This window comes from Streptomyces sp. NBRC 110611 (assembly GCF_001590865.1).
Taxonomy (GTDB): Bacteria; Actinomycetota; Actinomycetes; order Streptomycetales; family Streptomycetaceae; genus Streptomyces.
The window spans coordinates 10,487-67,841 of sequence record NZ_BBUY01000002.1 but is presented as its reverse complement, the minus strand read 5'-3'; the positions used below and the strand labels follow the sequence as shown (position 1 = coordinate 67,841).

Genomic DNA, 57,355 nt, shown 5'->3' with positions numbered 1-57,355 from the left:
GGTCCGTGCCGTTCAGCACCACACTGCCGCCGCTCGGGCGCTCCAGCCCGCCGAGAATCCGCAGCAGCGCGGAGGTGCCCGACCCGGCCGGACCCTGGACGACGAGACCGCCGCCGTCCTCGACATGGAGCCCGACGCCGTCCAGCACCCGCACCACGCCCCCGTCCCGGCCCTTGCGGTAGTCCTTGGTCACGCCGGTCAGGTGGTACATGGTGCCCTCTCCTCCGGGCCGCCGCACCGGGTGTGCGACGAGCCTTCGGCGACCGTAGGGACGTGGTGTGATGGGACTGTAATCGCTGGGTGAGAGAGCGATGAGAATCAGTGCGCCGGCCCGGGTGCGGCCTCGCCGTCGCCGCCGTCCATCAGCCCGAACGCCGCCAGCAGCCGCTCCGCCGCCAGCGTGGCGGTGAGTTCGCCGTCGCGCACCGCGCGTTCGACCTCCGGGCCCACCCGGCGGACCTCGGGGTGTTCCCGGAGGCGGTCGATGAGCCGTTCGCGGACCATCGACCACGTCCAGTCGACCTGCTGGGTACGGCGCCGCTCGGCCAGCGCCCCGGTGGATTCGAGCAGGGCGCGGTGCGCCTCGACCCGCTCCCAGACCCCCTTCAGGCCGGTCCCCTCGCGGGCGCTGCAGGTGAGGACGGGCGGAGTCCAGGCGGAGTCCGCACCGTGGAGCAGGCGGAGCGCGCCGGACAGTTCGCGGGCCGCGGCACGGGCGTCCTTCTCGTGCGGTCCGTCGGCCTTGTTGACGGACACCAGGTCCGCCAGTTCCAGTACGCCCTTCTTGATGCCCTGGAGCTGGTCGCCGGTGCGGGCCAGGGTCAGCAGGAGGAACGTGTCGACCATGTTGGCGACCGCGGTCTCGGACTGGCCGACGCCGACGGTCTCCACCAGGACGACGTCGTAGCCCGCGGCCTCCATGACGACGATGGACTCGCGGGTCGCGCGCGCCACACCGCCCAGCGTGCCGGACGTGGGGGAGGGGCGGACGAACGCCGCGGGGTCCGTCGCCAGCCGCTCCATCCTGGTCTTGTCGCCCAGGATGGAGCCGCCGGTACGGCTGGACGACGGGTCGACGGCGAGGACGGCCACCCGGTGCCCCATCCCCGTCAGCAGACTGCCGAGCGCGTCGATGAAGGTCGACTTGCCGACGCCGGGCACCCCGCTGATGCCCACTCTGCGGGCCGCGCCGGAGTACGGCAGCAGCTCGACCAGCAGCCGCTGGGCCGCCGCCCGGTGGTCGCGCCGGGTGGACTCGACCAGGGTGACGGCGCGGGCGATCCACGCCCGGGAGCCCGCCCGGACCCCCGCGGCGTACCGCTCGACATCGATCGTCGCAGCCATGACCCCCCGCTCTACAGCTCGTGGCCGAGGGCCGACGCCAGATCCCGCACCAGGTCGTGGGCGGCATCGGGGATCACCGTGCCGGGCAGGAAGACCGCGGCGGCGCCCATGTCGCGCAGCGGCTGGACGTCCTGCGGCGGGATCACCCCGCCCACCACGACCGTGATGTCGTCCCGATCCTCGGCGGCCAGCGCCTCCCGCAGCGCCGGCACCAGCGTCAGATGGCCCGCGGCCAGCGACGACACCCCGACGATGTGCACATCCGCCTCGACCGCCTGCCGGGCGACCTCGGCCGGCGTCTGGAACAGCGGGCCGACATCGACGTCGAAACCCAGATCGGCGAAGGCCGTGGCGATCACCTTCTGGCCGCGGTCATGGCCGTCCTGGCCCATCTTGGCCACCAGGATGCGCGGCCGGCGCCCCTCGGCGCGCTCGAACTCGGCCACCAGCGCCCGGGTGCGCTCGACACCGGAGGAGGGGCCCGCTTCGTCTCGGTACACACCGGAGATCGTACGGATCTGGCCGGAGTGCCGCCCGTAGACCTCCTCCAGGGCGTCCGAGATCTCGCCGACCGTCGCCATCGCGCGGGCCGCGTTCACCGCCAGGGCGAGCAGATTGCGCTCAAGTCCCTTGCCGGGAGCGGCTTTCGCCGCCTCGGTCAGCGCCCGCAGCGCCCCCTGACAGGCCGCCTCGTCGCGCTCGGCGCGCAGCCGCTTCAGCTTCTCGATCTGCTGGGCGCGCACCGCGGAGTTGTCGACCTTGAGGACCTCGATCTCCTCGTCGCTCTCCGCCCGGTACTTGTTGACGCCGATGAGCGCCTGCCGTCCGGAGTCGATCCGTGCCTGGGTACGGGCCGCCGCCTCCTCCACCCGCAGCTTCGGGATGCCCGCGTCGATCGCCTTGGCCATCCCGCCGGCCGCCTCGACCTCCTCGATGTGCTGCCAGGCCCGCCTCGCCAGATCGTGGGTGAGCTTCTCGACGTACGCACTGCCGCCCCACGGGTCGATCACCCGGCAGGTGCCCGACTCCTGCTGGAGGAACAACTGGGTGTTGCGCGCGATCCGGGCGGAGAAGTCGGTGGGCAGCGCGAGCGCCTCGTCGAGCGCGTTGGTGTGCAGCGACTGGGTGTGGCCCTGGGTCGCCGCCATCGCCTCCACACACGTCCGGGTGACGTTGTTGAAGACGTCCTGCGCGGTCAGCGACCAGCCCGAGGTCTGCGAATGGGTGCGCAACGAAAGGGACTTGGGGTTCTTCGGCTCGAAGCGCCGGACCAGCCGCGCCCACAGCAGCCGGGCCGCGCGCAGCTTGGCGATCTCCATGAAGAAGTTCATGCCGATCGCCCAGAAGAAGGAGAGACGAGGGGCGAAGGAGTCCACGTCCATCCCGGCCGCCAGGCCCGCCCGGAGGTACTCCACCCCGTCGGCCAGGGTGTAGGCCAGCTCCAGGTCGGCCGTGGCACCCGCCTCCTGGATGTGGTAGCCGGAGATCGAGATGGAGTTGTAGCGCGGCATCTTCTGCGAGGTGTACGCGAAGATGTCGGAGATGATCCGCATCGAGGGCTGCGGCGGATAGATGTAGGTGTTGCGGACCATGAACTCCTTGAGGATGTCGTTCTGAATGGTCCCGGCCAGCTTCTCGGGCGGCACGCCCTGCTCCTCGGCGGCCACGATGTAGAGGGCGAGAACGGGGAGTACCGCCCCGTTCATCGTCATCGACACCGTCATCCTGTCCAGCGGGATGCCCTGGAAGAGCTGCCGCATGTCGTAGATCGAGTCGATCGCCACGCCCGCCATGCCGACATCGCCGGTGACCCTCGGGTGGTCACTGTCGTAACCGCGGTGCGTCGGCAGGTCGAAGGCGACCGACAGTCCCTTCTGGCCGGCCGCGAGGTTGCGGCGGTAGAAGGCGTTGGACTCCTCGGCCGTGGAGAAACCGGCGTACTGCCGGATCGTCCAGGGCTGGTTGACGTACATCGTCGGATACGGGCCGCGCAGGTACGGCGTGATCCCCGGGTAGGTGCCCAGGAAGTCCAGGCCGTCGAGGTCCGCCCCGGTGTAGAGCGGCTTGACGTCGATGCCCTCCGGTGTCTCCCAGGTCAGGTCCTCGACGCTCTTGCCGGTGGCCTGCGCCACGGCCGCGGCCCACTGCCCGGCGTCGGCCGAGGCGGCCGGTTCGCCCAGCTCGACCCCGGTGAAGTCCGGAATGCCCATCGTCACGCCACCTCCAGGATGTCCAGGGCCGAGGACAGCACCTCGACCGCGTCGCAGCCGGCGAAGACGAACGCGTCCACGCCGGCGCGTACGTACTCCGCGCGGCGCTCGCCCGGCCTGCCCGCCAGGTGGACCCGCAGCGCCCCCGCGGACTTCAGCGCGCCGGCCACCTCCGCCGCCTGCTCCCCGTACACCCCGTCGCCGGCGCACAGACACGCGGTCCGTGCGCCACTGCGGGCGAACGCCTCGGCCACCGACCCCGCGTCCACGGCCTCCTGGACGGCCTCGATACCGCCGGCCTGGAAGAGGTTGGCGGCGAAGGTCACCCGGGCGGTGTGCGACGCCACGGGGCCGAGCGCGGCCAGGAAGACCTTCGGGCGGGCGCCGGCGGTCGCCAGATGCGCGTCGGAACGCGCCCGCAGCAGCTCGTACGCATCCTCCCGGCGGACCCGCGGCAGCCCTCCGCGGACCGGCGCGGGGGCCGGTTCGCGGTGCACCGGCTGCTCGGCTAGGTGCGGGAACTCGCTGACGCCGGTGATCGGTTCACGGCGGTGCCGGAGGTCCTCGGTGCGGCGCTCCCAGGTGCGCGCGAGGCGCTCGGCGAGCATCCCGGAGCGCAGCGCCGCGGCCTGGCCGCCCGCCGCCTCGAGCTCCTGGAAGAACGCCCAGCCCGCGCGGGCCAGCTCGTCCGTGAGGCGTTCCACGTACCAGGAGCCGCCCGCCGGGTCGATCACCTTCGCCAGATGCGACTCCTCCAGCAGGACCGACTGGGTGTTACGGGCGATCCGGCGGGCGAACGCGTCGGACAGGCCCAGCGCCACGTCGAACGGCAGCACCGTCACCGCGTCCGCGCCGCCCACCCCCGCCGCCAGCCCGGCGACCGTGGTGCGCAGCATGTTCACCCACGGGTCCCGACGGGTCATCATCACCGAGGAGGTGACCGCGTGTTGCCGCTGCGCGGACGCCTCGGGCGCGGCCCCGCACACCTCGGCGACCCGGGCCCACAGCCGGCGGCCCGCGCGCAGCTTGGCGATGGTCAGGAACTGGTCCGCGGTGGCGGCGTACCGGAACTCCAGCTGCCGGCAGGCGTCGTCGATACCGAGCCCGGCACCGGTCAGCTGCCGCAGCGCTGCGACGCCGGTGGCCAGCGAGGTGCCCAGCTCCTCGGCGGCCGAACCGCCCGCCTCGTGGTACGGCAGCGCGTCCACCGCCCAGGCCCGCATCCCCGGCGCCTCGGCGGTACAGCGCGCGGCCAGCCGGGCCGCGGCCTCCAGCTGGACCCGCAGCTTGCTGCCGTCGCCGGTACGGGCCAGCAGCCCGAGCGGGTCGGCGCCCAGGCAGCCGACGGCCTCGCTCAGCGGCGCGCCGGATGCCGCGTACAGCCGCAGCAGCTCCTCCGCCGCCGGGACGAAGTCGGCGCCCGCGTCGAGGATCACCGGGGCCAGGTCGAGATAGACGCCGCTGAGCGCCTCCGCCAGACCCGTCACCGGGATTCCGCCGTCCCCGACGGCCAGCCAGACGGAGGTGCTGCCGTTCTCCAGGTCCGCGAGCACCGCCTCATTGGCGCGCCGGGGATCGGTCTGCACATGGCGCTGGCGTACGTCCCAGCCGCCCACGGCCGTGCCCTCGGGCCGGCCGGCCCGTACGAAGGGCGGGAAACCGGGGTGCCCCAGGGGGGCGCCGCCGTCCTCGGCGGTGTAGAGCGGGCGGACGCGGATGCCGTCCTGGAGATCGGTGGTGAGTGCGTCCTCGGCGGCGGGTCCCGTGGCGTCTATGACGCCCGATTTGCGCAGGACGCCTTCGACGAGGCGCTGCCACTGCTCTCGGTCGGCATCCGGGAAGGCGGCGGCCAGGGGGAGTTCGGGGGACTCGGCGGTCATGGCAGCAGGCTAGGCGAACGACCGTTAGCCGGAGCAGGGGCGCCGGCTGTGATGTTCCACTCGTTGACCTGCCAGGGAACTTCCTCTTCACGGGATGGCAGGTGCTCCCGGGGCTCCGGCAGTGACCGTTCGGGGTGTTGACCGGTTGGCCACGTGACCGGTCAGGAGCAGAGGCCCCCCGAGGAGCACGATGTACCAGGCGCCGAGCATCCGCACCAAGGGCGTCGCCGCGCTGCTGCTCGCCGCCGCCGCGCTGGTCTGCGCGCCGCCGGGGGCCGGGCCGGCCGGCCACGCGGCGGGGTGTACCGGACGCCGGATCGCCTCCTGGTCCGTCGACTCCCGGCAGAACGCGGAGTTCGCCCGGTACGGCAATGACAACACCAGGGTGGACGACTGGACCGGCGGTGACGGCACGCACTCGGTGCGCCTCCCCGACGGCCGGACCCTCTGGCTCTTCTCCGACACCTTCCTCGACCGGATCCACCCGCCGCCCAACCCCCAGGGCGAGCCCCGGTACTGGCGCACCTCGGACGACGGGCGGCCCCCGCTCCTCCGGCGCAACTCCGCCGTGCTGATGTCCCGTTCGGGCCGGCTGGAGCGCACCCTGACCGGCGGCACGGCGGCCGGCAGCGCTCCGGAGGGACCTGGGCCGTTCTTCCCCGATCCGGCGGACGGCGGCTGGCGCTGGCCGGTCCGCGCCCGTGTGGAACCCCGTACGCCCGGCTCCCCGGAGAAGGCGGTCCGGGTACTGCTGTGGAACCGTGCTCCCGGAACCGGGCCGTGGATCTTCGGGGTCCCGCGCGCCACGGACGTCGCCACGCTGTCACTGCCCGGGCTGCGACTGGAGGGCATCCGGGAGGCGGTCGGCCAGAGCGCCGTCACCGACCCGGAGCGGCGCGTCCTCTACGGCGCCGCCGCGGTCGGTGCGGGCGGCTGGACCTATGTCTTCGGCGCCGACGAATCGCCGTCCGCACCGGGCTCCAGCGCCTATCTCGCACGGGTCCCGGCCGGGCGGCTCGCCGACCGGGCCGGCTGGCGCTTCTGGGACGGCACCCACTGGCGGCGGAACCCCGAACGGGCGGCGCCGGTGCTGCGGGACGACGGACGGCGCGGTGTCGGCACCGGTTTCACCGTCGTACGGGAGGGCCCGTCCTGGGTGCTGTTCACCATGGACACCGGGGGAGACGGCACGGCCGCGACACAGGCCCTCACCAGCTACTGGGCCTGCTCCCCCCAGGGCCCCTGGCACGGCCCGAACGGCCGCCTCACGCCGCCCCGCCCGCCCGCACCCGACCCCCGGTACGTCATCGCCTACAACCCCCAGGCCCACCCGGAGTTCACCACGGGCGGGCGCCTGCTGCTCAGCTACGACATCAACTGGCTCGGCCCGCCGGGCGTCCCGCCCGACACCCGGCTCAACGGCGATGTGGACCTGTACCGGCCCCGGTTCCTGCGCGTACGGATGACGGCGGACACGGGGCCGTGATACGGGCCCCGGCTCGGCGCGCGGGACCACTCAACTGCCGTGCCGCTCCCGCCACTTACGGGCCTGCTCGTCGATGTCGAACGGGACGAGCTGCAGCGGCGGGCCGTCGAGCGGGGTGCGCAGTGCCGCCCGGATCCGCTCGTTGACCGCCGTGAGGATGCGGCGCAGCGCGGCCTCGGACGGGGCGTCGGCCGCCGCCTTCAGGGCCTCCTCGGCCTCCTTGCGCAGCGCGAGGCTCGGCGGAAGGTACGAGAGGTGCTCCCGGTCCATCTTCTCCTTGACCCACCACATGTCGTCATACGGCCGGTCGAGGTGCGGGAGGGGCTTGCCGGCTCCGGGCAGACCGGCGAAGTCGCCGCGCTCCGTTGCCTCGCGGATCTGCTTGTCGACCCAGGTCTCGAACGTGACGCCGGGTGGTTTGCGCTCGGTCATCGCATAGCTCCCCAGGGCGCGGTGGTATCTGTCAGCGTACGCCGCCGACCTCCGTAGTGCCGGTGCCGGTGCCGGTGCCGCTCGCGTCGCCGCCGCTGCTCGCACCGTCACCGCCGTCCGCCGCGTCGCTCGGGCTCGGCTGGACCACCGGGAAGGCGTTGTTTCCGCCGCACACCATGGGGTTGAGCCGGAACGCCTGACCCACCAGCGTCACGGCGACCCGTTCCGGCGGCTTGCCGCCGGGCACCCGGGCGTTGGCCGCGGTGCACACCAGCTGGTTCAGCGAGGCGGAGTCCGGCGGCCCGTACTTCGGCGGCACACTGATCATGACCGTACCCTCACCGGTGGTGACGACCGGCCGGCTGGGGAACTTCGACAGGGCGCTGGTCAGGCCGCGCATCCGCTCGGCGTGGTTCGGCCCCTCCAACAGCAGCTCGATGGCCTGCTCCGGGTCGACCGGGGCCTTCGCCGGACGGATCGCGGAGCGCAGTCCGGACGGTCCGTAGAAGAACAGCTGGACATCGGCCACCGGCTGGCCGGGGGACCGCACGCCCATCGCGGGCTCACCGGCGTCGATCACGTCGGTCGGTGCGATCCCGCAGCCGGCCAGCACGCCGGCGAGTGCGGTGCCGGCCACGCCGCCGAGCAGCCGCTGCCGGGCCCGCACCGCGTGCCGTCCGGGCCGGCCGCTCGGCCCGTTCCGGTCGTTCAGCCTGCTCCAGGCGGTCATTCGTCGTTCTCCTTCCCGGCTCCGGCGCCTGCCGCGCGCTCCGTCCCGTCCGCTCCGTCCGCTCCGACGGTTCCGTCCGTCGTGTGTGCTCCGTGTGCTCCGTCCGTCCCGCCGTCGCCGCCCGGCTCTTCCTGCCGCAGCGGCAGGTCCACCGTGAACACCGCACCGCCCGCAGGCGAGTTGGCGGCCCGCATCGTTCCGCCGTGCAGCCGTACGTTCTCCATGGCTATGGCCAGGCCCAGGCCGCTGCCCTCCGAGCGGGCGCGGGCGGAGTCCGCCTTGTAGAAGCGCTCGAAGACGTGCGGCAGCACGTCGGGGTCGATGCCGGGGCCGCTGTCGGAGATCTCGATCAGCAGCCGGCCGGCACCGGGCTCCGGTGTGCGCAGCAGCACCCGGACCGGTTCACCGCCGTGGTGCAGCGCGTTGCCGACCAGGTTGGCGACCACCACATCGAGCCGCCGGGGATCGAGCCTGGCCCGTACGTCCTGGGGCAGCTCCGCCGTCACCCGCTGCTGCCAGGCCCTGGCCTGCAGCGTCTTGCGGATGGTCTCGGCGACGTCGACCTCGTCCAGATGGAGCGCCGCGGCCCCCGCGTCGAACCGCGAGACCTCCATCAGGTCCTCCACCATCCGCGCCAGCTTGCCGGTCTCCTGGCTGATCAGCCGGACCGCGGAGGCGGTGTCGGGGTCGAGCGAGTCGGCGTCCTCGTCGAGCACATCGGTGACCGCGCTCATCGCCGCCAGCGGCGTGCGCAGTTCGTGCGAGACATCGGCCGCGAACCGCCGGGAGTTGGACTCCAGCCGCCGCAGCTCGGCCATGCTCTCCTCCAGCCTGGCCGCCATGTCGTTGAACGTCCGTGACAGATCGGCGAGCTCGTCGGCGCCCTTGACCTCCAGCCGGGTGTCCAGTTTGCCCTCGGCGATCCGTCCGGCGGCCTGCCGCAGCCCCCGTACGGGCCTCAGCACCCCGCGCGCGGCGAGCAGCGCCGGGATCACCGCGAGGATCAGAACCGGCAGCGCACCCCGCTGCGCGGCGCTCACCAGCGCCTCGACATTGGCCTCCTCGGCGGCCAGTGGAAGCCGGGCGTAGACGGACAGCGCGGAGGCCTGGCCGTCGGACTGCCGGACCGGCATCCCGATCAGCAGCCAGGGGTTGCCGCTCCGGTCGATGCGCTGGAAGACCGGCACATGGCGCGTGTCCACCGAGGCCTTGAGGCCGGCGGGGATCACCAGATGGCTCCGGAGCGCGCTCTCGCTGCTGTCCGGGACGCCCCGGTAGTGCACCGAGATGTCCCAGTCACGGGACTTTCCGGCCCGCTCCAGCTGGACCCGGAAGTTGTCCAGGTCGGCCTGGGACGGCGGTACCGAAAGCTCCGGCGCCAGCGAATTGACCTGCGCCCGCAGATCGTTGACGGCGATGTCCTGGGACCGCTGGAGGATCGCGTTACGGGCCTCGCGGTAGGTCAGCAGTGCGGTGGTCAGCGCGCTCACCGCGGCCACCACCAGGAACCCCACCACGAGGCGGGCTCGCAGGCCCCGCAGCAGGGTCAGGGTACGGGGCCGGGACGGCACCCGGCGGCCACGGCGCTTCACAGGGGCCCGAACCGGTAGCCGAAGCCCCGCACCGTCTGCACGTACCGGGGGCTGCGCGGGGTGTCCTCTATCTTCGTCCGCAGCCGCATCACACAGGCGTCCACCAGCCGCGCGTCGCCGTGGTAGCTGTGCTCCCACACGTGCTCCAGCAGCTGCTGGCGGCTGAAGACCTGCCCCGGCGTCGCGGACAGGAACAGCAGCAGCTTCATCTCCGACGGCGCCAGCGCCAGATCCTTGCCGCCCTTGGTGACGACCAGGCCGGCCCGGTCGATGGCCAGTTCGCCGTACGTCTCGACCGGGGCGGGTCCCGGCTCCGCGGCGGCCGGCGCACCGTCCGCGGGCAGCGCGGTGCGCCGCAGCACGGCACGGATCCGCGCTTCGAGGACCTCGCCGCGGGCCGGCTTGACGATGTAGTCGTCCGCCCCGGCCTCCAGTCCGAGCACCACATCCAGATCGTCGCCACGAGCGGTGAGCATGATGATCGGCAGCTGTCGTTCGGCGCGGATCAGCCGGCAGACCTCGAAGCCGTCCTTGCCGGGCAGCATCAGGTCCAGCAGCACGATGTCCGGGCGGAAGACCGGCAGGACCGTCAGGCCCTCCTCGCCGCTGGCCGCGGCCGCCACCTCGTGGCCGCGCCGCCGTAGCGCGAGGGTCACTCCGTCCCGTACGGCGGCGTCGTCCTCGATCAGAAGTACACGTGGCATGGGTCCAGTATCAATAAGTTTCATGATGGATCCGTAACAGGAGCAGCCTGCCCCGTCCGGGGTGCATCTGTCGTGGTGGAAGGCGGCGGGTGGACATATCGCCCGCCTCCGTCCGGTACGGACACCAGCACGACACAAGGGGACGGGATCGGGATGGCTCGGCGCTTCGGAATTGAGGGCGGCATCATCGGAGTTGTGGCGGCGGCGGTGGTGTCGCTGGGGATCGTGGGGGCCGTCGCCTCCGGCCAGCTCGGCGGGACCTCCGCGGCCGAGGCGGACAGCCCCGCTCCCGCACGGCAGCCCGAGTCCGCTCCGGTCGACCCGTCCATCGTGCACGCCTCGGACCGCCCCGGCCGCAGCCTGAACATCACCATCGACGACGGCCCGGACCCGGCCTGGACTCCCAAGGTCCTCGAGGTGCTGAAGAAGAACGATGTCAAGGCGGTCTTCTGCATGATCGGCCCGCAGGCCGAGGCCCACCCCGACCTGGTCAAGAAGGTCGTGGCCGACGGACACAAGCTCTGCGACCACAGCATCAGCCACAACACCGGCATGGACCGCAAGCCGGAGAGCTACCAGTCCCAGCAGATCCTCGACGCACAGAAGAAGATCGAGGACGCGGCCGGCGGCGCCAAGGTCGAGTACTACCGTGCCCCCGGCGGCGCCTTCACGCCCTACAGCCGCAAGATCGCCGCCCAGCACGGCATGCGCCCGCTGGGCTGGAATGTCGACAGCAAGGACTTCGAGGGCGGCAGCGCCGCGACGATCGAGTCGAGGGTGCGCGGGGAACTCCGCAACGGGCCCACGGTCCTGTTCCACGACGGCGGCGGCAACCGCGCCCGGACGGTCGAGGCGCTGGACCGGCTGCTGCCGTGGATGAAGGAGCAGGGCTACGGGTTCGGGTTTCCGCAGCGGTGACGGCGGACGCGAAACGGCCGTCGCCCGGGTTCTTCCCCGGGCGACGGCCTCATCGTTTCGGCCTCATCGCTTCCTGGTGTCCGCCGGTACTCTTCCTGGCGTCCGCCGCCGGTACCGGATATGCACCGTTTCCGCCGGTACCGATATGCACCGGTACGGCGTCACGCCGCGCCGAACAGCTCCGCCAGCTCGCGCTCCATGCCCAGATGCGCGGCCTCGCCGCCCGCCGGCACGGCCTCGTAGGAACGGGCGAGGAACCGCCGTACGTCCGCGGTCCGCAACTGGAGCATGGCGATGCCTTCCTCCGCGTGGAACTCCATCACCGTCCGGTCCGGGCCGCACGGCCGTACCCGCACATCGCCCCGCCCGGCCGGCATCCGCAGCCCCTCGTCCAGCAGCTCGCGGGCGAACGCCCAGTCCACCGCGGACCCGTCCAGCGAGATCTCCGGCGGGAAGGACATCCGCACCGCCAGAGGGTCGGCGGGCTGGTAGTGCAGCATGGCCGGGAACGCGTGCGGGCCGGGAGTGGTGGCGATGAGACGGACCTGGACGGCTTGGTCGATGACGGTGTTCATCGCGCTGCTCCCTCACGGCTGTCGGTCATGCGGTCATGGGCACGGTCATGGGCATTAGCTCGTCCAGTAGGACGGTGTGTCCGCTCTCGCCGTGCACGTCACAGGTGCGTGATGTGTCTCACCTTGACGAGTGACCGTCCGGGCCGTTCCGGTCGTCCGGGTCGTCCCGGACGACCTGGCCGTCACCGCCGGTGCCTCAGCGGCGTCCTCGATCCGAGGGGCCGTGTGATCGCCCCGTGGGGCGGTGTGATCGACCTGTGGGGTGGACCAGGAACTCGTCCACGATCCCCGGGGCCGCCGCCGCGGCGAAGCCCGGGGCATCGGCGGCCGCGAGATCCCGGATGTGATATCCGTCCTCGCCCGCCGCCACCGCGGCGGTCAGCGTCACCAGTCCGGACCGGCGGGTGAACGGAGACGTCGAGAACGTCCAGGCCGCGACCGCGTCGCGCTGGAGGGCGAGGGTGTCACGGCTGAAGGTCCCCGACCGGGCGACCAGGCAGTCGCCCTCGATGCCGTGTCCCAGACTGCGGTACGCGTCCCGGGCCAGCCACAGCACGAGGGGTGTGGTGACCACCGCGTAGATCCAGGCGCAGTGCAGCAGGACAGGGGTGAACGCGGCGCCGAGCCCGGCGAGCACGGCGGCGCCGGGCAGCACCACGAACAGTAGGCCGCGCGTCCGGCGCCGCCGCAGGGCGGCACGGGGATGCGGCGCCAGCGGTGCCGGTGCGCCACTCCCGGGGAAGGGTGCACGCAGCGCGCCGCCCGCCACCCGCAGCGCCTCCGGGCGGGGCGCCGGCGGCAGCAGCCCGCTGCGCCTGCGGTTCTCCTCGCGGTTGCCCAGGCCGCCGGCCACCGCGCGGACCAGTGCGCCGCCGCCCGCCCGCAGCAGCAGCGGTTCCCGCAGCAGCACACCGCGCAGCCGGGCCCGTTCGATGGTCACCGAGCGGGTGGTGAACAGTCCGCGCCGTACCCGCAGGGTGTGGGTGTCGGTCCACTCCAGGGAGTACTGCCACCAGTTCTCGACGTAGAGCGCGAGTGCACCGGCCGAGCCGAGTGCGAGTATGGCCAGCAGTGCGGCCGGGATGGTCAGCCAGAGCGCGCTCGCGCCGAACTCGTCGAACGCCCGCCGGACGAGGCCGAGTTTCCACGGCTCGATGCCGATGGAGTCCAGCGCCCGGTAGAGCGATCCGGCCACCACGAACACTCCGCCGACGACCCAGAAGGTGAGCGGCGCGTACCGCAGCCAGCGCCAGCTGATACGGGCCAGTACCGGGTCCTCTGTGACCGCTCGGGTGCCGGCCCGGGAGAGCAGCTCCTTGCGCAGCCGGTCCGCTTCGGCGACGGTGAGCGCGTCCAGCGAGAGCCCGCCGCCGGTCTCGCCGGAGCCCGCCGTGCCCGCCCGCAGCACGGTGACGCCCAGCAGCCGGTGCAGCGGCGACGCCGTCAGGTCGACGGTGCGGACGCGGTGCAGTGGCACGCTGCGCAGCCGCCGGTTGAGCAGCCCGCTCCGTACGGTGAGGGTGTCGGCGGTGACCCGGAACTCCGTACGCGCCCAGCGGATCAGGCCGAGGGCGGTGATGACGGCGAACGAGGCGGCGATGGCGCCGAGCGTGATCCAGGCGCCGGTGGTGATCCGGCCCCCGGTGGCCAGCGCGGTCAGCGCCAGTGAGGCGAGCGGGGCTCCCAGCCAGCCGCACTGCACCAGAAGGGTGCGCGGGTCCAGCCTGCGCCATTGCGCCATCGTGTCGGAGGGATCGGTGGGGCCGGGTCCGGGCGGGGTACTCATGCGGCATCACCCGGTACGTCCTGCGCCGCCTCGCCGATCCGCCGGGAAAGCTCCTCGGCGTCCGCGTCGGAGAGCCCCGTGATCTTGATGTCGCCGGCCGTCGACGCGGTGGTGACGGTGACCGTCGCCAGCCCGTACCGCCGCTGCAGCGGTCCGCGCACCGTGTCCACCGTCTGCACCCGCGACAGCGGGGCGATCCGCCGCTTCTGCCAGAACCAGCCGCTCGCCGCGTAGACCGCCGCCCCGCCCAGCTCCCAGGCGTGTACCGCGTACCGCCACCGCGGCATCAGCGCGAGATAGCCGACGGCCGGCAGCACGAGCACGACCAGCAGCAACGGCCCCAGCCACGGCAGCGCGCCGGGGAAGAAGAGGGCCGACAGCACCGCCAGCGCCAGCGCGGTGAGCAGCAGGGGGCCGCTGAGCGTCAGCAGGGCCTGGAGGGTCCACCAGCGGCGGGCCCGGGGATCGACACGGTGGCGGGGTGGGCGCAGGGGCGGGGCGGCGGGCCCGGACATGAGATCACCGGTTTCAAGTCAGTTGTATTGAGTAGCGGTAGGCTACGTTATAGCGGTACGAGTGACTTGTAAAAGCGGGTCGGAGGTCCTGTTCTTGCCCAAGAAGGTCGATCACGAAGCCAGGCGCCGGGAGATCTCCGAAGCGCTCTGGCGGATCGCCGGCACCCGCGGCCTGGACGGCGTGAGCCTGCGCGATGTCGCGGCGGAGGCCGGTATCTCGCTCGGCCGGCTCCAGCACTACTTCCGCACCAAGGACGAGATGCTGCTCTTCGCCCTCCGGCACATCAACCGGCTGGCCGCCGAGCGCATCCGCCGGCGCATCGAGGCACTCCCGGGCGAGCCCGCCCCGCGCGACGTACTGCGCGCCTGCCTGTCGGGCATGCTGCCGCTGGACGACAAGAGCCGCGTCGGCCAGCTGGTCGGCGCCGCCTACTACGCCCGCGCCGTGCACGACGAAGCCCTGCGCGCCGAGGCCCGGCAGGGCATCCCCCAGCTCCGCGCCTTCTTCACCGACCAGCTCCGGCTGGCCGCCGCACGCGGCGAGCTGCCGCCGGAACGCGCCACCGAGGATGAGGCGATGCTCCTGATCGGCCTGGCCGACGGTCTCGCCACCTATGTCCTGCTGGACGTGCACGACCCCCGGACCGCGCTACGTCTGCTCGACCGGCACCTGGCCGACCTGTTCGGAGACGCGCCCACGGCTGCTGCCGACCACGCCGTCTAAGGCAGGGCCGGGCACCCGGGGCAGGACCGGCGCCTCACTCCATCAGGCTGCCGAGACGCCCCTCCAGGACGACCAGCAACTCGCTCAGCGCGGCGGAGAGTTCCTCCTGCCGCGCGTCGCCGATGCCGTCGAGCAGCGCCGCTTCGTACCGGAGCTGTTCGGGGAGTAGCCGGTCGATGGTCTCGCGGCCCTCGTCGGTGAGCGAGAGGTGCGCGACCCTGCGGTCCCGCTCGTCGGGCCGACGGGCGATCAGTCCCCGCTCCTCCAGCTGCCGTACGCGTTTGGTGACCGCGGCGCCGGAGGCGAAGGTCTCGCGGGCCACCCGCCCGGGCGTCAGCTCACGGTCCATCCGGCGCAGGGTGCCGAGGATGTCGAACTCGGGGCGGGTGAGTCCGGCCCGCCGCAGCGGCGCGTCGGCCGCCTGCTGCAGGAGGGCGGCACACCGGTTGAGCCGCCCGATCACCGCCATCGGGCCGGTGTCCAGCCCGGGGTGCACCTGCTGCCACTGGCGCAGCACCCCTGCGACGATGTCCTCGGTCGCCACCCGCACTCTCCTCCCGTCCGTACGCCGTGCCGTACGCCGCATGCCGTGCTGTACGCCCTCATTGTGCCCCGTACGGGGGCGCCCGCCGTGCGGGTGGGGGAGCGGGTGCGCGGCCGGTCTCGCGGGCGGGTGCGTCAGGCGGCCAGTGCCGGCGCCGAGAGCCGCCGGACCAGCCCGGCGAGCGTACGGTGCCCCTGTTGCTCGGCGCGGGCGATCCGCTCCTCCGGAAGCGTGCGCTGCCACCACTCGCCGGCCGCCACCTCCACCGCCTCCCGGAGCTCGATCAGCGCGCCGGCCAGCCGGTCCCGCGCCCAACCGCTCTCCCGGGCATCGTCTTTCAGGGCCTCGCCGGCACCGGGCGCGGGATCCGACGCGAGCAGTCGGGCGGCGGCGGCTTCCGCCTCCGCGACCCGCTCCAGCGCGAGGTCGATACGGTCCGCGGCCCGTCGGTTGGTGACCGCGACACAGCAGGCCAGGCCGACCACGGCGCCCACCACGGTGTCGATCCAGCGGTCCACGACCAGCGTCCTGGCCGGCAGATGACTGCCGAACTCGGTCAGCAGCAGCGCCATCGGCGTCACCCAGACCGTGCCGAGCCAGTAGTTCCGGCTGATGCAGGCCTCCGCGCCGAGCTGGAAGGCGAGAGCCAGCACGACCATCGCCAACTGCCCGGTGTGGATCAGTGGCAGCAGCGCGGTGAACAGCAGCAGACCGAGCAGATTGCCGAGGGTGCGCTGCAGCGCGCGCTGCCAGGAGAGCGTGGTGTTGGCCTGGTAGATCGACGCCGCGGTCACCACTGCCCAGTACGGGTGTCCGACACCGACGGCCATCGACACCCAGCCCGCCAGTGCGCACCCGACGGCGACCCGTACGCCGATGGGCAGCAGCGGCGAACCGGGCGCCAGCCGGGCGACCACCGCGCGTACCCCGCGCGGACGGCCGGGCGCGGGCCGCCGCGGCCCCGCCGTTGTCCCGGCGACGGTACGCGCCGGACCCCCGGGCGGGTCGCCGGCCAGCGCCTCCGCCACGGCGACCCCTCGCAGCTCTTCGGCCTGCGGCTCCGACAGTTCGACCTGGGGGAGGGCGCGCCCCCTGCGCAGGTCACGAGCCCAGGCGGTGAGACGTCCGGCTTCGGCACCGGCGTCATATCCGGCATCCCGGCCGCCCGGCCCCGTGCCGCCCCCTCGTCCGGAGGCTCCCCGGTGCGCCAAGTCCCCCGACGCCGCATTCGCCAACACCGCATTCCCCAACGCCGCTTCCGCCCGCACCAGCAGCCGTTCGAGTCCGGCCCGTGCCGAGGCCTTCTCCGGGGTGCGGGCGGCCGGGACCAGGAACAACGTGTGCCACGCCGCGTTCACCGCAGCCGCGGCGGCATGCCGGGCCTGTGCCACTCCGACCGGCTCCGTACCGCCGTTGGCGGGCTTCACATCGCCGGCGGGCGGTGCGGGCGGTGCGGGCGGTGCGGGCGGTGCCGTGGTGGCGGTTGTTCCGTTGCCCGGATCCGTACGCAGCAGTCCGGCGGCGGCCTCCAGCGCACGCGCGGTGGCGATCCGCTCCGGCCCCTGCGGCCTGACGAGCCCCGGCGCCATACACACCAGCCAGGCGAGCGCACCCGTGCCCAGCGCCAACGCCACGTGCAGGGGCACCTGTCCCAGGTGCTGCGGCACGAAGAACGCCGAGGCGGAGATGAAGGTCGGGATCAAGTTCCCCGGAGGGCCGATGCGAGTCGCATCGCAGACCATCTTGTGGACCGCCGCGATCACGGCGGCGAGTGCGACGAGGAGCACAGTCGGGGTGATGAGGGACGCGGCGGTCAGCGCGATGCCCAGGCTCGCGACCATGCCGAGCACCACCCACAGCAGGGCGCGGGCCCGCGCGGCGTACGGCAGCCCGTGTGCGTAGAGGGCACACATCGCCCCGGCCGACGTGTACAGGACCAGGTCCAGCCGCCCCACGGCGAGGAGCGTGAGATCGGGGATCGCCAGGGCCACGACCGCGCTGAACGCCGACTTGTGCCAGATGTCGACGGGGCGGCGTACCCGCACGGTGCTCTTGACCGGCAACGGCCGGGCGCGCACCGCACCTCCCGGCGCGGCGTTCCCCCCGTTCACCCCGCTCCTGCTGCCTTCGCTGCTCCTCCCGCTGCTCCGGCTGCGTCTCGTCCCGGCGGGCTTGGCGTGCTTCCCCATAGGAAAAGGTTAGCAGGTGTTTTACTAGTAAATGATATGCCTTCGCTCACGCCCGGACCGAGCCCCAGCGGGAACCCGTACGAGGGCTGTGTCACGGGAGAGCGACAATGGCCGGGTGCCAGCCGCCAAGAAGAAGACCACCACCGCGAACGCGTCCCCGGAACGCCGCCGCGAACTGCTCGACACCGCGGCCGAGGTGTTCGCCGCGCAGGGTTACAACGCCACCACTGTCCGCCGTATCGCGGACGAAGCCGGGATGCTCGCCGGCAGCCTCTACTACCACTTCGATTCCAAGGAATCGATCCTGGACGAGATCCTGTCCACGTTCCTGACCGAACTGTGGGACGGATACGACGCCGTACTCGCTGCCGGGCTCGGCCCCCGCGAGACCATCGAGGCCCTGGTCACCGAGTCGTTCCGGGAGATCGACCGGCACCGCGCCGCCGTCGCCATCTATCAGAAGGAGGCCAGGCACCTCGCCGCCCAGCCCCGCTTCGGCTACCTCACCGACTCCCAGCAGAGATTCGAGCAGGCCTGGCTCGGAACGCTGCGGCGGGGTGTGAGCTGCGGCGTCTTCCGCGCCGACCTCGATATCCGGCTCACCTATCGCTTCGTGCGGGACACCGTCTGGGTCGCGGCGAGCTGGTACCGCCCGGGCGGCCGGCACAGCCCCGAGGAGATCGCCCGGCAGTACCTCTCGATGCTCCTCGACGGCATCGCCGTACCCGATTGACCTCCTGTTCCTGTTCCTGTGTCTGTGCTTGCGTCCGTGCCTTGTCCGCGTCAGCCGCTCAGCAGGGGGAGTTCTTCACATACAGCGCACGCGGCGACGAGGTCGTGGCGTAGCGGACGTCCTTCGTCACGCCCTTCGGCAGGCGGCCACGGGGATCTTTCTGGTGCGGCATGACGACCGTGAAGCACGACGTGCGCTGCGTGCAGAGATTGGACAGGCGGACATAGCGGTTGTGGCCCTTGGTGAAGTACTTGCGCACCTTCACGCACCGCGGCCCCTGGTCGGCAGCCGCCGCGTTCGAGGCGCTGATCAGCGTCAGCGAGGCGCTGCACGCCACCGTCGCCAGTGCTATAGCCATGATCTTCCGCACGTTATCTCCCCCGAGAGACATTCGGGCTGGGGCTCCCCCTGCGAAACCCGCACCGGGCACCGGCTTCCCGCACCTGGCACAGACTTCGCATGTTCATTCCCCATTGTCCATGCCCGCTCCGGCACATTCAGCCCCGGGTGCCACACAGGGACACAAACGCGACACAAGAGCGGCCCTTTCGCTACGCGACAGAGGCGGGCTTTCGCCGCGCGGCCGGGTAACGCGCCGCACCGCGGTCCGGTGGTGCCTCACTCACCTGTGGACGGCCGTGCCGTCACCACCTTCAGCCCGCGGTCCGCGAACTCCCGGCGCGTTGTTTCCTTCGCACCGCCGTCCGTGATGAGGGTGTCGAAGACATCCGCATCGCCGACCCGGGCGAAGCAGCGTTCGCCGATCTTCGACGAGTCCGCGACGACCACCGCACGGCGGGCCCGCTCGGCCATGAGGCGGTTGACCCGGGCCTCCGCCTCGTCGTGCACCGTGATCCCCATGACCGGGTCCACACCATTGGCCCCGATGAAGGCGATATCGATCGAGATCTGCTGAAGTACCAACTCGGAGAACGGGCCGACCAGTTCGAATGAGCGCGAGTGCGCGACCCCGCCAGTGAGCACAATCTTGATCTGCGGCCGTACGGCCAGTTCGTTGGCGATGTTGAGGGAGTTGGTGACGATCGTCAGGAGCGGCTGCGGGCCCGCCTTCGCGAGGTCCGGACGGGTGGCCAGCACCCGGGCGATCGCCGTGGTGGTCGTGCCACCGCTCAGCCCGACCACGTCGCCCTGCTCGACCAGCCTCGCCGCCGCCTTCGCCACGGCCTCCTTCTCCGCCGACCGGTGCGCGTGCTTGTAGCGGATCGGCAGGTCGTACGCCACCGAGCTGAGAACTGCTCCGCCCCGGGTGCGGGTCAGCAACTGCTGCTCGGCGAGGGCATCCATGTCACGGCGCATCGTGGCGGCCGAGACCTCGAGTGCGGTCGCGGCCTCCTCGACATCCACCCGGCCTCGGTCTCCGAGCAGCTCGAGCAGTGCGTTCATCCGTTCATGGCGCTTCATAGCGCGAGCCTAATCCGTCCCCGCCGGCCTCGATGACGTCCGGCGGACGTCTCGCCCCCACCGCCGGCCGCCCTCACCCCTGAGCCGAGGCCCGGGCCGCGAGCCGGTCAGCGACTGTCGCCGGAGTGGTCAGCACCCCCAGCAGCCGCGCGGCCTCTTCGGCCACGGCTTCCCTGGCCGGCTTGACGTACTTGCGGGAGTCGACCAGCGACGGATGCGCTTCCAGGGTCCGCCGTATCGAGCCGGTGAAGACGGAGACCAGATGCGTGGAGATATTGATCTTCGTCATCCCGGCGGCGATGGCGCGGCGCAGCTCGTCGTCCGGCACCCCGGAGGAGCCGTGCAGCACCAGCGGCACCGGGAGGGTACTGCGCAGTGCCGCGATGAGGTCCTTGTCCAGTACCGCGGTGCGCTCATGCATGGCGTGGGAGGAGCCGACGGCGACCGCCAGGGCGTCCACGCGCGTCGCACGGACGAACGCCAGCGCCTCGTCCGGTTTCGTGCGCACCCCTGGTGCGTGGACCCCGTCCTTGCCGCCGACTTCGCCGAGCTCCGCCTCGACATAGGCGCCCCGTTCGTGGCACCAAGCGGTGAGTTCGGCGGTGGTGGCGACGTTCTCTTCGTAGGGGAGCGCGGAGGCGTCCACCATGACCGACCCCACTCCGGCGGCGATGCCCTGGCGGACCAGTTCCGCATCGGTGAGATGGTCGAGGTGCACGGCGATCCGGGCGGTGGATCCCTCGGCGAGGGCGAGGGCGGCGCGGGTGAGGGGCAGCAGGCCGCCGTGGTAACGGATGCAGTTCTCGCTGATCTGGAGGATCAGCGGGGCGCCGGTGCGCTCGGCGGCGGTGACCAGCGCCTCGGCGGTTTCCAGATGGATGATGTTGAAGGCCGCGGCACCGATGCGCGCCTCGCGCGCGGCCTCGACGACGGATGAGGTGGGAACGAGAGGCATGGGACGACAGCTCCCTTGCAGGAGAGGCGGGTTGACGTACGGGGAGGAAATGTGGGGCTATGAGGCGGCCGGCGCTTCGAGCATCACCGAGCGGGTCAGACCGCGGGGGTTGTCCGGGTCCAGGCCACGGGCCCGGGCCCGGGCCAGCGCCACCCGCTGGACCAGCACCAGATCGGCCAGCGGATCGCGGTCGTGGCGCACGAAGCGCGCACCGGTCCGCACCACATCCGCCTCCAGACCGTCCGGCGCCTGGCCGAACAGCCAGGTCACCCGGCCCGGTGCGGCTATCGCGATGGGCCCGTGGCGGTACTCCATCGCCGGGTAGGACTCCGTCCAGCTCTGTGACGCCTCCCGCATCTTGAGCGCCGCCTCGTTGGCCAGGCCGAAGGTCCAGCCCGTGCCGAGGAAGGAGAACTGCTCGGCGTCCACCCATTCCTGCTCCAGCGGGACACCCAGCGCCTCCTGCGCGTCGGCCACCGCCCGGGAGACGTCCTCGCCGAGGTGCGCGCGCAGCAGCGTGAGCGCTGTGGTCGCGAAGCGGGTCTGGACGACTGATTGCTCATCGGCGAACGGGAGCGCCACGGTCTCGTCGGAGAGCGCGACCGCAGGGGTCCCGGGATCTCCGAGGATCGTCACCGTGGGGATGCGTCCCTTGACCGCCTCGAGCACCCGCAGAACCTCGGTCGTGGTACCCGAGCGGGTGATCGCCACCACCGCGTCATAGGCACGGTCGCCGCCGAGGAACGACTCGGAGGCGGCGAACGGGTCCGTCACCCCCAGCCCGGCGCTCTCACGCAGCGCCGCGTACGACTGCGCCATGAACCACGAGGTACCACACCCGATGACGGCCACCCGCTGCCCGGTCCTGGGCAGCGGCCCGGCCGCGGCTCCGATCCGCGCGGCTTCCTGCCAGGTCTCCGGCTGGCTCTGCAGCTCCTGCTCCATGTACGAGGTCTCGCTCATGGCCCACCCTCCCGTGATGAGTGAAACGGTTCCGATGCCGAGTCGCGCTCTCGCGGCGTACTGCCGCGTTCAGTGTTCTGCATGCTGCTGCGCGAAACTGCAACTTTCTTCTTCGTTGCAATCGACTGTACGCAGAATCGTGCCCGCGATCCATCCCTCGAACGAGTGAGTGAGGAGAGTGCGAGGCGGGAGGCGGCGGGCACATTGGCTGAATGTGTGCAGGGTGAGGATGTGGGCGAGAGCTTGCCTGATAGATGTTGACAGCTGCGTGAAATGGGCAGCATATTCGCACGATCAGTCACGAGGCTGATCAGTCATGCAGCAAGGCCGCCCCGCCGCACGAAGGACTGCTCATGTCCACTGCCACGCTCTCCGCGACGCCCCCGCCGCCGTCCGCCCGGACCCCGGGCCGCACCGGCCGGCTGTTCGCACTCACCGGCGCCGTCGTCGGTGTCATCTACGGCTACGACACCGGCAGCATCTCCGGTGCCCTGGTCTTCCTCAGCAAGGACTTCCATCTCACCGAGGCCGAGAAAGGCCTGGTCAACAGCGTTCTGGTGTTCGGTTCCATCCTGGGAGCGCTGATCGGCGGCAAACTGGCCGACGCCCTGGGGCGCAAGGCCGCGATGCTGATCGTCGCCGGCTCGTACGCCGTGTTCGTCGCGCTGTCCGCGCTGGCGCCCAACGTCGTCGTGCTGGACACCGTCCGGTTCCTGCTCGGCATCGCCATCGGCATCTCGATCGTCGCCGCCCCGCTCTACGTCGCCGAATCGACCCCGGCACGCATTCGCGGCGCGTCGGTCGCCGCCTATCAAGTGGCCACGGTCGCCGGCATCGTCATCACGTACTTCGTCAACTGGAGCCTGTCCGGGGGCGGTCACTGGCGCTGGATGCTCGGCCTCTCCGCGATCCCCGCGGCGCTCGTGCTGATCCCGCTGCTCCGTCTGCCGGACACCCCGCGCTGGTACGTCCTCAAGGGGCGTACGGAACGAGCTGTCGAGGTCATGGCCCGGACCGACCCGGACGTCGAACCGCGGGCCGAGGTCGCGGCCGTGCGCGCCGCGCTCGCCGAGGAAAGCAGCGGATCGGTGCGCTCGCTGCTGCGCAAGCCGTACGCCCGCGCCGCGTTCTTCGTCGTCGGCTTGGGCTTCTTCTGCCAGATCACCGGCATCAACGCCGTGACGTACTACAGCCCGCAGATCTTCGAGGAGATGGGTTTCACCGGCAACGGCCAGAGCTTCCTGCTGCCGTCGTTCGTGCAGCTCGCCTCACTGGCCGCGACGGTTCTCGCCATTCTCGTCATCGACCGGCTCGGCCGGCGAAAGGTGCTGCTCTGCGGCATCGGCACGATGGCGGCGATGCTCGCCGTGCTGACCGTGGTCTTCGGTACCGGCGAGCTGCACGGTGCCACGACCTGGGTGGGCTTCGGCGCGATCCTGCTGTTCACCGCGGCCTTCAACTTCGGCTTCGGGTCGCTGATCTGGGTCTATGCGAGTGAGGCGTTCCCCGCCCCGCTGCGTTCCACGGGGGCGTCGGTGATGCTCACGGCCGACCTCGTCGCCAATCTTCTGATCGCCCAGTTCTTCCCCTCGTTGATGGCCTGGGCCGGTGCCGCACGTACCTTCGCCGGTCTTGGCGTCCTGGCGCTCGCCGCGCTGGTCTTCGCCTCCGTCACCGCGCCCGAGACCAAGGGCCGTCAGCTGGAGGAGATCCAGGACTACTGGCGTAACGGCGGGCGCTGGCAGCCGAGTTGAGTGGCCCGGGGCCGAGGGGCGAGGCCGGGGCCGGGTGCTCCCGGCTACCGCGCCACAGGCACCCGGGTGCGCTGCCACCCGGGTGCCCGTGGCCTGTACTGATGGCGCCTCAGGCGGTCTGCTGCTCCTGGTACGCCTCCAGGGCCGGTGCGGTCGTCGTTGCGACGAACTCGACGATCCGGTACTCGCATACGCCGGCGACGACGAACGGGTCCTCGGCCACGATCCGCTCCACGGTCGCCCGGTCCATCCCCGCGGCCAGGATGACGCCCCCCTCGCGCGGAACCTTGCGGCCGGCGGCGAGGAAGTGCCCGGCGGCGTACTGCTTCTGCAGCCACGCCACGTGGTCGGCAAGGGCGGCGTCCACGCGCTCAAGGGGTGCGGTGTAGGTCAATTCCAGTACGAACATGCCTGCAATATAGAGGAGTGGGGGAGAGGGACGGGCGGTGCCATCGTCCCTGTGGGCGAGGAAGCCGCAGGCCAGGGGGGCTTACGGGGCAGAGCTCAGGCGGTGAGCGGTCCGGGGCGGCGCCGGCCGTGTCCAGTGGCTCTCTCGTACGCATGCCCGGCCCGGAGGACGGCGAGGTCGGCGCGCGGGGCGCCGATGAACTGCAGTCCCACGGGCAGACCGGCCGGGGTGAATCCAGCGGGGACCGAGAGGGCCGGTACACCGAGCACGGAGATCAGGTAGGCGGAACGCATCCAGTCCAGGTAAGTCTCGGTGGTCCGGCCCGCCACCTCCTGCGGGTACTCCAGCTCCGCGTCGAACGGGGTGACTTGGCTGACCGGCACGAGGAGCAGGTCGTACCTGGAGAAGAAGCCGACCGCGTCGAGGTGCAGTCGGCTGCGGGTCGTGGTGGCGGTGAGGAGGTCGCCCACGCTCAGGCGGCGGCCCTGCTCGATGTTCCGGACCAGGCTCGGTTTGAGGGACCGCCGGTCGGAGTCGAGCAGAGCACCGAACGCCAGGTCGAAGCTGTGCGCCCGCAGCGTCCGGAAGGTCTCGTCGGCTCCGGTGAGGTCCGGGCACGCGGCGTCGACATGCCAGCCGAGCTCTTCCAGGACACTCAGCTGAGGTTCCAGAACGGCGAGGACATCCGGGTCGCAGGGCGCGAATCCCCCCAGGTCGGGCGACCAGGCGACGCGCAGTCCGCGCGGTTCGCGGTCGAGTGGCACCGCGAACGCCTCGCCGGGAGTCTCCAGACTGAGCGGACACCGTGGATCCGGACCGGCCATCGCCGACAGCAGGAGTGCCGTATCGGCGACGGTCCGCCCCATGGGGCCCGGTACGGCGAGGGTGTCCCAGAGGTTCACGCCGGGGTGTGCCGGGACGCGGCCCGGCGTCGGCCGCAGCCCGACCACGTTGCAGAAGGACGCCGGGTTGCGCAGCGAGCCGCCCATGTCACTGCCGTCGGCGAGGGGCTGGAGTCCGGCAGCGAGGGCCGCGGCGGCGCCGCCGCTGCTGCCGCCCGCCGAACGCGTGGTGTCGTACGGATTGCGGGTCGTGCCGAAGACCGGGTTGAAGGTATGCGAACCGGCCGCGAACTCGGGGACATTGGTCTTGCCGAGGCGGATGGCACCGGCCCGCCGCAGCCGGCCGACCAGCAGATCGTCCTCGTCCGGGATGTGGTCGGCGAAGAGCGGTGAGCCGAACGTGGTGCGCATTCCCCGGGTGAGGTGGGTGTCCTTGAACGCGATCGGCACACCGTGCAGGGGCGGGACGGGCGCGCCTCCGGCGAGACGCTCGTCGGCTGCCGCGGCGGCGGTGAGCGCGCCCTCCGGGTCGAGGGTCACCACGGCGTTGATGGCCGGATTGACCTGTTCGATGCGGTCCAGGAGGGCCTGCACGACCTCCCGGGCGGAGAGATCGCGGCGGCGTAACCGGGCGGCGAGGTCGGTGGCGTCGAGATAGTGGAGATCGTCGGGCATGAGGCCTCCGGTGACGTCGGGGCAGGGGACGGGGCCGGGAGCTGCTCCTCACGGTACCGACGCCCACCGACAGCAGGCCGCTCGTCGATCCGCGCGCTCCGGTGCGCTCGGCTGTTCGGTAGCGTGGGCGCCATCATGGACACTTCCGGAACGATCTCCTGCGACGAGGAACTGCGGCGCTGGCCGACCGACGAAACCCAGGCGCGCGCCGTCCAGGACCGGTTGCGGTCCCGGGTACGGCTCGACGAGCCCGGGCCGGAACCAGGGTTCGACGGCATCGTGGCCGGGGTGGATGTCGCCTACGACGACGAGCGGAACGTCGTCGCCGCGGCCGCCGTCGCACTGGACGCCCGGACCCGCGCCGTCGTCGACCGGGCCACCGCCGTCGGGCAGGTCGCGTTCCCGTACGTCCCCGGTCTGCTCGCCTTCCGCGAGATCCCCACCGTGCTGGACGCCCTCGCCCGCCTGACCCGCACCCCTGACCTCGTGGTCTGCGACGGGTACGGGCTGGCACACCCGCGCCGCTTCGGCCTCGCCAGCCATCTCGGGGTGCTGACGGGCCTGCCCACGATCGGCGTGGCCAAGAATCCCTTCACGTTCCGGTACACGGCTCCGGGGCCCGAGCGCGGCGCGACCTCTCCGCTCCTGGACGGTGACGAGGAGGTCGGACGGGCGCTGCGCACCCAGCAGGGCGTCAAACCGGTCTTCGTCTCGGTGGGGCACCGCATCGGCCTGGACCGGGCCTGCGCGCACACGCTCCATCTGGCGGCCGCCTACCGGCTTCCGGAGACCACCCGGGCCGCCGACGCGCTGTGCCGGAAGGCGCTGGCGGGCGCGTAACGGCGGGGCCGGCCGGTCGGCAGTCCCGTCTTCTCCGTACTTCCTTCTCCGTCCTCTCTGTAACTGTCCTCGCGGTAACTTCGCCTCATCCGTACCCGCGTCCTATCCGTCCTTCACCACCCGGAAGGTGATACCCGCCTTCTGGAGGCGGGCGGTCAGTGCGTCCCCCATGGCGACCGCGGAGGTCACCTGGCCCGCGGTCTCCGGGAGGTCGTCGAAGGCCAGGCAGAGCGCCGACTCGGCGAGCATCTTCGCCGTCTCCTGGTAGCCGGGATCGCCGCCGGAGACCTCCGTGACCAGGCGTTTGCCACCGCCGGAGGCGACGAAGCGGACCGCGAACCAGCTGTCCGCCCGTCGCTGCGGGCCCGGCCCCTCGCCCGGCTCCAGGCGGCCCGACAGCCAGCGCCGCGCGGGCGGCACCTGGGCGAGCGCACAGAGCGCGCCCGCCGCCAGGGCGCCGCCCACGGCGACCGGCAGCCGCCGCACACCGGCGTAGTGGCGATAGCGGAAGTCGGGTCCGTAACGGTCCAGCGCGGCGGCGGAACGGGCGACGATCTGCGGGTCGAGGACCGGCAACGGCATCCCCCAGGTGTGCGTCTCGCGGCTCCTGAGCGGCGGGCCGAACGGGGCCCGGACCGTACGGCCCGCCGGCCGGGGCTCGGCCCGTCGCCGTTCGCGGGCGGCGCGTGCCATGGCGGCCGGGCGTGAGAGGGCGGTCAGTACGGAGGCCAGGGTGCCCCCGGAGAACGTCGCGTGGGTGCGGACGAAGCCGTCGACACGGATCGGGACGCCCTCCGGGAGGAGCCCGACCGTGTAGTGGACACCCAGGTCATGGGGGACGGAGTCGAAGCCGGCGGCGTGGATGAGGCGTGCGCCGGAAGCGCGCGCTGTCGCGTCGTGCCGCAGGTACATCCGGTCGACGAATTCCGGTTCGCCGGTCAGGTCGACGTAGTCGGTCCCGGCCTCGGCACAGGCGGCGACCAGCGGTTCGCCGTGGAGCAGATACGGGCCGACCGTAGTCGCCAGGATCCGGGTGCCGGCGGCGAGCGCGCGCAGCGACGCGGGGTCGCCGCTGTCGGCCAGCAGCAGGGGGAGGGCGGCGCAGGCCGGGTGGGTCGCCGTCAGCCCCTCGCGCAATTGCTCCAGTTTGGCCAGGTTGCGTCCGGCCAGCGCCCAGTGGCAGTCCTCAGGAGCGTGCTCGGCCAGGTAGGCGGCGGCGAGTGCGCCGGTGAAGCCGGTGGCTCCGTACAGGACGAGGTCATGGGTCCGTCCCGAGGTGTCCTGCCGTCGCATCGTGCGTCCTCCCGACTGCCCCGTCGACCTGGTGTCCGGACCCTAGGCAGTGGCGGTGGCGCCGTCAACGGCCGGTCTCGGCCGTCCGGCGCTGCGCGGGCCGTTGTCAGTGGTCGCGGTTAGCGTGGACTGCGTTGACCGGTCCGCGCGACGAGCGCGGCGCCGGACGGTATCGCGGGCGGTGCCGTCCGCGGCAAGGGGCGGGACGGAGGGCGACGGACGTGGAGGAGCGACTCGTGGGTGAGGCGGCGAGCCGGACGGCGGTGTGGGGACGCATGCGTGCGGGGGTGCGCGGGCTGCCCTGCGCCCGTCCTGAGCCGTGTCGCCCGATAGCCGCCGGGCGGGTCATCGCCGAGCTCGACGGGGGATAGCGGCGCAGCGGCAGCAGGCGCGCGAAGGCCCGTGGCGGCGATGGCAGTTGAGCATCGTCGGCGCGGGCCTTCGCGGTGGTGGCCGCTTGGTACGGGGGTCTTGTGGAAAGTGGAACACGTTCTTAACATCACGAGTGTTACATCAGAAGTGTCACAGTGCGGAAGGGCATGGGACGCGATGACAGAGTCAGGGAACGGCCCGCTGAGCGGGGTGCGGGTGGTCGAACTCGCAGGCATCGGCCCCGGCCCCTTCGCGGCCATGCTGCTGGCCGATCTCGGCGCCGATGTCGTCCGCGTCGACCGGCCCGGAGGCGCCGGCCTGGGCATCGATCCGGCCCACGACATCACCAACCGCAACAAGCGCTCGGTGCTGGTCGATCTGAAGACACCCCAAGGGGTGGCCCAGGTACTCGATCTGGCCGAGCGGGCCGATGTCCTGGTGGAGGGGTACCGCCCCGGTGTGGCCGAGCGGCTCGGGGTGGGGCCCGAGGAGTGCCGGGCGCGCAACCCCCGCCTGGTCTACGGCCGGATGACGGGCTGGGGGCAGCAGGGGCCGCTCGCCGACACGGCGGGACACGACATCGGCTATATCGCCCTCACGGGAGCCCTCGGCATGACCGGTCCGCCCGACGGCCCGCCCGTCTTCCCCGCCAACCTCCTCGGCGACTACGCGGGCGGCTCCCTCTACCTCGTCATCGGCGTCCTCGCCGCTCTCCAGCACGCCCGCGCCGAGGGCGGCACGGGCCAGGTCGTGGACGCCGCGATCGTCGACGGCACGGCCCATCTGACGGCGATGATCCACGGCATGCTGGCGGCCGGCGGATGGCAGGACCGGCGCGGCACGAACCTGCTGGACGGCGGGGCACCGTTCTACGGCACCTACGAGACAGCCGACGGCGGCCATATGGCGGTCGGCGCGCTGGAGCAGCGGTTCTACGGCGAATTCAGCCGCCTGCTGGGCATCGAGGACGACGCACCCGGCCGCGACGACCCCGCCGCCTGGGACGAATTGCGTACCGTCATCGCCGCCCGCTTCAAGACCCGGACGCGCGAGGAGTGGACCACGGTCTTCGCGGGGTCCGACGCCTGCGTCGCGCCCGTGCTCTCGCTGCGCGAAGCCCCCCACCACCCGCATCTCACCGCCCGCGGCACCTTCCTCGAGCACGGCGGGATCACCCAGCCGGCGCCCGCGCCCCGCTTCTCCCGCACACCGGGCGCGGTCCGCCGACCGCCCGCCCGGCCCGGAGCGGACACCGAGGAGATCGCCCGCGACTGGCGGGTGCCCGGCCTCCTCGTACCGCCGCCCGCCGACCCCACGGACGCCCCGTCCGGCGGCCCCGACCGACGGCCTCCGTCGGTCCGGAACGAACCTTCGAAGGGACAGTAGCGTGCAGCGCCAGCTCTACACCGCCGACCACGAGGCCTTCCGCGGGACCGTGCGCACCTTTCTCGCCAAGGAGGTGACGCCGCATTACGAGCAGTGGGAGAAGGACGGCATCGTCAGCCGGGACGCCTGGCGGGCCGCCGGCAGACAGGGCCTGCTGGGCCTGGCGGTGCCCGAGGAGTACGGCGGAGGCGGCCAGCCCGACTACCGCTACAGCGCGGTACTGGCCGAGGAGTTCACCCGCGCCGGTGCCGCCGGCCTCGCCATCGGCCTGCACAACGACATCATCGGCCCCTATCTGACCTCGCTCGCCACCGACGAGCAGAAGCGCCGCTGGCTGCCCGGCTTCTGCAGCGGCGAGATCATCACCGCCATCGCCATGACCGAGCCCGGCGCCGGCTCCGACCTCCAGGGCATCCGCACCCGCGCGGAGGACGGCGGAGACCACTGGCTCCTCAACGGCACCAAGACCTTCATCTCCAACGGCATCCTCGCCGACCTCGTCATCGTCGTGGCCAGGACGACTCCCGAGGGCGGGGCACACGGTCTGAGCCTGCTGGTCGTCGAGCGCGGTACGGCGGGCTTCGAGCGTGGCCGCAACCTCGACAAGATCGGCCAGAAGTCCCAGGACACCGCGGAGCTGTTCTTCCACGACGTACGGGTGCCCAAGGAGAATCTGCTCGGCGAGCTCAACGGCGCCTTCGTGCATCTGATGACCAATCTCGCGCAGGAGCGCCTGGGCATAGCGGTCGCCGGAATCGCGGCCGCGGAGCATCTGCTGGAGATCACCACCCGGTACGTCAAGGAGCGCGAGGCGTTCGGGCGCCCGCTGGCGAAGCTTCAGCACATCCGCTTCGAGATCGCCGAGATGGCCACCGAGTGCGCCGTCACCCGCGCCTTCCTCGACCGCTGCATCGCCGACCACGCGGACGGCGCGCTCGACGGCGTACATGCCTCGATGGCCAAGTGGTGGGCGACCGAACTCCAGAAACGGGTCGCCGACCGCTGCCTCCAGCTCCACGGGGGGTACGGCTATATGAGCGAGTACCCCGTCGCGAAGGCCTTCACCGACGGCCGCATCCAGACCATCTACGGCGGGACCACGGAGATCATGAAGGAGATCATCGGCCGTTCCCTGCTCGCCTGAACCCTCGTTGCCGCGCACTTCCGGGGACACCCCGGACCCGGCCTGACAAGACCGGCCTGACAAGAAAGGCTCGACCGTGAGTCCCGAAGCGTTTGTGTACGACGCGATCCGCACCCCGCGCGGACGCGGCAAGGCCAATGGCGCCCTGCACGGCACCAAGCCGATCGACCTCGTCGTCGGTCTCCTCCACGAGCTCCGCGGCCGCTGCCCGGACCTCGACCCGGCGGCGATCGACGACATCGTGCTCGGCGTCGTCGGACCGGTCGGCGACCAGGGCTCCGACATCGCCCGGATCGCCGCCATCGCGGCCGGACTGCCCGACACGGTGGCCGGCGTCCAGGAGAACCGCTTCTGTGCCTCCGGCCTGGAAGCCGTCAACCTGGCCGCGGCGAAGGTCCGTTCCGGCTGGGAGGACCTGGTGCTCGCGGGCGGCGTCGAGTCGATGTCGCGGGTGCCGATGGCCTCGGACGGCGGTGCCTGGTTCAACGACCCGATGACCAACCTCGCCGTCAATTTCGTGCCACAGGGCGTCGGGGCCGACTTGATCGCCACCCTCGAGGGCTTGTCCCGGCGTGACGTCGACGAGTACGCGGCGCTGTCGCAGGAGCGTGCCGCCGCGGCCTGGAAGGACGGCCGCTTCGACAAGTCCGTCGTGCCGGTCAGGGACCGCTCGGGCCTCGTCGTCCTCGACCGCGACGAGCACCCGCGCCCCGGCACCACCGCCGACTCCCTCGCCACACTGAAGCCGTCCTTCGCGGACATCGGGGAGCTCGGCGGTTTCGACGCCGTCGCGCTGCAGAAGTACCACTGGGTCGAGAAGATCGACCATGTCCACCACGCGGGCAACTCCTCCGGCATCGTCGACGGCGCCTCGCTCGTCGCGATCGGCTCCCGGGCCGTGGGGGAGCGGTACGGGCTGCGCCCGCGTGCCCGGATCGTCTCCGCGGCGGTCTCCGGCTCCGAACCCACCATCATGCTCACCGGGCCCGCGCCCGCCACCCGCAAGGCTCTCGCCAAGGCCGGGCTGACCATCGACGACATCGACCTGGTCGAGATCAACGAGGCTTTCGCCGCGGTCGTCCTGCGCTTCGTCCGGGAGATGGGCCTGTCCCTGGACAAGGTCAATGTCAACGGCGGCGCCATCGCCCTCGGCCATCCGCTCGGCGCCACCGGCGCGATGATCCTCGGCACCCTCGTCGACGAGCTGGAGCGCCAGGACAAGCGCTACGGCCTGGTCACGCTGTGCGTCGGCGGCGGCATGGGTGTCGCCACGATCGTCGAGCGCCTGTAACCCAGCGGCCCACCAGACTTCTACGGAGACCCACGCCATGACCGAGAGCACGACCATCCGCTGGGAGCAGGACGAGACCGGCATCGTCACCCTCGTCCTCGACGACCCCCACCAGTCCGCGAACACCATGAACCAGGCGTTCAAGGACTCCCTCGCGGCGATCGCCGACCGCGCGGAGGCCGAGAAGGACACCCTCCGCGGCATCATCTACACCTCCGCGAAGAAGACCTTCTTCGCCGGCGGTGACCTGAAGGACATGATCAAGGCCGGCCCCGAGGACGCCCAGCGGGTGTTCGAGGCCGGCAACGGCATCAAGCGCTCCCTGCGCCGTATCGAGACCCTGGGCAAGCCCGTCGTCGCGGCCCTCAACGGCGCGGCGCTCGGCGGCGGTTACGAGATCGCGCTGGCCAGCCACCACCGCATCGCACTCGACGCGCCGGGCTCCAAGATCGGCCTGCCCGAGGTCACCCTCGGCCTGCTCCCCGGCGGTGGCGGCGTGACCCGCACCGTACGGCTGATGGGTATCGCGGACGCCCTGCTCAAGGTGCTTCTCCAGGGCACCCAGTACTCCCCGAAGCGCGCACTGGAGCACGGCCTCGTCCATGAACTCGCCGCCACCCCCGAGGAGATGCTGGCCAAGGCGCGTGCCTTCATCGACGCCCACCCGGAGTCCCGGCAGCCCTGGGACGTCCCCGGCTACAAGATCCCCGGCGGCACCCCGGCGAACCCGAAGTTCGCCGCCAACCTCCCGGCATTCCCGGCCAGTCTGAAGAAGCAGACCAACGGCGCCCCCTACCCGGCCCCGCGCAACATCCTCGCCGCGGCCGTCGAGGGCTCCCAGGTCGACTTCGAGACGGCCCAGACCATCGAGGCCCGCTACTTCACCGAACTGGTCACCGGCCAGACCGCGAAGAACATGATCCAGGCCTTCTTCTTCGACCTCAACGCCGTCAACTCCGGCGCCAGCCGTCCCAAGGACATCGAGCCGCGCACGGTGCGCAAGGTCGGCGTCCTCGGAGCCGGGATGATGGGCGCCGGGATCGCCTACGCGTGCGCCCTGGCCGGCATCGAGGTCGTCCTCAAGGACATCTCCCGGGACGCCGCCGCCCAGGGCAAGAGCTACTCCGAGAAGCTCTGTGCCAAGGCCGTCGCCAAGGGCCGCACCACCCAGGAGAAGGCGGACGCGCTGCTGGGCCGCATCACGCCGACCGCCGAGCCGGCCGACCTCGCGGGCTGCGACGCCGTCATCGAGGCGGTCTTCGAGGACGTCGCGCTCAAGCACAAGGTGTTCAAGGAGATCCAGCACATCGTCGCGCCGGACGCGCTGCTGTGCTCCAACACCTCCACCCTGCCCATCACCCTGCTGGCCGAGGGAGTCGAGCGCGACCAGGACTTCATCGGCCTGCACTTCTTCTCACCGGTCGACAAGATGCCGCTGGTGGAGATCATCAAGGGCGAGCGGACCGGCGATGAGGCGCTGGCCCGCGCCTTCGACCTGGTCCGCCAGATCAAGAAGACCCCGATCGTGGTCAACGACTCGCGCGGCTTCTTCACCTCCCGCGTCATCGGCCAGTTCATCAACGAAGGCGTGGCGATGGTCGGTGAGGGCCTCGACCCGGCCTCCGTGGAGCAGGCCGCCGCCCAGGCCGGCTACCCGGCGAAGGTGCTCTCGCTGATGGACGAGCTGACCCTCACCCTCCCGCGCAAGATCCGCGAGGAGACCAGGCGGGCGGTCGAGGAGTCCGGCGGCACCTGGCAGCCGCACCCGGCCGACGAGGTCATCGACCGGATGGTGGACGAGTTCGGGCGTCCCGGCCGCAGCGGCGGCGCCGGCTTCTACGAGTACGGCGAGGACGGCGCACGCCTCGGCCTGTGGCCCGGACTGCGCGAGCACTTCGTCGGCGCGGGAGCCGGGCAGGGAGCCAGGGAGGGAGCCGGCGAGGGAGCCGAGATCCCCTTCCAGGACATGCAGGAGCGGATGCTCTTCTCCGAGGCGCTGGACACCGTCCGCTGCCTGGAGGAGGGCGTGCTCACCTCCGTCGTGGACGCCAACATCGGCTCCCTCCTCGGCATCGGCTTCCCGGGGTGGACCGGTGGCGTGCTCCAGTACATCAACGGCTATGCGGGCGGCCTGCCCGGATTCGTGGCGCGCGCCCGCGAACTGCACGCGGCGTACGGAGACCGGTTCGCACCCCCCGCGCTGCTGCTCGACAAGGCCGCGAAGGGGGAGAGGTTCAGCGACTGACCGGGGCGGGGCGGACCGTGGCGGCCCGCCCCGGCCACCCGTCACCCCCGCGCGGCGGGGTCCCGGCGGCCGGGGCTCCCGCCGAGCCACTCCCGCAGCTCCTGCTTCATCGACCGCTGGAAGGCGGTGACCAGTGCTTGCACCACCATCGGCTGCATATGGGCCGAGAGCGACTTCATCCGCGCCCTCTCCTCCGCGTCCGGCGCGCCGTCCCGGTACGGCTCCCCCACCTCGTCCCTGAAGAGCCGGCTGAGCTCGCGGGCCGCGGCGCGGGTGTGCTCGATGACGACGGTCCGGGCCGCGAGGATGCTGTCCAGCGCGATCGGCACGTCCAGCAGCCGGGTGCCCAGGTGCAGCAGCCCGGGGTCGACCCGGAAGATCTGCGGGTCCGCGGTCCGGACGAGCACGCTCATGGCCGCCAGCCGGTCCAGGTCCTCCTCGGTCAGCTCCCGGCCGGCCCGCCGCTCCAGCTGGTCGCGGGTGGCGTCCTCCGCCTTGTCCGGTATCCAACTCGCCACCACCGCACGGTGGATGGCCAGGTCCTGGGCGCTCAGATCGGGCGGCAGCTGCTCCAGATAGCGTTCGATCGCGGAGAGCGTCAGCCCCTGGTGCTGGAGCTCCTCGATGAGCGCGAGCCGCGAGAGGTGGTCCGGTCCGTAACGGCCGACCCGGCGCGGACCGATCTCCGGCGGCGGCAGCAGACCGCGGGTGCTGTAGAAGCGGATCGTGCGGACCGTGACGCCGGCACGGGCGGCCAGTTCGTCGACGGTCAGACCGGTGGCGGACTCACTCATGTTCAACAGTATTGCTGTCTCACCACTCTTGTGAAACCTTCGGGAACCGGTTCCGACCGCACCGCACCCGCGGCCGGTCCCGCAGTTCGGTCCGCAGACCAGGCCACATCATCCGGAGGCCCGCGTTGACCACGATCCTGCGTATGCCCGGTGCGCCGGGCGAACTCACCCTCCCCGCCCTGCTGTTGCGCAACGCCGAGGACCACGGCGAGCTGCCCGCGCTCTCCTGGCGCGACGGCGGCCGCCCCGGCCGGCACACGCTGAGCTGGGCCGAGGCCCGCCGACGGGTCGCGGAACTGGCCGCCGGCTATCGCTCGCTCGGCGTACGGCGCGGCGAGATCGTCCTCCTGATGATGGGCAACCGCCCGGAACACTGGCTCAGCGATCTCGCGCTGGTGCACCTCGGAGCGGTGCCGGTGACGGTGTACGGCACCGCCGCGCCCGGACAGATCGCCGGGATCGCCCGGCACAGCAGGGCCCGCTTCGCCGTGCTGGAGGGGCCCCGTGAGCGGGAGCGCTGGGAGCCGTTGCTCGACGATCCAGCGGCCCGGCTGGAGAAGCTGGTGATCGTCGACGCGGACGGTATCGAGGCGGCGGGCGACGGCGTCGCCGGGGCGGGCCGGCACGCGACGTACGCGGACCTGGCCGGGCGGGGGGCCGAGCGGTACGCCCCCGCGGCGTTCGAGGACGGCTGGCGGCAGGTGGCGGCGGGGGACACCCTGACCGTCGTCTACACCTCCGGCACCACCGGCGAGCCCAAGGGCGTGGTGATCAGCCACCGCAACGTGCTGCTGGGCGCGGTGGCGCTGGACCAGGTGGTGGAGCTGCCCGACCACACCGCGCACCTGTGCTACCTCCCCTTCGCGCATATCGCCGAGCGGCTGCTGGGCCTGTACCTGCCGGTCTTCCGCGCCGGGCACGTCCACCTCTGCGCGGATCCGGCGACGGTCGCGGAGGCCGCGCGCGAGCTGCGTCCGGCGGAGTTCTTCGGCGTACCGCGGGTGTGGGAGAAGCTCACGGCGTCGGTACGGGCCGCGCTGGCACGGCTCCCCGCGGAGCGGCGGGCGGCCGTCGAGGCGGCGGGCGAGCAGGCCCGCGCGTACCTCGCGTGCCAGGAACGGGGCGAGCGCCCCTCCGCCGCGCTGGCGGAGGCGTACGCCGCGGCGAAGGCCGAGGTGCTCGGTCCGGTGCTGGCCATGGCGGGATTCGACCGGCTGGTGTGGACGGCGAGCGCTGCCGCGCCGATGCCCCCGGACGTGGTGCGGTTCTGGGCCGGTCTGGGCATCGTGATCATGGATGCCTGGGGGCTGACGGAGACGGCGGGGGTGTGTACGACGAACGGCCCCCGGGCATTCCGGCTCGGCTCGGTCGGCCGTCCGATCGACGGTCTGGAGGTGCGTACGGCCGCGGACGGGGAGATCGAGGTCCGGGGGCGGACGGTGTGCGAGGGGTACCTGCGGGCCGACGGGTCGGTGGAGCCGGCCACCGATGCCGAGGGCTGGTTCGCGACGGGCGACCTCGGCCGGTTCGACGAGGACGGCTTCCTCTGGCTGACCGGCCGCAAGAAGGAAATGATCGTGACCTCGACGGGCAAGAACGTCTCGCCCGCGCTGGTCGAGAACACCCTCAAGGAGCACCCGCTGATCGGGCAGGCGCTGGTGCACGGGGACGGCCGGTCCTACCTGGTCGCGCTGCTCGTCCTGGACCCGGAGGCGGCCTCTGCCTGGGCGGCGCGGCGTGGTATCGGCGGGACGGTGCGGGAGCTGGCCGGGCATCCGGAGGTGCGGGCCGAGGTCGAGCGGGCCGTCGAGGCGGCGAATTCGCGCCTGAACCGAACAGAACAAGTCAAGAAATTCTCGTTGCTGGGCGAGGAGTGGGGGCCGGAGACGGGCGAACTGACGCCGTCCTTGAAATTACGTCGCCAGGCAATTCTGGTCAAATACGGACAAATATTGGATGTCCTATACACGATGTGACCTTGCCCACAGACGGCGGGTCGGTCTTCGGGGAAGGTGTGCCGTCGGCCGACCGTGAGACCCGCGGGATCCGGCCTTCGCTCGATCGCCTGCCTCACGGCAAGCGCCTGCCCGAAAGCGAGAACCACCAGCAGTGAGCACGGAAACCGTCACCGAGACAGCCCACAGGTCACCTGACGGGGGGAGCGGCGCGCAGCAGGACGCGGGCGACGCGGGCTACAGCAAGGGCCTCAAGGGCCGGCACATCAACATGATCGCCATCGGCGGGGCGATCGGCACCGGCCTGTTCCTGGGCGCCGGCGGCCGGCTGCACTCCGCCGGTCCCGCCCTGGCCGTCGCCTACGCCGTCTGCGGCGTCTTCGCCTTCTTCGTCGTCCGCGCCCTCGGCGAGCTGGTGCTGCACCGCCCGTCGTCCGGTTCGTTCGTCTCCTACGCCCGGGAGTTCCTGGGCGAGAAGGGCGCCTACGTCGCCGGCTGGATGTACGTCGTCAACTGGTCGACGACCGGTATCGCCGACATCACCGCGATCGCCCTCTATACGCACTACTGGAGCCTGTTCACCGACATCCCGCAGTGGGTGATGGCGCTGATCGCGCTGGCGGTCGTGCTGGCGGTGAACCTGATCTCCGTGAAGATCTTCGGTGAGCTGGAGTTCTGGTTCGCGATCATCAAGGTCGTCGCGCTGGTCGTCTTCATGTTCATCGGCATCTTCCTGCTGGCCACCCAGCACCCGGTCGACGGCCACACCCCGGGGCTGAATCTGATCACCGACAACGGCGGCCTCTTCCCGACCGGCCTGCTGCCCGTGGTGATCGTGCTCCAGGGTGTGGTCTTCGCCTACTCCGCGGTCGAGCTGGTCGGTGTCACCGCGGGTGAGACCGCGGAGCCGCAGAAGGTCGTGCCGAAGGCCGTGAACTCCATCATGTGGCGGGTGGGCATCTTCTACGTCGGCTCGGTCGTCCTGCTCGCGATGCTGCTGCCGTGGGACAAGTACACCGGCAGCGAGAGTCCCTTCGTCACGGTGCTGTCCAACGTCGGTGTCCCGGCGGCGGGCGATGTGATGAACCTCGTCGTGCTGACCGCGGCGATGTCCAGCCTGAACTCCGGCCTCTACTCGACCGGCCGTATTCTGCGCTCCATGTCGATGGCCGGCTCCGCGCCGAAGTTCGCCGGCCTGATGAACCGCAACCAGGTGCCGTACGGCGGCATCATGCTCACCTCCGCGGTGTGTGTGCTCGGCGTCGGGCTCAACTACTGGCTGCCGGGCCAGGCGTTCGAGATCGTGATCAACATCGCGGCGCTCGGCATCATCAGCACCTGGTGCACGATCATGGTCTGTCACATGGTGTTCGTGCGCCGTGCCAAGGAGGGGCTGGCCACGCGTCCGCGCTTCCGGCTGCCGGGCACGCCGGTCACCGATATCGCCACGATCGTCTTCCTGCTCGGCGTGATCGTCCTGATGTGGTTCGACGGCGGTGTCGGCCGGCAGACCGTGCTGCTGATCCCGGTTCTCGCGGTGGCCCTGGTCGCCGGCTGGTACGCGGTCCGCGGCCGGGTGGCCCGGATCGCCAAGGAGCGCGAACAGGCGAAGTAGTCGCGCGGTAGCGACACCCGCAGCAGTCAGGGCGGTCGCGGAGGCCGGAAGGCGTCCGCGGCCGCCCTTGCGTTCGGCCGCACCGGGGCGCCGACGGGCCCGTCGGCTCAGCCGCCGAGCACCGGATAGTGGTCGGAGAGGTTGGTGTAGGTGTAGTTCCTGCCCCAGCTGGAGACGGTCCAGGGCGCCGACTCCTCCTTGATCACCTCGTTCCGCCATCCGCCGGGCCGGGCATGGCCGTTGCGGTGCAGCACGTAGTCCAGGTCCTCGCGGGGGTCGTCCGGGTAGCGGTACTTCGCGACGGAGTTCTCCCGGGTGTCGAACGAGTACGGGTGGCCGGTGCGCCCGTCGGCGGGCGCCAGGTCGGCGTTGGCGAGCAGGGCGTCGTATTCGGCGCTGCGCGAGTCGACGTTCAGATCACCGGCGACCATGACCTCCTCGTCCGCCGGAATGTGCCGGGCGTCCAGGAAGGCGTCCAGCTCCTTGAACTGCTTGGCGCGGTCGGCGGCCGCCTCGCCCGCCGCGCAGCCCGAGTCGGTGGACTGGGCGTGGGTGCCGACGATATGCACCTTGGTGCCGTCGACGTTCAGTACCGCGTAGACGAAGCCCTTGTTGGACAGGGAGTCCGCACCACAGGCGTCCTTGTAGACGTACTGCTCCTTGCGCAGGATCGGCCACTTGCTCAGCAGCGTCACCCCGCCGTCCTCCGGGGCGGTGGAGGAGTAGGCGCCGCCGGTGGCGTCCCAGCCGTCCTTGCTCCGGCCGACCACCGGGGTCTGGTGCGGGTACTGCGCCGAGGCCTGCGACTTCAGCGCGTCCGAGGAGGAGTTGTCGAATGCTTCCTGGAGGACGACCACATCGTTGCCCCGGAAGAAGTCCGCGGCCGCGATCGCCTGCGCGCGGTGGTCCTGGCCCCAGTTGGGGTAGAGGTTCTTGCTCATCAGGAAGGCGTTGTAGGACAGCACCTTCAGGTGCGGGGCGGTGGCGGCCGACGCCGTGGGGGGTATGGCCGTGAGGGTGACGGCGGCCAGGGCGGCGGCGGTCGCGGCGGTCCGGGAGGTGCGCAGCGCGGAGTGCGGCACGGGAACTCCTTGTGGGGGGTGGGGGGTTGGTCCGGCGATCTATCCAACCAGCCGTGGTTACTTCCAGGTAACCACCTGGGTGTGAAGAGATGGCGGAGAGGGGGATTCGGGGCGAGAGGTCCGGAGCGGGGTGCCGCCGTATGATGATGAATGCCATGAATGTGGAGATTGCTGACCGAGGTGGCCCGGACCCCCCACCGGTCGGCGGGATGCTCTGGTCGCTGGCCGGGGATATCCGCATGCTGCTGACCCTGCCGCCCGCGCTCACCATGCAGGTCGCGCACCCGGCGGTGGGCGCCGGTGTGGACGACCACTCCGCCTTCCGTACGGACCCGTGGGGGCGCGGTGAGCGGTCGCTGGTCTCGCTGCAGCTGTGGGTGTACGGAGGCGAGGGCGCGGCGGAAGAGGGGCGCCGGCTGCGGCGGCTGCACCGGACCATCCAGGGGACCGACGCCCACGGCCGTACCTACCACGCGCTCACCCCCGCCTGTTACGCCTGGGTGCACGCCACCGGCTACCCCGTCTTCCGGAACGTCCAGCGGTACCTCGGCCGCCGCCCCTTCACCGAGGAGCAGGAGCGCCGGCTGTACGCGGAGTGGCTTCAGGTCGGGCGGGTCCTGGGCATCCACGACCGCGATATGCCGCAGACCATCGAGGAGTTCTGGCCGTACTACCGCAAGGTCCTCGATGAGGAGCTCGAAGAGACCACGGTGGTACGGGAGTTGATCGCCACCGACCCGCCGCTCCCGGTCCCCGACTATGGGCCTCGGTGGGTGCGGCTGCTGCTCCGGCTGACCTGGCCGTGGCTCCGGCCGCGGTTCGCCCGCTTCCGCAGGTTCATCACGATCGGCCTGATGCCGCCGGATGCCCGGCGTGCCATCGGCCTGGAGTGGACGGACGCCCAGGAGCGCCGGCTGTGCCGCTTCGGGCGGGTGGTGGGTACCGTCGTCCCCCTGCTGCCGGAGCGGCTGCGCTATCTGCCCGTCGCGCGCCGGGCCCGCCGGGCGGCCCGGCGGTGAGGCGGCGGAGCGGGGGAGCGGGGAGCCGGGGTGTGATACGCCCCGGCTCCCCTCAACTGACCCTGAGCCGTCCCTGAGCTGACCCTGAGCCGGCCGTCACTCAGTGCCCGTGCGTCCCGTGGGACTCGTGCACCTCGTTCGTGGCGGCGATCGCCTTCCACGACTTCGGCTGCGCCACCGGCGTCGTGTTCCGTGCCGCTATCGTGGCGCCCTTGGCCGCCCCGAAGGACGGCTTGGCGGCCTGGAACAGCCAGGTGTCGAAGAAGCCGGCGAGCCGCTCACCGGACTTCTTCTCCGCGAACTTCACGAAGTCGGCCACCGAACCGTTGCCGTACCTGTTCTCGGTCGGCCAGGACTTGAGGAGCCCGAAGAAGACCTTGTCGCCGAGCTTGTTGCGCAGTGCCTGGAGGGCCAGCGCGCCCCGGTCGTAGACCGCGATGTCGAACTGGTTCTCCGCGCCGGGGTCACCGGGCTTGACCTTCCAGAACGGGTCGTCGGCCGGGTGCTGCTGGTAGACGTACTCCGCGAGCTGCTGGGCGGTGCCCTCACCCTCCTTCTCCGACCACAGCCACTGCGAGTAGCGGGCGAAGCCCTCGTGGACCCAGATGTCCTTCCAGTCCTTGAGGGACACACTGTCGCCGTACCACTGGTGCGCCAGCTCGTGTACGACCACCGACACGTTGGTGCCGCGGTCGAACGCCTGCTTGCCGTAGAACGGGCGGGTCTGGGTCTCCAGCGCGTACCCGGCCGGTACGTTCGGCACATACCCGCCCAGCGCGTTGAAGGGGTACGGGCCGAAGACGCTCTCCTCCCACTCCGCGATCTCGGCGGTGCGTTCGATACTGGCCTTGGCCGCACCCGTGTTGGCGCCGAGGTCCTTGCTGACGGCGTTGATGACCGGCAGCCCGTTGGCGGTGGTGTCCTTGGTGATGTCGAACTTGCCGACCGCCAGCGTCGTCAGGTACGTGGCCTGCGGCTTGTCCGAGCGCCAGTTGTAGCGCGTCCAGCCGAGCTTGGAGGTCTCCGACAGCAGTACGCCGTTGCTGAGCGCCTGGGTCCCGTCCGGGACCGCCACCGAGATGTCGTACGTAGCCTTGTCGGTGGGGTGGTCGTTGCTGGGGAACCACCACGCGGCGCCGTGCGGCTCCTGCGCCACCACGCCGCCGTCCGGCGTACGGGCCCAGGCGCTGAAGCCGTCGATCTTCAGCTCGGAGGGCTTGCCGGCGTAGCGCACCACCACGCTGACCTGCTTGCCCTTCTCCAGCGGGGCGGCCGGGGTGACCTCCAGTTCGTGCTGGCCGGAGGTGGTGTAGGCGGCCTTCTTGCCGTTGACCCGGATCTCGCTGACCTTGAGGCCGAAGTCCAGGTTGAAGCGGGAGAGGTTCTGGGTGGTCGTGGCGAGCAGCGTCGCCGTACCCTCCAGCAGGTCCGTCTTCGGCTGGTACTTGAGCCGCAGGTCGTAGTGGGAGACGTCGTACCCGCCGTTTCCGCTCGCGGGGTAGTAGCTGTCGCCCACCCCCGGGGCCCCGGGCTGGAAGTCGGCAGCCGATGCCGGGATCGCCAGCAGCAGACTGAGGGCGGCCGCGCCCGGGACGATAAGTCTGTGACGCACGAGTCCTCCAACTCGTAGGGGGATGGCTCTCATCCGGGACCTTATGTACTGTCCGGGGTCGCCGTCATGTACATGGTGCGATCCGACACATGATCGACATGAACGGCCGCGCAGGTGAGCGGCCCCGGACGCGGCCGTACGTGGGAACCACCGGCGGCCCGGCCGGTCGTCCCCCTCCTCCGTCCGGCCGCACAACCGCCGTCATATCTGCCCTTACGCAGGGGAGTTGTGCCGCGCTACCGTCCGCCTCGTGACGAATCCCGCGCGGTTTCCCCGCATCTCCTTCACTGTGCTCGTGCTGACGGCCGTCGCCGCCCTGCTGGCCGGCCTGACCGGGCCGGCCGCCGCGCAGGCGGCGGCGCCCGGTCCCGGTGAGAGCAGGCCCGTCTACTCCTACGACCGCGCGATACGCGAAGCGGTCTGGGTGGACACCCGGATGGACGGTGACTCGGACGGCCGGACCGACCGGGTCGCCGTCGACATCGTGCGGCCGTCCGAACCCGCCCGGCAGGGCCTCCGGATACCCGTGATCATGGATGCCAGCCCGTACTACTCCTGCTGCGGACGCGGCAACGAGGACCAGCGGAAGACCTACGACGCCCAGGGCCGGCCGGTCCAGTTCCCGCTCTTCTACGACAACTACTTCGTCCCGCGCGGCTATGCCACGGTCCTCGTCGACCTCGCGGGCACCAACCGCTCGGACGGCTGTGCCGACGTCGGCGGCCGCTCGGACATCCTGTCCGCCAAGGCCGTCGTCGACTGGCTCGGCGGCCGGGGCCGCGCCTACACCACGCGTACCGGAGGGCGGCTCGCCACGGCCGACTGGACCGACGGCCGCACCGGAATGATCGGCAAGAGCTGGGACGCCACCATCGCCAACGGCGTCGCGGCCACCGGCGTCGAGGGCCTGAAGACCATCGTCCCGATCTCCGGCATCTCCTCCTGGTACGACTACTACTTCGCCAAGGGCGCTCCGCTCTACGACTCGGGCCCCGACGGGCTCGCGAGCCTGGTCGACAGCCCGGAGGCGCAGAAGCGCTGCGCCGCGGTACAGCGGAGACTCGTCGAGGGCGCGCCGCGCAGCGGTGACTGGACGGATCTGTGGACCGAGCGGGACTACGTCCGCGACGCCGGCCGGGTCCGGGCCAGCGTCTTCATGGTGCACGGCCTGCAGGACCTCAACGTCCGCACCCGGCACGCCGGCCAGTGGTGGCAGGAGCTCGCCCGGCACGGCGTCGAACGGAAGATCTGGCTCTCCCAGACCGGGCATGTCGACCCCTTCGACTTCCGGCGCGGAGCCTGGGTCAAGACCCTGCACCACTGGTTCGACCACTATCTGCTGGGCTACGACAACGGCATCGAACGCGCCCCCATGGCCGATATCGAGCGCTCTCCCGGCAGCTGGTCCACCGATCCGCAGTGGCCCGCCCCCGGCACCCGGACCACCACGCTGCGGCCGGACAACGGCTCCGCGCCGGGCGTCGGGGTCCTCGGCACCACACCGGCCCCGCAGGGCGCGACCGAGACCTTCACCGACGACCCGGCGCTGAGCGAGGCCGACTGGGCCGCCCGGATCGACCAGTCCACCACCGCCAAGGCCGGGTTCACCACCGGCCCGCTGCGCGCGCCCCTGCGGCTGTCCGGCTCCGGAACGGTGACCGTGACCGCCACCCCGAGCACCACGACCGCCCATCTCTCCGCCGTCCTGGTGGACCTCGGCCCCGACACCATCCGCGACTACGCCGCCGCCGGTGAGGGCATCTCCACCCTCAACCACCGCACCTGCTGGGGAGCCGGTACCAAGGGTGACACCGGCTGCTTCAAGGAGACCGCCGCCGACACCCGGAAGGTCGCACACACCGTCTTCGGCCGCGGCTGGGCCGACCTCGGCAACTACGCCGACCCCCACCACGGCCGTCCGCTCACCCCGGGAAAGCCGTACACCCTCACCCTCGACCTGGCCGCCGCCGACCACATCGTGCCCGCCGGACACCGGCTCGCACTGATCGTGGCCGGCACCGACGCCGGTCTGATCGACCCGCCCGCGTCCCGGCCGACGCTCACCCTCGACCTCTCCCGTACCGCGGCCCGGCTCCCCCTGACCGGCGGCTCCCCGGCCCTCGCCCGGGCCCTCGCGGGGGCGCGCCCGCACACGGGCGGCGCACCGCTGGCCGGGATCGCCCCGCCGCGCTCCCTCACCCCCGTCCCCCGCTCCCTCCTTCCCCACCACACCCCCAAGGGAGGCACCTCCTCGTGACACGCCGCTCCCGCCGCCCCGGCCGACTGCTCGCCTTAGGGGCACTGGCCTTCGGCCTGACCGTCACGCTCGGCGCGACCCTGCCCGCCGCCCCGGCCGGCGCCGCCGGAACCCCGACACCCCGTACGGGGTTCGAAACCAGCCATGGCACGCGCTGGACCAGTCAGCCCGAGGAGCAGGCGTTCCTCGCCGCCGTCGACCGCGCCTCCGCACGCGTACGGGTCGACCGGATCGGCACCACCGAGCAGGGCCGCCCACTGCGGCTCGTCCGCATCGGCGCTCCCGCCCCGGAGCGCCCCGCCGGCGTACGGCGCGGCAACTCCGTCCTGCTGATCTGCGCCCAGCACGGCGACGAGCCCTCCGGCCGGGAGGCCTGCCTCTCCACCGTCCGCGACCTCGCCTACGCCAGGGACCGGGCCACCCGGCGCTTCCTGGAGCGCACCAGCGTGCTGGTCGTACCGACCGCCAACCCCGACGGCCGGGCGGCGAACATCAGGGGCAACGCCGACGGGAAGGACATCAACCGCGACCACCTCGCCCTGCGGACCGCCGAGGCCCGTGCCGTGGCCACGGTCCTCCGCGACTACCGCCCCGACTCCGTCCTCGACCTGCACGAGTACGACGCCGTCGTCCCGTACTACACGAAGGACCTGCTCTCCCTCTGGCCGCGCAACCCGAACACCGCGGAGGCGGTGCACCACGAATCCGGTGTACTCGCCGGGGAGTTCGTCGGACCCGCTGTCCGGAACGCCGGATTCAGTACCGGTGTCTACGGCATCTGGACCGACCCGGAGACCGGTGAACCCGTCAAGCAGGTCGCGGGCGACGGCCAGGAACGCATCCTCCGCAACACCGTGGGCGTCAAGGGTTCGCTCGGGCTGCTCGTCGAGACCCGCATCAACCCCCTCACCGCCGCCGAGCAGGCCGACCCCGCACTCAACAACCGGCGTCGGGTCGACTCCCAACTCGCCGCGGTGAAGGGGGCATTCGACTTCTCCGGACGTCACCGCGCCCGCGTCGAAGCGGCCACCGCCACCGCCCGGCTCGCCGGATACGCCGACCACGGCCCGGTCTACCTCGGTGGCGCCGACAACGCGCCCCCCACCGACGCGCAGACCCTCTCCGACCCGCCCTGCGCATACCGCCTGGACGCCGCGCAACTGGCCCGCATCGAGGACGCGTTGGCGCTGCACGGCCTGGTGTGGCGGCCGGACCCGGCCGGCGGCGCGGTCGTCCCGCTGCGTCAGTCGCTGCGCGGCCTCGTCCCGCTGCTGCTGGACCAACGGGCCGGATATCACCTTGCGGTTGCGATGCCCACGGACGACTGCCGTGCGTGATAGGGGGTAAGCGGCAGGGAAATCATGGCCGATCGAAAGGTCGATGCGTGTCGGAGACAATCAAGAGAGACCCCAACGCGGCAGATCCCCACGAGACAGAACCCAACGACGAGACAGAACCCGGCGAGACAGGCCCCGGCGAACGAGACGGACGAGGCGAACGAGACGCCGGCCGGCGGACCGGGCCGCCGCAGACCGACCGCGTGGTCTTCGGTGTGACCGCGCTGCTCACCCTCGCCTTCATCGGGTGGGGCGCGACCTCCACCAGCTCGCTCAAGAACGCGTCGACAGCGATGCTGAACTGGGTGATAGACAACGGTGGCTGGGCCTTCGTGCTCGCCTCCTCCGGCTTCGTGATCTTCGCGATCTGGCTGGCCGCCGGCAAGTACGGCCGGATCACGCTCGGCAAGGAGGGGGAGCCGCCCGAATTCCGCACCGTGTCCTGGATCGCGATGATGTTCAGCGCGGGTATGGGCATCGGGCTGATGTTCTACGGAGTCAGCGAGCCGCTGGGGCACTTCACCAGTCCGCCCCCGGGCACCGACCCCAAGGACGCCGCCCAGGCCATGGACACCGCCATGGCCACGACCTTGTTCCACTGGACACTGCACCCATGGGCCATCTACGCGGTCGTGGGACTGGCCATCGCGTACAGCTGCTTCCGGCGGGGGAGACGGCAGACGATCAGCGCGGTGTTCACTCCTCTCATCGGCACACGGCGGGCCAACGGCTGGGGCGGCCGGGTCATCGACATCCTGGCCATCTTCGCCACCCTCTTCGGCTCCGCGGCCTCGCTGGGGCTCGGAGCGCTGCAGATCGGCAGCGGTATCAAGGTGCTGGGCTGGATGGACAGCGTGAGCACCAGCCTGCTGGTCGCCGTCATCACCGTCCTGACCATCGCCTTCATCCTCTCCGCGGTCTCGGGTATCGCCAAGGGGATCCAGTTGCTGTCCAACATCAACATGGTGTTGGCGGTGGTCCTGGCGGTCTTCGTCTTCGCGGTCGGGCCGACCATCCTCATCCTCAACCTCCTGCCGACCTCCCTCGGTTCGTTCCTCGGTGAGCTGCCGCAGCTGGCCGGCCGTACGGAGGCCGGCAGCGGTGCCGATGTGGGTGACTGGCTGCGTACCTGGACGGTGTTCTACTGGGCGTGGTGGATCTCCTGGACGCCCTTCGTGGGGATGTTCATCGCCCGGATCAGCCGTGGCCGGACGATCCGTCAGTTCGTCGGCGGGGTCATCCTCGTGCCGAGCGTGGTCAGCCTGCTGTGGTTCGCGGTGTTCGGCGGTTCGGCCATGAAGCTGCAGGACGACAAGCGGCTCAGCGGCTCCAGCACCCCCGAGGGCCAGCTCTTCGACGTCCTGCACCAGTACCCGCTCTTCACGGTCATGAGCGTCCTCGTCATGGTCCTGGTCGGCATCTTCTTCGTCTCCGGAGCAGATGCCGCGTCGATCGTCATGGGGACGCTGTCGCAGAAGGGGACCTTGGAGCCGAGCCGGCTGATGGTGGTCTTCTGGGGCGTGGTGACCGGTGCGGTCGCCGCGATCATGCTGCTGATAGGCGGCGGCTCGGACGACGCACTGACCGGGCTGAAGAATCTGACGATCCTGGTCGCGGTGCCATTCATGGTCGTGATGATCGCGATGTGCTGGGCGCTGACCCGGGATCTGCGCAGCGATCCGCTGATCGTGCGCGGGCAGAAGGGCGAGGAGGCCGTCGAGATGGCGGTGATCGCCGGCCATGAGCAGTACGACGGCGACTTCGCCCTCCAGATCGGCCCGGGCGGCAACGGGACCGGCAACGGCAACGAGACCGGCACCGGCGGGGGCAAGGGCAACGGCACCGGGACCGCGTCAGGAGAGGAGGGCGCGGGCTAGCGCGGGCGCGCCGGCCCCGGCGCCGGCGCGCGGCTCCGCTCCCGTGGAGGGCCGGACACCCCGGCCCTCCACGGGCAGCGCGGGGCTGCCAGCCGTCCAGGGCCTGTTCCGCCCCAGCCGGCGTCCAGGGCCTCCCGGACCAGATGTACCACCTCGTCGGCGCAGCCCCATGCGACGGTGACCCCCGCGCCCCCGTGCCCGTAGTTGTGGACGCAACGGGCGCCGCCGGGCAGCCGTTCCGCCACCAGGCGCACGGCGGACCGGGCCGGGCGGAGTCCCACTCTGTGGGCCAGGATCCGGGCCCGCGCCAGCTCCGGGAAGTGCCGTGCGCAGCGGGCCACGATCGCCTCGGCCACCGCCGGATCGGGCTCCCGCGACCAGGCGTGCTCCTGCGCCGTACCGCCCAGCACCAGACCGTACGGCTGCGGCAGCGCGTACGTCGTCTCCGTGGCGCCCGGGGCCGCCGTGACGGACCACTCCTCGATACCCGGGTTGGCGACGATCACCAACTGGCCCTGAACCGGGTGGACATCCGGATCCGGCACGAGATCGCGGGCACCCAGGCCGGAGCAGTTGACGACCACGTCCGCCGCCCGGCCGGCCGCCTCCAGAGAGGTCACCTCGTACCGCTCGACGTCCCCGCCCGCCGCGGCCAACCGCCCTTCCAGATAGTGGAGATGGGTCGGCATGTCCACCAGAGGGGTACGGGCCCGCCACCCCGACGCGCACCCCTCGGGGAGTTCGTCCGGACGGGCCGGCCGCAGCCCGGGTACGGCGTCGTACCAGGAGGCCAGGCCGTCATCCGTGCCCTCCGGGCGGCCGGCTGTCGCGGGTGCCTGCGCCATCGTCCCGGTCACCATCCGGGCACCGGTCTCCTCCGGATTCCGGGCCAGTCCGGCGAGCACGTGGAAGGAGCGTACGGCCCACCGCACCGCCTGCTCGTACGGCCGGATGCGGTAGGGCCAGCACAGCCCGCCGGCCACCGCGGACGTCGTCCCACCCGCCGCGTCCCGGCTGAGCACCCGCACCCGGTGGCCGTCCTCCGCCAGCGCGACCGCCGCCGTCAGCCCGATCACGCCGCCGCCTATCACGCACACGTCACCTGTGTCGGTCGCCATATCGGGATGCTAAGGCCGCCTCTCCGATGCGTCAGCGCCCGGGCCGCGGAACGCCGTCCTACGAGCCCGCCCGGCCGCAGCTCCCGGCCAATCTGGGCCACTACGAGGACACCTTCCGGAAGGCCGACGGCAGTTGGCGGCTGGCCGTCCGTACCGTGTTCCTGCCCTTCGGAGGGCCGACCCGGAGACTGGGGGCGCCGTCCTGAACGTGGTACGGCCGCGGTTTGTGATCTTGCGGTAACCCTTCGGCAGTGCTGCGGACGTGTTGCGGACAAATGGGGACCTTAGGCTGGTAGCAGCACCGACGGCCGATGTCGCCCCTCGGATTCCGCTTGCTGTTCTTCCGTACGCCGTCGTCTGAGGAGGCCCATGCTCCGCGCGCCGCGCGCCGTACCCGCCTGGTTGGCGCACCCGTTCCGCTGGCAACGGCTGCCCGTGCCCTGGGCCGCCGTCGCCCGAGGCGCGCTGTGTGCCGGGCCGCTGCTCGGCGTGGGCATCGCGACCGGCCATCCGGCGCCCGGTGTGCTGGTCGGGCTCGGCTCGATGCTGGCCGGTGTCAACGACCGCCCCGGCACCCGGCGTACCGGCATCGTCCGGATCGGCCTGCCCGCCCTCGCCTCGTCGCTCGGCATGCTGATCGGTGCCTCGCTGCAGGCGGCCGGCGCGGGCTGGTGGATCGTTCCGGCACTGTTCGTGATCGGTTTCGCGTCCGGCGCGGGCAGTGTGGCCGGGCCGGTGCGGTCCAACGCCGGTATGCAGATGCTGGCCACCACCATTCTCGGCGCCGGGATGCCGCTTCCCGGCGCGCCCTGGGCGAAGGCTCTCTACGTCCTCGCCGGCTGCCTCTGGCTGCTCCTGCTGCGCCTCGTCCTGCGGTCGCCCCGCCCGGCGGGCGGCGCGCTCAGCGGTGAGCGGGCGGCGGTCGCCCGGGTCTTCGACGTGCTCGCCGAGGCCCTGGAGGCGGTCGGCGGACCCGGCGCCGAGCCCGCCCGGCGCAGGCTCACCGCCGCCCTGGACCGCGCCGACGAAGCCCTGCGGCTGCGCCGGCTGACCAGCAGGCTGTGGCACCGGCCGGTCCGTACGGAAGAGCTCCTGCTGGCCGAGCGGTTCGCCGCCGCCACCGCGCTGTGCGAGGCCAGCGTGGCGCTGCTGTGGGAGGCCCGCCCGCTGCCCGCCCGGGTCACCCGGAGCCCCCGGCAGTTCGCCGAAGCGCTGCGCACCGGGCGGGCGCCGGGACGGGTGTCCGCCCCGGAGACCAGCACCGCCGCGCGCGGTGCGTTCGACCAGGCGCTGCTGGACACGGCGGTGGCGTTCGCCCGCCGGGAGCCGTCCCCGCGGCCGGGCGCGGGACCGCAGACGGGCGCGGGACCGCAGACGGGGCCGAGGACGGGACCGGACGCGGGACCGGAACCGGCGCGGAACCGGGCGCGCGCCGCCGCCGAGCGGCGGATGGCCCCGGCGTCCGGACGCCCGCGCCCGGCGACCGCCGTCCGGCGGGCGCTGTGGGTGGCCGCCGGACGGGCCCGGCCCGGACGCGGCCTGTTCGGGCCCGCCGGGCGGGACTACGGCCTCCGGGTCGCCGTGTGCATCGCCGCCAGCGCCGCGGTGGCCCTGCTGCTGCGCGCCGACCACTGGTACTGGCTCCCGGCGACCGTCACCTTCCTCGTCAAGCCCGACCTGGGCCCGCTCTTCTCCCGTACGGTCAACCGCTTCGCCGGGACCGTGGCCGGGGTGCTGGTCTTCGCCGGGGCGGGGCAGCTCTTGACGGGGGCGCTGACAGGGCCGCTGACGGGGGCGTGGTGGCCCGCGCTGGTGGCCGGTGCGGGCGGGGCGCTGCTGCCCTTCGCCACCCGCCACTTCGCCCTGCAGACCGTCGCCATCACTTTGATGGTGCTGTCGTTCGTGCACGTCAGCGGGGACCCTCAGGCCGCCACCGAGCGGATCGTCGACACCTCCATCGCCTGCGGCATCGTGCTCGTCGTCGGGCATCTGCCCGCGCTCGCCGATCCGCGCCGCCGGGTCGGGCAGCGCGTCACCGCGGCGCTGCGCGCCACCGAGCGGTTCCTGCGGCACGTGCTGGAGGCGGAACCCGGCCAGGATCCCACCGAGCGGCTGGCCCTGCGCCGCGCCGCGTACCGGGCGCTGGGGGAGGCGAGGACGGCGGCGGAGACCGCCGCGGCCGAACTCCTCGCCGCCCGGGACCGCAACCCCGACTGGCTGACGGTGGTGACCGCCGCCGAGCGCATCGTGGACGCCGCGACCGCCTGCGCCGTACGCCTCGACCACGGCGCGCACCGCCCGGATCCCGAGGAGGCCGAGCGGCTGTGCCGGGCGCTCTCCGCCATGGCGGACGCCCTGGACGACCCGCGCCACCGGCGGGAGGCCACCGTCCCGGCCCGGGACCTCCGGCCGGTCCCGGACTGCGCCACGCTCACGGACGTGGCCGCCGAACTGGAGCGCATCCGCGGATTCGCGGGGACGGGCTGACCCGCACCGGCCCCGCACCGGCGCCGGCGCGCGGCGGCCGAGGGCCGCGGTGACGCGCCCTCGGCGGTGTGCCGGGCGGGGCCGTGCCGGGCGGGGCCGCCCCGGTCGCCGGTCGCCCCGCCCGTCGCCGTACGTCAGCGGCCGCCGCGCTCCTTCCCCAGGAGCCCGGCCCGTCGCAGGGCGTCCGCCATGGCGCCGTTGGCCGGTGCGGCGTCGCGGCCGCCGCGCTGGTCGCCACCGCGCCGGCCGCCGCCCTGGCGCTGCCGCGGCGCACCGCCCCGGCCGCCCTCGCGCGGTCCGCGGCCGCCGGCAGCACCCGCGCCGCCGCGCCGCTCGCCGCCGCCCGCCGACGCCCCCTTCTCGTGCTTCTCGTGCTCGTCGTCCAGCCGCAGGGTCAGCGAGATCCGCTTCCGCGGGATGTCGACATCGAGCACCTTGACCCGCACGATGTCGCCCGGCTTCACCACATCCCGCGGGTCCTTGACGAAGCTCCTGGACATCGCCGAGACATGGACCAGACCGTCCTGGTGCACACCGATGTCCACGAACGCCCCGAAGGCGGCGACATTGGTCACCACGCCCTCCAGGAGCATCCCCGGCCGCAGATCGCCGATCTTCTCCACGCCCTCCTTGAAGGTCGCGGTCCGGAACTCCGGGCGCGGGTCGCGGCCCGGCTTCTCCAGCTCCTGCAGGATGTCGGTCACGGTCGGCAGACCGAAGGAGTCGTCGACGAACTCGGCGGCCTTCAGGGTGCGCAGCACCGCGGTGTTGCCGATCAGCGAGCCGACCCCGGTGCCGGCCGCCTTCACCATCCGGCGCACCACCGGGTACGCCTCCGGGTGCACGCTGGAGGCGTCCAGCGGATCGTCGCCGCCCCGGATCCGCAGGAAGCCCGCGCACTGCTCGTACGCCTTCGGGCCGAGCCGCGACACGTCCTTGAGGGCCTTACGGGAGCGGAACGGGCCGTTCTGGTCCCGGTGCGCGACGATGTTCTCGGCGAGGCCCGAGCCGATCCCCGACACCCGCGAAAGCAGCGGCGCGGACGCCGTGTTGACGTCCACACCGACGCCGTTCACACAGTCCTCGACCACCGCGTCGAGGGAGCGGGACAGCTTCACCTCGGACAGATCGTGCTGGTACTGGCCGACGCCGATCGACTTGGGGTCGATCTTGACGAGCTCGGCGAGCGGGTCCTGCAGGCGGCGGGCGATCGACACCGCACCGCGCAGCGAGACGTCCAGGTCCGGCAGCTCCTGCGAGGCGAACGCGGAGGCGGAGTACACCGAGGCGCCCGCCTCGGACACCATCACCTTCGTCAGTTTCAGCTCCGGCTGGGCGGCGATCAGATCGGACGCCAGCTTGTCGGTCTCCCGGGAGGCGGTGCCGTTGCCGATCGCGATCAGCTCGACACCGTGCTCACGGGCCAGCTTCGCCAGCGTGCCCAGGGCGGCGTCCCACTTCTGCTGCGGCACATGCGGGTAGATGGTGTCCGTGGCGGCCACCTTGCCGGTCGCGTCCACCACGGCCACCTTCACCCCCGTACGGAAGCCGGGGTCCAGGCCCATCGTGGCGCGGGTACCGGCGGGCGCCGCCAGCAGCAGATCGCGCAGGTTCGAGGCGAAGACCCGCACCGCCTCGTCCTCGGCGGCCTGCCGCAGCCGGAGCCGCAGATCGATGCCGAGGTGCACCTGGACCCGGGTGCGCCAGGCCCAGCGGACGGTGTCCAGCAGCCACTTGTCCGCCGCGCGCCCGCGGTCGGCGATCCCGAACCTCCCGGCGATGGACCGCTCGTAGGAGCTCGGGCCCTCGGCGGCCGCCGACGGGTCCTCCGGCTCCAGCGCGAGGTCGAGGATCTCCTCCTTCTCGCCGCGGAACATCGCCAGTACCCGGTGCGACGGCAGCTCGGTGAACGGCTCCGCGAAGTCGAAGTAGTCGGCGAACTTCGCGCCCGCCTCCTCCTTGCCCTCGCGTACCTTCGCCGCGACCTGCCCGCGCGACCACATCCGCTCGCGCAGCTCACCGATCAGGTCCGCGTCCTCGCTGAACCGCTCGGTCAGGATGGCCCGCGCGCCCTCCAGGGCGGCGGCCGGATCGGCGACCCCCTTGCCGGCGTCGACGAACGCCGCGGCGGCCGCGGCCGGTTCCACCGACGGGTCGGTGAGCAGCCCGTCGGCGAGCGGCTCCAGGCCCGCCTCCCGCGCGATCTGCGCCTTGGTGCGCCGCTTCGGCTTGAACGGGAGGTAGATGTCCTCCAGCCGGGCCTTGGAGTCGGCGCCGCGGATCTGGGCCTCCAGCGCGGCGTCCAGCTTGCCCTGGGACCGTACGGACTCCAGGATCGCGCTCCGCCGTTCCTCCAGCTCCCGCAGGTAGCGCAGCCGCTCCTCCAGGGTGCGCAGCTGCGCGTCGTCGAGCGTCCCGGTGGCCTCCTTGCGGTAGCGCGCGATGAACGGGACGGTCGAGCCGCCGTCGAGCAGTTCGACCGCGGCCTTCACCTGCCGCTCCTGGACGCCGAGTTCCCCGGCGATCCGTGCTTCGATGGACCCGAGGGCCCCGATGGGCTCAGTGGATGCCGTCACGTTGATCCTGCCCCGCCTTCCAGCTCGTACTTCGAGCCTGCATTGTGCCGGTTGGCGGGCCGGACTGTCGCACCGCCCGGCCGGTGGCGCCGGGGTGTGAGCAGCCGCACTCACACCCCGGCGGGCCCGCCGGAGGGCATCCCCTACTTGCCGAACAGCTCCGCCGGGAACGCGCCGGCGTTCACGATGGCCGTGGTGAAGCCGGTCGCCAGCTCGGTGAGCCGGGCCACGCCCGCCGCGCCCAGGTGCTCGTACGGACCCCGGTCCAGCCGGTCCGTCGTGTGCTCCAGGTCCTCGCGCAGCCGGACCCCGGCCTCGGTCAGCCGGTCCTCGGCGTCCAGGAGCCCGCGGGTCCGCAGCCGCTCCTGCGCGGCCCGCAGGTCCTCCTCCGACCAGCCGCGGATCCGCAGTGCGCCGTGCAGGTTCATACCGTTTCCGGTGGCGGAGTGGGTGACCAGCGCCTCCAGCCCGTCCAGTTCGGCGTCGAGCAGGGCCATCAGGTGGCCGTCGCCGCGGTGTTCGCGCAGGAGCGTGGCGGCGTGCCAGTAGGCCAGGTGCGGGGCCTCCGGTACGGGCAGATCGGCCTGCGCGGCGGCCAGGGGACGGGCCGGGCGGCTGCAGCCCTCGGCGGCGCGCAGTGCCAGCTCCGCCGCCTCGGCCATCTCCGGCGACGCGAGCGCCGCGTCGCCGAGCAGGCGGCGCAGGGTGGCGTCCGCGGCGCGCAGCCGGGCCGCCAGCACCGCCTCGGGGGTGGCGACCGACCAGACGTGCGGGACGTGCTCGGCGATCAGGTCGTAGTTGAAGTTGTAGAAGGTCGCCGCGATGGTGCCGGGGCCCACCGCGCCCATCGCCGCGCCGCGGGAGGCGAAGTAGCCGGCGCTCCTGTTCTCGATGCCGGCCTTCGCCATCTCGGCGGGGAACTCCGGCGCGAAGTAGTGCGCGGAGTGGAAGGGGTTGATGACGTGGTGACAGGTGCGTCCGGCCTGCTCGGGCAGTGCGCTGGAAGATGTCATACGGGGCAGGCTACCGACCCGTCGGTATGGGGGTGATGCCGGGGCGGCCGTGCATCCCGGGGTGTGGGCAGGCGGCCGTCCGCCGCCGGGGCCCGCTGCCCCGATGGCGGAAAAGGTGGGAAATCCGTCATTGCCGCCATCGGCTCCGCTGGCCAGGATGGACGTATGGACGGACACATGGAACGGCACGAGGTACCGAGGGAACAGCGCGAGGTACTGATCGTCCTCTTCGACGGTGTGCAGGGCCTCGATGTCTCCGGGCCCATCGAGGTCTTCCACGCCGCGGCCCAGCGGGCCCCGGGCGCGTACCGCATCCGCACCGCGAGCCTCGACGGCGCCCCGATCCGCACCACCAGCGGCCTCACCCTCGTCCCCGACGGTTCGCTCGCCGACGCCGCACCGCCGCACACCCTGGTGGTGCCCGGCGGCCAGGGCACCCGGGACCCCGACCCCCGGCTGATCGACTGGCTGCGCGGCAACGCCCACCGCGCCCGGCGCAAGGTCTCCGTGTGCAGCGGAGCGCTGCTGCTGGCCGAGACCGGACTGCTGGACGGGCGCCGGGCGACGACCCACTGGCTGCTGTGCGACACCCTCGCCGAACGGTTCCCCACGGTCCGCGTCGAGCCCGACCCGATCTATGTGCGGGACGGCGATGTGTCCTCCTCCGCCGGCGTGACGGCCGGTATCGACCTCGCGCTGGCCCTGGTGGAGGAGGACCTCGGCCGGGACCTCGCGCTGACCGTCGCCCGGCACCTGGTGGTCTTCCTCCGGCGGCCGGGCAACCAGACCCAGTTCAGCGCCCAGCTCGCGGCCCAGACCGCTCAGCGGCGGCCGCTGCGCGACGTCCAGCAGTGGATCACCGAGAACCCGGCGGCGGACCTGTCCGTCGACGCGCTGGCGTCCCGCGCGGGTCTCTCCCCGCGGCACTTCGCCCGGGCATTCCGCGATGAGACCGGTATGACGCCGGGACGCTTTGTCGACCGGGTACGGCTGGAGGCCGCCCGCCGCTGCCTGGAGGACAGCGCCGACGGGATCGAGCAGGTCTCCCGCCGCTGCGGCTACGGCACCCCCGAGGCGATGCGCCGCGCGTTCCTGCGGGTCCTGGGCGCCTCACCGGCCGAGTACCGCCGCCGTTTCCGGCCGTCCGCCCCCTGCCCGGCGGCCGGCTGACCGGCCCGCGCAGCGGCCCCTGCCAACACCTGCCGATCCGTACCAACCCCAACCAACCCCGACCATCCCCAACCAGCCCCGACCAACCCCTACCGACAGGAACCGCCATGCAGATCGCGATCGTCCTCTACGACGGCTTCACCGCTCTCGACGCCATCGGCCCCTACCAGACCCTGAGCCCGCTCCCGGACGCCGAGACCGTCTTCGTCGCCGAGCAGCCGGGCCCGGTCAGCGACGACAGCGGCAACCTGACCCTCGTGGCGAAGAAGGCGCTCAGCGAGGTACCGCGCCCGGACCTCGTGGTGGTCCCCGGCGGCCCGCCGCAGAACGTCGAGCGGCAGATGCGCAACGAGGCGATGCTCGGGTGGCTGCGCGCGGCCGACGCCACCTCGGCCTGGACGACCTCGGTATGCACCGGCTCCCTGATCCTGGCCGCGGCCGGGCTGCTCACCGGACGCCGCGCCACCTCGCACTGGCTCTCCCTGGAGGCGATCAAGGAGTTCGGCGTCGAGCCCACCGGCGAACGGGTCGTCTTCGACGGGAAGTACGTCACCGCCGCCGGTGTCTCGTCCGGCATCGACATGGGTCTGACCCTGGCCGGGCGGATCGCCGGTGACGCCTGCGCGCAGGGCATCCAGCTGATGGCGGAGTACGACCCGCAGCCGCCCTACGACGCGGGCTCGCCCGAGAAGGCCCCGGCCGAGCTGGTCGCCGAACTCAGGAGCCGCTTCGGGAACCGCGGGTAGCGCCGCCGGGGCCGCCCGCGCCGCCGGGGCCGCCCGCGCCGCCGGGGCCGCCCGCGCCGCCGGTGGCCGCGGGGCCGCCGGTCCACTCGAACCGCGGCGCCCTGCGCTCCAGGAAGGCGGCGGCACCCTCCGCGGTGTCGCCGCTCGCGCGCGCCTGCGCGGCCCAGTACGCACCGCGCTCCTCGGCCTCGTCCGGCGGTACGTCCCAGGTCCCGTTCGCCAGCTCCTTCGCCGCCGTCTGGGTTAGCAGCGACCGGCTCGCCAGTACCGCGGAGAACTCCGCTACCCGCTTGCCCAGCTCGCCCTCGGGCAGCACCTCGTCCACCAGCCCCGTCCGCAGCGCCCGCGCACAGTCGATCAACTCGCCCGAGAACAACAGGTACTTGGCGGTGGCGGGCCCGACCAGCCGGACCAGCCGCCGGGTGGCCGACGCCGGATAGACCACGCCCAGCTTGGCCGGCGTCACCCCGAACAGCGCCCCCTCCTCCGCGAACCGCAGATCGCAGGCGGCCGCCAACTGGGCGCCGCCGCCCACGCAGTAGCCCCGTATCGCCGCCAGCGTCGGCCCGGGGAACGCCGCCAGCGCCTCCTCGGCGGCCACCGCCAGCCCCTGCGACTCACCGGCCGCATCGCGCAGCGACCCGATGTCCGCGCCCGCGCAGAACGTCCCGCCCTCGCCGGTCAGCACCAGCGACCGTACGGTGCGGTCGGCGGCCAGCCGCGCCAGCAGGGGCGGCAGCTCCC

Annotated in this window: 46 protein-coding genes and 1 pseudogene (1 of these 47 only partly in view); 20 read left to right on the top strand and 27 right to left on the bottom strand. The window is 72.1% G+C overall.

Features of this window, described 5'->3' with window-relative positions; all coding sequences use genetic code 11:
• The 4 genes from AZE13_RS04915 to AZE13_RS04900 form a co-directional block, all read right to left on the bottom strand.
• Window positions 1–211: the start of an ABC transporter ATP-binding protein gene (locus tag AZE13_RS04915; protein WP_066927367.1), read on the bottom strand. Its footprint begins 545 nt before the window's first position; 211 of the gene's 756 nt are visible here — the first part of the coding sequence; it begins with the start codon at window positions 209–211; its stop codon lies beyond the left edge, outside the window.
• Window positions 212–318: 107 nt separating this feature from the next.
• Window positions 319–1,344 carry a methylmalonyl Co-A mutase-associated GTPase MeaB gene (gene meaB / locus AZE13_RS04910; protein WP_066927366.1) on the bottom strand — a complete coding sequence of 342 codons (1,026 nt, stop codon included), beginning with the start codon at window positions 1,342–1,344 and terminating at the stop codon, window positions 319–321.
• A gap of 11 nt (window positions 1,345–1,355) precedes the next feature.
• Window positions 1,356–3,554 (bottom strand): methylmalonyl-CoA mutase, encoded by a 2,199-nt coding sequence (scpA, locus tag AZE13_RS04905; protein WP_066927365.1) that lies wholly within the window; start codon window positions 3,552–3,554, stop codon window positions 1,356–1,358.
• A gap of 2 nt (window positions 3,555–3,556) precedes the next feature.
• The gene (locus AZE13_RS04900; RefSeq protein WP_066927364.1) at window positions 3,557–5,434 is read right to left on the bottom strand and encodes a methylmalonyl-CoA mutase family protein; all 1,878 of its coding nucleotides are present in this window, start codon (window positions 5,432–5,434) and stop codon (window positions 3,557–3,559) included.
• Window positions 5,435–5,624: 190 nt separating this feature from the next.
• Between AZE13_RS04900 and AZE13_RS04895 the strand changes: the two genes are divergently transcribed.
• Window positions 5,625–6,920, top strand: coding sequence for a DUF4185 domain-containing protein (locus AZE13_RS04895; RefSeq protein ID WP_066927363.1), 1,296 nt, complete (start codon window positions 5,625–5,627; stop codon window positions 6,918–6,920).
• Window positions 6,921–6,950: 30 nt separating this feature from the next.
• Here the strand turns inward: AZE13_RS04895 and AZE13_RS04890 are convergent, their stop codons facing one another.
• From AZE13_RS04890 to AZE13_RS04875, 4 genes are read right to left on the bottom strand one after another with little or no spacing between them, the layout of a single operon-like run.
• Window positions 6,951–7,352 carry a DUF1992 domain-containing protein gene (locus AZE13_RS04890; protein ID WP_066927362.1) on the bottom strand — a complete coding sequence of 134 codons (402 nt, stop codon included), beginning with the start codon at window positions 7,350–7,352 and terminating at the stop codon, window positions 6,951–6,953.
• A gap of 31 nt (window positions 7,353–7,383) precedes the next feature.
• Window positions 7,384–8,082: a GerMN domain-containing protein gene (locus AZE13_RS04885; RefSeq protein ID WP_066927361.1), complete on the bottom strand. Its 699-nt coding sequence runs from the start codon at window positions 8,080–8,082 to the stop codon at window positions 7,384–7,386.
• Complete coding sequence (locus AZE13_RS04880) at window positions 8,079–9,674, bottom strand: ATP-binding protein (protein ID WP_079123705.1); 1,596 nt, start codon at window positions 9,672–9,674, stop codon at window positions 8,079–8,081. Before AZE13_RS04880 ends, AZE13_RS04885 begins: the two co-directional genes overlap by 4 nt.
• Window positions 9,671–10,378 carry a response regulator transcription factor gene (locus AZE13_RS04875; protein ID WP_066927356.1) on the bottom strand — a complete coding sequence of 236 codons (708 nt, stop codon included), beginning with the start codon at window positions 10,376–10,378 and terminating at the stop codon, window positions 9,671–9,673. Before AZE13_RS04875 ends, AZE13_RS04880 begins: the two co-directional genes overlap by 4 nt.
• Before the next feature lie 153 nt (window positions 10,379–10,531).
• Here AZE13_RS04875 and AZE13_RS04870 point away from each other — a divergent pair, with 153 nt between their 5' ends.
• On the top strand, window positions 10,532–11,296 hold the full coding sequence (locus AZE13_RS04870) for a polysaccharide deacetylase family protein (protein ID WP_066927354.1): 765 nt from the start codon (window positions 10,532–10,534) through the stop codon (window positions 11,294–11,296).
• A 161-nt stretch (window positions 11,297–11,457) separates the two neighbouring features.
• Here AZE13_RS04870 and AZE13_RS04865 read toward each other — a convergent pair whose 3' ends face one another.
• From AZE13_RS04865 to AZE13_RS04855, 3 genes are all read right to left on the bottom strand, one after another.
• The gene (locus AZE13_RS04865) at window positions 11,458–11,871 is read right to left on the bottom strand and encodes an SsgA family sporulation/cell division regulator (protein ID WP_066927352.1); all 414 of its coding nucleotides are present in this window, start codon (window positions 11,869–11,871) and stop codon (window positions 11,458–11,460) included.
• 196 nt (window positions 11,872–12,067) lie between these two features.
• Complete coding sequence (locus tag AZE13_RS04860; protein ID WP_066927350.1) at window positions 12,068–13,657, bottom strand: PH domain-containing protein; 1,590 nt, start codon at window positions 13,655–13,657, stop codon at window positions 12,068–12,070.
• Window positions 13,654–14,172: a PH domain-containing protein gene (locus tag AZE13_RS04855; protein ID WP_066927348.1), complete on the bottom strand. Its 519-nt coding sequence runs from the start codon at window positions 14,170–14,172 to the stop codon at window positions 13,654–13,656. The genes AZE13_RS04860 and AZE13_RS04855 overlap by 4 nt, the downstream gene beginning before the upstream one ends.
• A gap of 94 nt (window positions 14,173–14,266) precedes the next feature.
• Between AZE13_RS04855 and AZE13_RS04850 the strand changes: the two genes are divergently transcribed.
• On the top strand, window positions 14,267–14,896 hold the full coding sequence (locus tag AZE13_RS04850) for a TetR/AcrR family transcriptional regulator (RefSeq protein ID WP_066927346.1): 630 nt from the start codon (window positions 14,267–14,269) through the stop codon (window positions 14,894–14,896).
• A gap of 34 nt (window positions 14,897–14,930) precedes the next feature.
• Here the strand turns inward: AZE13_RS04850 and AZE13_RS04845 are convergent, their stop codons facing one another.
• Window positions 14,931–15,482, bottom strand: a complete 552-nt coding sequence (locus tag AZE13_RS04845) for a MarR family winged helix-turn-helix transcriptional regulator (protein WP_066927344.1) — start codon at window positions 15,480–15,482, stop codon at window positions 14,931–14,933.
• A gap of 92 nt (window positions 15,483–15,574) precedes the next feature.
• Window positions 15,575–17,518 (bottom strand): FUSC family protein, encoded by a 1,944-nt coding sequence (locus AZE13_RS04840; protein WP_258527633.1) that lies wholly within the window; start codon window positions 17,516–17,518, stop codon window positions 15,575–15,577.
• Window positions 17,519–17,744: 226 nt separating this feature from the next.
• On the opposite strand from AZE13_RS04840, the gene AZE13_RS04835 reads away from it, so the two are divergent.
• Window positions 17,745–18,362, top strand: coding sequence for a TetR/AcrR family transcriptional regulator (locus AZE13_RS04835; RefSeq protein WP_066927340.1), 618 nt, complete (start codon window positions 17,745–17,747; stop codon window positions 18,360–18,362).
• A 58-nt stretch (window positions 18,363–18,420) separates the two neighbouring features.
• Here the strand turns inward: AZE13_RS04835 and AZE13_RS04830 are convergent, their stop codons facing one another.
• From AZE13_RS04830 to AZE13_RS04815, 4 genes are all read right to left on the bottom strand, one after another.
• Complete coding sequence (locus AZE13_RS04830) at window positions 18,421–18,720, bottom strand: hypothetical protein (RefSeq protein ID WP_258527583.1); 300 nt, start codon at window positions 18,718–18,720, stop codon at window positions 18,421–18,423.
• Window positions 18,721–18,980: 260 nt separating this feature from the next.
• Window positions 18,981–19,784: a DeoR/GlpR family DNA-binding transcription regulator gene (locus AZE13_RS04825; RefSeq protein WP_066927337.1), complete on the bottom strand. Its 804-nt coding sequence runs from the start codon at window positions 19,782–19,784 to the stop codon at window positions 18,981–18,983.
• A 73-nt stretch (window positions 19,785–19,857) separates the two neighbouring features.
• Window positions 19,858–20,739, bottom strand: a complete 882-nt coding sequence (locus tag AZE13_RS04820) for a ketose-bisphosphate aldolase (protein ID WP_066927336.1) — start codon at window positions 20,737–20,739, stop codon at window positions 19,858–19,860.
• A gap of 57 nt (window positions 20,740–20,796) precedes the next feature.
• Complete coding sequence (locus AZE13_RS04815) at window positions 20,797–21,702, bottom strand: SIS domain-containing protein (RefSeq protein ID WP_066927335.1); 906 nt, start codon at window positions 21,700–21,702, stop codon at window positions 20,797–20,799.
• A gap of 353 nt (window positions 21,703–22,055) precedes the next feature.
• Here AZE13_RS04815 and AZE13_RS04810 point away from each other — a divergent pair, with 353 nt between their 5' ends.
• The gene (locus AZE13_RS04810) at window positions 22,056–23,456 is read left to right on the top strand and encodes a sugar porter family MFS transporter (RefSeq protein ID WP_066927334.1); all 1,401 of its coding nucleotides are present in this window, start codon (window positions 22,056–22,058) and stop codon (window positions 23,454–23,456) included.
• Window positions 23,457–23,565: 109 nt separating this feature from the next.
• Here AZE13_RS04810 and AZE13_RS04805 read toward each other — a convergent pair whose 3' ends face one another.
• Complete coding sequence (locus AZE13_RS04805) at window positions 23,566–23,865, bottom strand: YciI family protein (RefSeq protein WP_066927332.1); 300 nt, start codon at window positions 23,863–23,865, stop codon at window positions 23,566–23,568.
• 95 nt (window positions 23,866–23,960) lie between these two features.
• Entirely contained in the window at window positions 23,961–25,382 is a 1,422-nt protein-coding gene (locus AZE13_RS04800; protein ID WP_066927330.1) for an amidase, read from the bottom strand.
• 135 nt (window positions 25,383–25,517) lie between these two features.
• Between AZE13_RS04800 and AZE13_RS04795 the strand changes: the two genes are divergently transcribed.
• The gene (locus AZE13_RS04795) at window positions 25,518–26,222 is read left to right on the top strand and encodes an endonuclease V (RefSeq protein WP_066928432.1); all 705 of its coding nucleotides are present in this window, start codon (window positions 25,518–25,520) and stop codon (window positions 26,220–26,222) included.
• A gap of 102 nt (window positions 26,223–26,324) precedes the next feature.
• Here AZE13_RS04795 and AZE13_RS04790 read toward each other — a convergent pair whose 3' ends face one another.
• Window positions 26,325–27,515 carry a saccharopine dehydrogenase family protein gene (locus AZE13_RS04790; RefSeq protein ID WP_066927328.1) on the bottom strand — a complete coding sequence of 397 codons (1,191 nt, stop codon included), beginning with the start codon at window positions 27,513–27,515 and terminating at the stop codon, window positions 26,325–26,327.
• 549 nt (window positions 27,516–28,064) lie between these two features.
• On the opposite strand from AZE13_RS04790, the gene AZE13_RS04785 reads away from it, so the two are divergent.
• The 4 genes from AZE13_RS04785 to AZE13_RS04770 all read left to right on the top strand — a co-directional run bounded on the left by AZE13_RS04785 (window position 28,065) and on the right by AZE13_RS04770 (window position 33,953).
• Window positions 28,065–29,273 (top strand): CaiB/BaiF CoA transferase family protein, encoded by a 1,209-nt coding sequence (locus AZE13_RS04785; RefSeq protein WP_079123702.1) that lies wholly within the window; start codon window positions 28,065–28,067, stop codon window positions 29,271–29,273.
• 1 nt (window position 29,274) lies between these two features.
• Window positions 29,275–30,417 (top strand): acyl-CoA dehydrogenase family protein, encoded by a 1,143-nt coding sequence (locus tag AZE13_RS04780; protein ID WP_066927324.1) that lies wholly within the window; start codon window positions 29,275–29,277, stop codon window positions 30,415–30,417.
• 76 nt (window positions 30,418–30,493) lie between these two features.
• The gene (locus AZE13_RS04775; protein ID WP_066927322.1) at window positions 30,494–31,708 is read left to right on the top strand and encodes an acetyl-CoA C-acetyltransferase; all 1,215 of its coding nucleotides are present in this window, start codon (window positions 30,494–30,496) and stop codon (window positions 31,706–31,708) included.
• Between the two features lie 37 nt (window positions 31,709–31,745).
• Window positions 31,746–33,953, top strand: coding sequence for a 3-hydroxyacyl-CoA dehydrogenase NAD-binding domain-containing protein (locus AZE13_RS04770; protein WP_066927320.1), 2,208 nt, complete (start codon window positions 31,746–31,748; stop codon window positions 33,951–33,953).
• 41 nt (window positions 33,954–33,994) lie between these two features.
• Here the strand turns inward: AZE13_RS04770 and AZE13_RS04765 are convergent, their stop codons facing one another.
• Entirely contained in the window at window positions 33,995–34,747 is a 753-nt protein-coding gene (locus AZE13_RS04765; protein WP_066927318.1) for a MerR family transcriptional regulator, read from the bottom strand.
• Window positions 34,748–34,872: 125 nt separating this feature from the next.
• Between AZE13_RS04765 and AZE13_RS04760 the strand changes: the two genes are divergently transcribed.
• On the top strand, window positions 34,873–36,723 hold the full coding sequence (locus tag AZE13_RS04760; protein WP_066927316.1) for an AMP-dependent synthetase/ligase: 1,851 nt from the start codon (window positions 34,873–34,875) through the stop codon (window positions 36,721–36,723).
• Between the two features lie 133 nt (window positions 36,724–36,856).
• Window positions 36,857–38,317: an amino acid permease gene (locus AZE13_RS04755; protein WP_066927314.1), complete on the top strand. Its 1,461-nt coding sequence runs from the start codon at window positions 36,857–36,859 to the stop codon at window positions 38,315–38,317.
• A gap of 107 nt (window positions 38,318–38,424) precedes the next feature.
• Here AZE13_RS04755 and sph read toward each other — a convergent pair whose 3' ends face one another.
• On the bottom strand, window positions 38,425–39,399 hold the full coding sequence (sph, locus tag AZE13_RS04750; protein WP_066927312.1) for a sphingomyelin phosphodiesterase: 975 nt from the start codon (window positions 39,397–39,399) through the stop codon (window positions 38,425–38,427).
• A 209-nt stretch (window positions 39,400–39,608) separates the two neighbouring features.
• Between sph and AZE13_RS04745 the strand changes: the two genes are divergently transcribed.
• A complete protein-coding gene (locus tag AZE13_RS04745) occupies window positions 39,609–40,418 on the top strand; it encodes an oxygenase MpaB family protein (RefSeq protein ID WP_066927310.1) in 810 nt (269 codons plus the stop codon).
• A 100-nt stretch (window positions 40,419–40,518) separates the two neighbouring features.
• Here the strand turns inward: AZE13_RS04745 and AZE13_RS04740 are convergent, their stop codons facing one another.
• A complete protein-coding gene (locus tag AZE13_RS04740; protein ID WP_107288249.1) occupies window positions 40,519–42,030 on the bottom strand; it encodes a M1 family metallopeptidase in 1,512 nt (503 codons plus the stop codon).
• A gap of 250 nt (window positions 42,031–42,280) precedes the next feature.
• Here AZE13_RS04740 and AZE13_RS04735 point away from each other — a divergent pair, with 250 nt between their 5' ends.
• The 3 genes from AZE13_RS04735 to AZE13_RS04725 all read left to right on the top strand — a co-directional run bounded on the left by AZE13_RS04735 (window position 42,281) and on the right by AZE13_RS04725 (window position 47,501).
• The gene (locus AZE13_RS04735; protein ID WP_066927306.1) at window positions 42,281–44,287 is read left to right on the top strand and encodes a Xaa-Pro dipeptidyl-peptidase; all 2,007 of its coding nucleotides are present in this window, start codon (window positions 42,281–42,283) and stop codon (window positions 44,285–44,287) included.
• Window positions 44,284–45,624, top strand: coding sequence for a M14 family zinc carboxypeptidase (locus AZE13_RS04730; protein ID WP_398780106.1), 1,341 nt, complete (start codon window positions 44,284–44,286; stop codon window positions 45,622–45,624). Before AZE13_RS04735 ends, AZE13_RS04730 begins: the two co-directional genes overlap by 4 nt.
• Window positions 45,625–45,827: 203 nt before the next feature.
• Window positions 45,828–47,501: a BCCT family transporter gene (locus AZE13_RS04725; RefSeq protein ID WP_066927304.1), complete on the top strand. Its 1,674-nt coding sequence runs from the start codon at window positions 45,828–45,830 to the stop codon at window positions 47,499–47,501.
• Here AZE13_RS04725 and AZE13_RS04720 read toward each other — a convergent pair.
• Window positions 47,498–48,619 (bottom strand): FAD-dependent oxidoreductase, encoded by a 1,122-nt coding sequence (locus AZE13_RS04720; protein ID WP_079123701.1) that lies wholly within the window; start codon window positions 48,617–48,619, stop codon window positions 47,498–47,500. The two genes, AZE13_RS04725 and AZE13_RS04720, sit on opposite strands and share 4 nt — an antisense overlap.
• A gap of 26 nt (window positions 48,620–48,645) precedes the next feature.
• Between AZE13_RS04720 and AZE13_RS04715 the strand changes: the two genes are divergently transcribed.
• Together AZE13_RS04715 and AZE13_RS04710 are read left to right on the top strand one after the other, a co-directional pair.
• Window positions 48,646–48,825, top strand: a complete 180-nt coding sequence (locus AZE13_RS04715; RefSeq protein WP_066927302.1) for a hypothetical protein — start codon at window positions 48,646–48,648, stop codon at window positions 48,823–48,825.
• A 163-nt stretch (window positions 48,826–48,988) separates the two neighbouring features.
• Complete coding sequence (locus tag AZE13_RS04710) at window positions 48,989–51,106, top strand: FUSC family protein (protein WP_066927301.1); 2,118 nt, start codon at window positions 48,989–48,991, stop codon at window positions 51,104–51,106.
• Between the two features lie 134 nt (window positions 51,107–51,240).
• Here the strand turns inward: AZE13_RS04710 and AZE13_RS04705 are convergent, their stop codons facing one another.
• Together AZE13_RS04705 and AZE13_RS04700 are read right to left on the bottom strand one after the other, a co-directional pair.
• The gene (locus AZE13_RS04705; protein ID WP_066927299.1) at window positions 51,241–53,682 is read right to left on the bottom strand and encodes a Tex family protein; all 2,442 of its coding nucleotides are present in this window, start codon (window positions 53,680–53,682) and stop codon (window positions 51,241–51,243) included.
• Window positions 53,683–53,825: 143 nt separating this feature from the next.
• Window positions 53,826–54,695 (bottom strand): SCO6745 family protein, encoded by an 870-nt coding sequence (locus AZE13_RS04700; protein ID WP_066927296.1) that lies wholly within the window; start codon window positions 54,693–54,695, stop codon window positions 53,826–53,828.
• Window positions 54,696–54,860: 165 nt separating this feature from the next.
• Between AZE13_RS04700 and AZE13_RS04695 the strand changes: the two genes are divergently transcribed.
• Both AZE13_RS04695 and AZE13_RS04690 read left to right on the top strand, forming a co-directional pair.
• Window positions 54,861–55,865: a GlxA family transcriptional regulator gene (locus AZE13_RS04695; RefSeq protein ID WP_258527581.1), complete on the top strand. Its 1,005-nt coding sequence runs from the start codon at window positions 54,861–54,863 to the stop codon at window positions 55,863–55,865.
• A 107-nt stretch (window positions 55,866–55,972) separates the two neighbouring features.
• On the top strand, window positions 55,973–56,611 hold the full coding sequence (locus AZE13_RS04690; RefSeq protein ID WP_066927294.1) for a DJ-1/PfpI family protein: 639 nt from the start codon (window positions 55,973–55,975) through the stop codon (window positions 56,609–56,611).
• A 79-nt stretch (window positions 56,612–56,690) separates the two neighbouring features.
• Here AZE13_RS04690 and AZE13_RS04685 read toward each other — a convergent pair.
• A pseudogene (locus AZE13_RS04685) lies at window positions 56,691–57,355 on the bottom strand (enoyl-CoA hydratase/isomerase family protein); the annotation flags it as partial.

Excerpts from the sequence above, each read along its gene's own strand:
- AZE13_RS04860 (WP_066927350.1), bottom strand. The coding sequence starts at position 13,657 with ATGAGTACCCCGCCCGGACCCGGCCCCACCGATCCCTCCGACACGATG.
- AZE13_RS04805 (WP_066927332.1), bottom strand. The coding sequence starts at position 23,865 with ATGTTCGTACTGGAATTGACCTACACCGCACCCCTTGAGCGCGTGGAC.
- AZE13_RS04785 (WP_079123702.1), top strand. The coding sequence starts at position 28,065 with ATGACAGAGTCAGGGAACGGCCCGCTGAGCGGGGTGCGGGTGGTCGAA.
- AZE13_RS04890 (WP_066927362.1), bottom strand. The coding sequence starts at position 7,352 with ATGACCGAGCGCAAACCACCCGGCGTCACGTTCGAGACCTGGGTCGAC.
- AZE13_RS04895 (WP_066927363.1), top strand. The coding sequence starts at position 5,625 with ATGTACCAGGCGCCGAGCATCCGCACCAAGGGCGTCGCCGCGCTGCTG.
- AZE13_RS04855 (WP_066927348.1), bottom strand. The coding sequence starts at position 14,172 with ATGTCCGGGCCCGCCGCCCCGCCCCTGCGCCCACCCCGCCACCGTGTC.
- AZE13_RS04700 (WP_066927296.1), bottom strand. The coding sequence starts at position 54,695 with ATGACATCTTCCAGCGCACTGCCCGAGCAGGCCGGACGCACCTGTCAC.
- AZE13_RS04745 (WP_066927310.1), top strand. The coding sequence starts at position 39,609 with ATGCTCTGGTCGCTGGCCGGGGATATCCGCATGCTGCTGACCCTGCCG.
- AZE13_RS04900 (WP_066927364.1), bottom strand. The coding sequence starts at position 5,434 with ATGACCGCCGAGTCCCCCGAACTCCCCCTGGCCGCCGCCTTCCCGGAT.
- meaB (WP_066927366.1), bottom strand. The coding sequence starts at position 1,344 with ATGGCTGCGACGATCGATGTCGAGCGGTACGCCGCGGGGGTCCGGGCG.
- AZE13_RS04865 (WP_066927352.1), bottom strand. The coding sequence starts at position 11,871 with ATGAACACCGTCATCGACCAAGCCGTCCAGGTCCGTCTCATCGCCACC.
- AZE13_RS04770 (WP_066927320.1), top strand. The coding sequence starts at position 31,746 with ATGACCGAGAGCACGACCATCCGCTGGGAGCAGGACGAGACCGGCATC.
- AZE13_RS04870 (WP_066927354.1), top strand. The coding sequence starts at position 10,532 with ATGGCTCGGCGCTTCGGAATTGAGGGCGGCATCATCGGAGTTGTGGCG.
- AZE13_RS04795 (WP_066928432.1), top strand. The coding sequence starts at position 25,518 with ATGGACACTTCCGGAACGATCTCCTGCGACGAGGAACTGCGGCGCTGG.
- AZE13_RS04765 (WP_066927318.1), bottom strand. The coding sequence starts at position 34,747 with ATGAGTGAGTCCGCCACCGGTCTGACCGTCGACGAACTGGCCGCCCGT.
- AZE13_RS04710 (WP_066927301.1), top strand. The coding sequence starts at position 48,989 with ATGCTCCGCGCGCCGCGCGCCGTACCCGCCTGGTTGGCGCACCCGTTC.
- AZE13_RS04695 (WP_258527581.1), top strand. The coding sequence starts at position 54,861 with ATGGACGGACACATGGAACGGCACGAGGTACCGAGGGAACAGCGCGAG.
- AZE13_RS04690 (WP_066927294.1), top strand. The coding sequence starts at position 55,973 with ATGCAGATCGCGATCGTCCTCTACGACGGCTTCACCGCTCTCGACGCC.
- scpA (WP_066927365.1), bottom strand. The coding sequence starts at position 3,554 with ATGGGCATTCCGGACTTCACCGGGGTCGAGCTGGGCGAACCGGCCGCC.
- AZE13_RS04810 (WP_066927334.1), top strand. The coding sequence starts at position 22,056 with ATGTCCACTGCCACGCTCTCCGCGACGCCCCCGCCGCCGTCCGCCCGG.
- AZE13_RS04800 (WP_066927330.1), bottom strand. The coding sequence starts at position 25,382 with ATGCCCGACGATCTCCACTATCTCGACGCCACCGACCTCGCCGCCCGG.
- AZE13_RS04845 (WP_066927344.1), bottom strand. The coding sequence starts at position 15,482 with ATGCGGCGTACGGCACGGCGTACGGACGGGAGGAGAGTGCGGGTGGCG.
- AZE13_RS04820 (WP_066927336.1), bottom strand. The coding sequence starts at position 20,739 with ATGCCTCTCGTTCCCACCTCATCCGTCGTCGAGGCCGCGCGCGAGGCG.
- AZE13_RS04815 (WP_066927335.1), bottom strand. The coding sequence starts at position 21,702 with ATGAGCGAGACCTCGTACATGGAGCAGGAGCTGCAGAGCCAGCCGGAG.
- AZE13_RS04720 (WP_079123701.1), bottom strand. The coding sequence starts at position 48,619 with ATGGCGACCGACACAGGTGACGTGTGCGTGATAGGCGGCGGCGTGATC.
- AZE13_RS04715 (WP_066927302.1), top strand. The coding sequence starts at position 48,646 with ATGCGTCAGCGCCCGGGCCGCGGAACGCCGTCCTACGAGCCCGCCCGG.
- AZE13_RS04830 (WP_258527583.1), bottom strand. The coding sequence starts at position 18,720 with ATGGCTATAGCACTGGCGACGGTGGCGTGCAGCGCCTCGCTGACGCTG.
- AZE13_RS04790 (WP_066927328.1), bottom strand. The coding sequence starts at position 27,515 with ATGCGACGGCAGGACACCTCGGGACGGACCCATGACCTCGTCCTGTAC.
- AZE13_RS04875 (WP_066927356.1), bottom strand. The coding sequence starts at position 10,378 with ATGCCACGTGTACTTCTGATCGAGGACGACGCCGCCGTACGGGACGGA.
- AZE13_RS04885 (WP_066927361.1), bottom strand. The coding sequence starts at position 8,082 with ATGACCGCCTGGAGCAGGCTGAACGACCGGAACGGGCCGAGCGGCCGG.
- AZE13_RS04825 (WP_066927337.1), bottom strand. The coding sequence starts at position 19,784 with ATGAAGCGCCATGAACGGATGAACGCACTGCTCGAGCTGCTCGGAGAC.